This window comes from Arthrobacter cupressi (assembly GCF_900099975.1).
In the GTDB taxonomy this organism is placed as follows: domain Bacteria; phylum Actinomycetota; class Actinomycetes; order Actinomycetales; family Micrococcaceae; genus Arthrobacter; species Arthrobacter cupressi.
Window position 1 is genome coordinate 114,437 of the sequence record NZ_FNEI01000009.1, and the last position, 57,275, is coordinate 171,711.

The window sequence follows — 57,275 nt, forward strand, 5'->3', positions numbered from 1 at the left end:
AAGCCCGGACTTCTGAATCGGCTGGGCTTACGTCGGCTGCGTTGATTTTTGTGGTCAAGGCACTGCTGGACGAACGGATGCGTGCTGCCCAGCCCGAACGGAAGTTCCCTGGATTCACCCACGTCGATGTGCTCGGCGACGCTGTCCTGGAAATGTTCTCCATCGACGCCGATGAACTGAACGGCAAGCGTATCCGGTTGGGCAGTTCCACGGCCCACCGGGCAGTGGACGCCGTGGCCGGGGCTCTTCGATGACCGGACCGAAAGCCTCGTCCCTGAGTGGCCGCCTGCATAACCCGGCAGTGAGGGGATTCGCCTCCGATAACTACGCCGGCGTGCACCCGGAAATCCTGGAGGCGATCCGGGCTGCCAATGAGGGACACGTTGTGGCCTATGGGGAGGACGAATACACCGCACGGCTTCAGGAGGTGGTCCGTGATCATTTCGGTCCCTCAGCTGCAGCGTTCCCGGTGTTCAACGGAACCGGCGCCAATGTCTTGTCGCTGCAGACTCTTCTTCCCCGTTGGGGAGCGGCGATCTGTGCCGATACAGCGCACATCAACACCGACGAAAACGGCGCCCCGGAACGGGTGGCAGGGATCAAGCTGCTTCCCGTCGCGACTCCGGACGGGAAGCTGACCCCGGAGTTGATCGACCAGGAGGCGTGGGGTTGGGATGATGAGCACAGGGCGCAGCCCTTGGCCGTCTCCATCACCCAGACCACGGAGGTGGGAACCTGTTACACCCCCGGGGAGGTCCGGCGGATCGCCGAGCATGTCCACTCATTGGGCATGAAGTTGCACATGGACGGTGCAAGGTTGGCCAATGCCGCGGCCCACCTGGACGTCCCGTTCAGTGCCTTCACCACCGAAGCCGGAGTGGATGTGCTCTCCTTCGGCGGGACGAAGAACGGCCTTCTCTACGGAGAGGCGGTCATCGTGCTCGAATACGATGCCGGGCAAAGCATCAAGCATCTGCGCAAGATGGATATGCAGCTGGCATCGAAAATGCGGTTCGTTTCGGCGCAATTGATCGCCCTCCTGGAGACGGATCTGTGGCACCGCTCTGCTGCTCATGCCAATGAGATGGCAGCTCGTCTGCGGCAGGGCGTTGAGGCGATTGCAGGCGTCACGGTCACGCGGGAGACAGAGTCCAACGGAGTCTTCGCTTCCCTGCCGACGGAAGTTGCGGATCTTGTGCGCCGTGACTTCCGTTTCTATGACTGGGATAGGGCATCAGGTGAAGTGCGGTGGATGTGTTCCTTTGACACCACCGATGCGGACGTCAACGCTCTCGTCTCGGCGGTCCGGGACGCCATGTCCAAGGTCGGATCTCCTTTGCCTGCGGGGGCCGCGGTAAACCTGTGACCCAAGGTCTGTAGGTTAAACCCGGCCACAACGGGGAAGGAACCGGTTCCGGGAAGGACCGTCATTCCGAAGGTACAGGGAAGCCGGTCACCGTCATCCAGATGACGGTGACCGGCTTCAGTTTTGGGCATCGCGGCCTCGGCCCGGCCGCAGGGGCGCTGTGGCCGGAGCGGAGGGAGGCGATCCCCCGCCTTATCAGGTGCAGAGCAGGCTGAGTCGAGCCTTACCGCGGGGCGTGAGTGGCACTACTACTCCGCGAGGATGGATGCCACCGGCTGATCCAGGTGGACTTCGAAGGCATCGGTTGTCCAGTCGATGAAGTCCTCTGCGGCTTCGCGCAGCGCCGATATGGTCACCCCCAGCAGCGGGTTCATGTCGGAGGCCCGGTAGGCAACGTGGATTTTCCGGCGCGGCGGGTCGGTGAGGCGGTGGAAGGCAATGCCGCGGTCGATGCCCAAGGCCAACGCGGGCACCAGGGCAATGCCAATGGTCTCTTTGACCAACCCCCGGATAACGTCAAAGTCGTTGCTGTGGAAACCGATGTTCGGCTCAAACCCGGCCTGCTGGCATGATTCGAGGAAGTTTTCGGCTCCTGCCGAGCCGGCTTCGTTCGTGATCCAGTTCTCCCGCGCGAAGTCCTCCAGCGGGACCTTGTCACCGGTCTTACCGGCTGAATGGGCGGCACTGATGACCACGAGTTCCTCATCAAGCAGAGGTTGCAGCACCAGTCCTTCCGGACGCGGGATGGGTACCCGACTGTACTCGTAGATGATTCCCAGGTCCGTGAGTCCTTCCAGCACGGAATTGGCCAGCCCTTTTTGGAGGCTGATGTCCTCAACGGAAATGTCGGCCGTGGCGTAACGCATCGCAAGGCGCGACAACGCCCGCGGCACTAGTTGCGCGGCTGCCGTCCCCGAGGCGCCGATACGGAGGCTGCCTTGGGACCCTGAGGCGTAAGCGTGCATTTCGTCTTCCGCACGGGCCACCTGTCTGAGAATGACATCGGCGTGGGAACTCATCGCCAGTCCGGCTGGCGTCGGCCAGAGGCTGCGTGGACCTCTTTCAAAGAGGTCCACGCCCAGTGCCTTTTCCAGGGCCGCTATCTGCTGGGAGACCGCTGAGGTGGTGTAGCCGAGCTTCTTTGCAGCTGCCGTGTGGGACCCGGTGTTGATTACCATCTGCAGGGTGCGCAGGTTGATGATATTCAGGTTTCCCTTGACCAAGCGCATGCCTTATCTCCTCGCATCAACCCCGCACGGCCACAAGGGGGCGTGCTTATTGTAAACAGGCACGGCCCAGTTACGTCAGCCAGTCCAACAGCGCACCAAGGCACTTGCGGACATCGGATGCGAGGACGTGTTCATCGTCCGTGTGGGCAAGCAGGGCATCTCCCGGGCCGAAGTTCACGGCCGGGATACCCATCTGAACGAACCTGGCAACGTCGGTCCAACCGTACTTCGGCTGCGGTGCACCGCCTACAGCGGCGACCAGGCTTTGGATGGCGTGGTTGCGGAGCCCTGGCTTGGCCCCGGGGGCGGCGTCAGTGCGTACCAGATCATAGCCGGGCAAGAGCCGGCGGACATGCTCTTCAGCTTCCTCGATGGTCTTATCGGGGGCGAATCTGTAGTTGATCTCAACAGATGCGGCGTCCGGAATGACGTTTCCTGCGATGCCGCCCCCGACACCGACTGCGTTCAACCCTTCCCGGTACGCGAGGCCGTCAACGTCCACGGTTTGGGCTTCATAGTCCCGGAGGGTGCCCAGGACCCCGGCGAGTTTGTGAATCGCGTTCTCGCCCATCCATGAGCGAGCGGAGTGGGCGGCAGTACCAGTGACGTCAGCTCTAAGCCGCAGGGTTCCGTTGCATCCTGCCTCGATAAGGCCGTTTGTGGGTTCGAGGAGAACGGCCAGGTCAGCAGGTAGCAGTTCCTTGGTGGCTACGCGCAGGAGGCCGCTCTTGGCCGCCTCAACTTCCTCGTGGTCGTAGAAGACAAACGTCAGGTCCTTGGAGGGAAGCGTGAGTGAGTGTGCCAGGGACAGTTGGACGGCAACCCCGCCCTTCATGTCTGTGGCACCCCGGCCGTAGAGGGTCCCGCCCCTCCACCGGCTGGGAACGGTTCCGCGCGCGTCGGCCGTGGTAGGCAAAGGGACGGTGTCAAGGTGCCCGGCAAGGAGGATTCTTTCCGGGCGACCCAGCTCGGTCCGGGCAATGACCGTGTCACCGAAGCGGGTGACCTTCAGATGGGGTTCTCGCTTCAGTGACTCCTCAATGGCGTCTGCCAGGTGCTTCTCATGGCCGGAGACGCTGGGGATGTCGATGATGTCTGCAGTCAGCTCTGCGACGTCTTTGCCCAGATCCAGGAACGTGCTCATTGTTGCTTGTCCCTTACGCGTCGAGGGAGGACATGACGTGCTTGATGCGCGTGTAGTCCTCGACGCCGTACATGGAGAGGTCCTTGCCGTAGCCGGACTGCTTGAAGCCGCCGTGCGGCATTTCAGCGGTCAGCAGGATGTGGGTGTTGATCCACACCGCGCCGAAGTCCAGGTCGCGGCTGACGCGCATGGCGGTGCCGTGGTCCGTGGTCCAGACGCTGGAAGCCAGTGCGTATTCGACGTCGTTGGCGAGCTCGACGGCCTCGGCCTCGGTGGTGAACTTCTGGACCGTGATGACCGGGCCGAAGGTTTCCTTCTGGACGATGTCGTCGTCCTGGTGGGCACCGGTGATGATGGTGGGCTCGAAGAAGAAGCCCTTCTCGCCCGCGCGGTGGCCGCCGGTTTCGATGCGGCAGTGTGCCGGGATGTGCTCCACGACGGAGCTGACGGCGTTGAAGTGGTTCACGTTGTTCAGCGGGCCGAAGTAGTTGTCTTCGTCGTTCTGCGAGCCGGTCTGCAGGGTCTTGGTGTGTTCGACCATGGCCGAGACCACCTCGTCGTGCACCGAGTCCTCGATCAGCACGCGGGTGATGGCAGTGCAGTCCTGGCCGGCGTTGAAGAAGGCGAACTCGGCAATCGCCGCGGCGCTCTTCTTGATGTCGGCGTCCTTGAAGACGATGGCTGGGGCCTTGCCGCCGAGCTCCAGGTGGGCACGCTTGAGGCCCTTCGCCGCGCTCGAGGCAACGGCGATGCCGGCACGCACGGAACCGGTGATGGACACCAGGCCGGGGACCTTGTGCTCGGTCATCAGGCTGCCGGTGGCGGCGTTGCCCAGGACCACGTTGACCACGCCGGCCGGGAAGATCTCCCCGATCAGGCGGGCCAGGACCAGGGTGGATTCGGGGGTGGTGTCCGAGGGCTTGAGGACCACGGTGTTGCCCGCGGCCAGGGCCGGGCCGAGCTTCCAGATGGCCATCAGGAAGGGGTAGTTCCACGGGGCCACCTGGGCCACGACGCCGATCGGTTCGCGGCGGACGTAGGAGGTGTGGCCCTCGAAGTACTCGCCGGCGGACTTGCCTTCCAGGAGGCGCGCGGCGCCGGCGAAGAAGCGGAGCTGGTCCGCGCCCGCGGCGACTTCCTCGGAGGCGATCAGGGAGCGGACCTGGCCGGTGTTGCGGTGCTGGGCTTCAACGAGCTCGTCGCTGTTGGCCTCGACGGCGTCGGCGAGCTTGAGGAGCAGCAGCTGGCGCTGGCCCGGGGTCACGTGCTTCCACGTGGTGAATGCTTCCTTGGCCGCGTTCATGGCGGCATCGATGTCGGCGGACACCGAAATGGGCGACTTTGCGACCACTTCGCCGTTCGTCGGGTTCACGACGTCCAGCAGCTCGGTGCCTGCAGGCGTGACGAACTCCCCGTTGATGAAGTTCTGCAAGGTTTGGTGCATGGTTTTGACGCTGTCCGTTCCGGGCGCCGATCGTCGACGCAAAAGGTTGTGGCTGAAAGCTTCTAGTAAGGAATGGGAGCGGGGCCCAGGCCTTGGCGGCGTGGGCCCCTGTCTCATGCCGGTGCGTGGAGCTGGGGCGTGGCGGCCGGTTGGGTGTCGGGTGCCCCGGCGGGTGCCGGGGCCGTGAACCTGCCGATGGTCAGTCCTTCCAGGAAGTGGTGGGTCGGTCCGGATCCCTTGATCAGGTCGGCAACGAGTTGACCTGTCAGCGGTGCCAGTGCCAGCCCGTCTCCTTCGTGGCCTGCCGCAACGATGTACCCATCGGTGCCTTGTGCCCAGTCGATGATGGGAAGCCCGTCTCCGGTGTATGGCCTGAAGCCGGTCATGATGCGGATGATGCGGGTGTTGGCCAGCTCCGGGGCGATCCTGGCAGCGTGTTGGGCGATGGTTGCCACGACGTCCGGGTTTGACCGTTTATCGAACCCTGCGAATTCACGGCTGCCGCCGATAAGGAGGTTCCCGGAAACAGTCTGTCCGAGCGAGAAGCCAACACCGTAGGGTGGTGCGTCGTCGTTGTCGGAGCGAAGGTGTTTCGAGGCGATGTACTGGGCGTCGAGCACACACCCGGTGACCTTCTTCGGAATGGATTCGGAGATCAGAATCGTTCCGCGGCGCGGCTGCACCGGAATGTCGATGTTCGACAGGGCACCAACTCTTTTTGCGAAAGGACCGGCGGCGTTGATGACAAGTTCGGTCGCAATGCTTCCCCTGGTGGTCTCTACCGAGGTCACTTTTCCCCGTTTGGTGTGCACACCGATGACCTCGCTGTGTGTCTGCAACACGGCTCCGTGCCTTCTGGCCGCACGGAAGAAGGCTGCGTTCAGCGCGAGGGGATTCACGTCGGCGTCGTCCGGACTGAACGAGGCGCCCAAGATGTGAGGGGCAAGGAACGGCTGGGCGGCGCGGGCGGCGTCTCCGTCGATCAGGGATACGGAGATGCCGGCGTTGCGCTGCTTCTGGATGAAGTCCTTCATGAACTCCATGTGACGGGGAGTTTCGATGACGACCATCCCGCCGTCGGATTCGAACTCAACGCTGTGTTCGAGCTCCGCTTCAAGGGTGTCGTACATTCGACGGCTGGCCATGGCCAGCTCCATGTGCAGCCCGGGCCGTTTGGATTGCATGAAGATTGCCTTGTCGCACGCTCCCGAAGCTCCGGCTCCGGGGCCGTTCTTGTCGACAAGAACAACCTTGAGGCCGAGTTGGGCCAGGCGGAAGGCGATGGAACTGCCGGACACTCCTGCGCCGATAACGACGGCATCTGCCGATTTCATGCGAAACTCTCATCCTTTTGGGCCACGGTCTTCCCCTGTTCGAGTTGCGTCCACAGATCGTCCGCGATCTGTCGGCCCTGCTCAATGTCGGGCATGAAGGTGATGGCACTCGATTTACGTGCTGCGCGGACGGCCGCTGATGCCGTGTCCACGGCCTCCGGGTTATGGATCAAGCCGAGGCGGCTGCCGATGACGGTGCCGGCAAGCGTACCTTGAGCCATCGAGATCTTCGCCCCCTCGATGCCGGTGACGTTCCCGGCCACGAAAAGGTTCTCCTGGCTGGTTTCCATTTCGGGGCTGTAGAGGGGAACGGTCCCTCCCAGTTCGTCGATCTTCGCCATTTCGGAGCCTTTGGTCAGTTCCTGGACGGGGTAGAGGCCTCCGGAGATACAGACGCAGTCAACATCGACGATTCGTGTCTTTCCGGGGTTGCCGTCCTTGTCGACCGTGGCAATTTCGACGTGCTGGACACGGTCGTTGCCGCCGATGGCGACAATGCTCTTGCGAAGGTTCAGGCGCGTTCCCATGAGGGGAAGGCCGAACTTCGGGTAGAACGTCAGTGCCAGGTTCCTGAAGGCACGGTTGGCGGCCAAACGGCCTCCCCAGCGGAGGAACGCGTTCGGGGCCAGCTCGGACATTCCTGCCAGGTACTGCAGGTTCCGGTCGGGGTCGGAGAGGGTTCCGGAGAATACGTTCCTGGGTGCCAGGTAGATTCCGACGACGTCGGCACCGGCCATGCTCAGTTCGTGGGCCACGGTAAGGGACAGCGGGTCGACTCCAACGACCGCGATCCGGTCCCCCGGCCGCACACGGTAGTAGTTGGTCAGGGTTTGGGCTGCGCCGATGGCCATGACACCTGGCAGGGACCAGCCCGGGAGCGGGATCGGGCGTTCAGCTGCGCCGGTGGCGACTACCGCATACCGCGCACATACCGTTTCGCCGTTGTCCAAAAACACTTCCCAGCCCGGGGTGATGTTCCATACCTGCCGGTTGGTCAGGATCTGCACCCCGGCATCGGTGGCGCGCTTGGCCAGTGCCTTGGAAACGTCGGCTCCGATCCACCACCCCGTTCCGGGTTCCTCGTGCAGCTGGCCCAGGAGTTTCCCTCCGGGGCGGGGATTCTCGTCGATGACGACGACCTTGGCTCCGGCTTCCGCAGCAGCAACTGCTGCACTGAGTCCGGCCGGGCCCGCCCCGATGACGACAACATCAGAAATCATCGTGGTTTTCCCTTCGGTCTTCACCCTGCGATTCGAGGACATCACCGTCGCACGCCTGGGTGATGCACGCCCTGACGCTCGGGACGCCGTTGACGGTCATCCTGCATTCGAAGCAGTGCCCGATCCCGCAATAGAGACCACGGGGTTCCCCGTCCCGGTTGGAGTACCGAAGGGTCCGAACTCCATTTGCCAGCAGGGCCGAGGCAATGGAGTCGCCCTTGATGCCCAGGTAGGACTTGCCATCAAATTCGAACTCGATTTCCTCCGACGCCAACGGCCCGAGGACGGGGTGTTCACTTATTCTCTTCAACGCAACCATTCCTCGATTCGTCGCCGGCGCGGGAGGCTGCCAGATCTTTCAGCGTCATGGGACGGGCAGGCGGGTTGCTCGCCGGTCCAAGCTCTGCATCGGTGAGCAAAGCAGAGTGTTCGCGAAGCAGTGAGTGGATAAGGGGGCCGCAGGTCCGCCCCTGGCAAATGCCCATTCCGGCTCTGGTCTGCAGCTTCAGCTCGTGCGCCGAGATGGGTGCGTCCGCGTCAGCGAGGGAAGTTTCGACATCGTCGAGGTACACGTCCTCGCATCGACAAACAATTACTCTTTCCATCTTTCCTTCGCCCATTGTTGGTTGACTCCGGTGCCGTGATCTGAGACACCTTTGACTCAAACAATCAACAGCACTGCGGTCGGAGGTACAACCCTCGCAGGATCAGAAGGTGAGTAGTCCGGTTCAACAAATTCTTTACCTCGATGTGAGACCGCTCATGTGTTCCCGCCTTAAAGTCGATCCCATGACACAGACCCTCCCTCAAGAGACCCCGGCAGCAGCTGGGCATGGAAAGGCCCATGCCTGGGGATTGGCAACCGTAACTTCCGGCGGCACCGTCCTGGACGTCTGGTACCCGGCTCCAAAGCTTGGGGAACCAGAGGTATCAGCTGCGCCGCCGGCGGAACTTCCCCGGCTGGCAGCCGATGGAGCCGACGCCGACCGACGAGTGCATCTCAAGGTCGTCTTTACCGAGATCGGGCTTGCTGACGCTCCCCGGGACACCGCAGACGCGTACCTGCGGCTCCATTTGCTCTCCCACCGGCTTGTTCAGCCCAACGGGCTGAACGTGGAAGGCATCTTTGATGCGCTGCCGAACGTGGTGTGGACCAACTTCGGCCCGTGTGAAGCCGCCGGTTTCGAAGAGACACGCGCCCGGCTGCGGGCACGCGGAAACGTGACCATCTATGGGGTGGACAAATTCCCGCGCATGGTGGACTACGTTGTTCCCACAGGCGTTCGAATCGCCGACGCCGACCGGATCCGTCTTGGGGCCCACCTGGCCGAAGGCACCACCGTCATGCACGAAGGCTTCGTGAACTTCAACGCCGGAACCCTGGGAGTCTCCATGGTCGAAGGCCGTATTTCGGCCGGCGTGGTTGTCGGGGACGGCTCCGATGTCGGGGGCGGAGCATCCATCATGGGCACCCTCTCCGGGGGCGGCCGGGAACGGGTAGCCCTGGGCGAGCGGGTCCTCCTGGGCGCAAATTCCGGGGTCGGGATTTCCATCGGAGACGACAGCATCGTCGAAGCGGGACTCTATGTCACTGCCGGGACCAGGGTCCGTGTCCTGAACGCAGCAGGCGGCGACGCCGCCGGGGAGGACCGTGTGGTCAAGGCCGCAGAGCTTTCAGGCGTGCCAAACCTGCTCTTCCGCAGGAATTCTTCTACCGGGCAGGTCGAAGCCCTTCCCCGTGGTGGCCGTAGCGTCCAGCTCAATGATGCCCTCCACGCCAACTAGTATCTCAACGATGTGAAGGCGGGTTGGAGTCCTGCATAGGACTCCAACCCGCCTTCACTATTACTACTCGCGAATGCATCATCCCGCCCCCATCCGGCTTCGGAGGGGGCGCGGAGAAACTTTTCTTCTAGGGGCTCTGGCTGGCAACCAATGGCAGGCGTAGCGTCCATTAGAACGGTGAACAAGGCGGGCGCCGCGCGCATGATGTGATGCATTGACGCACCACCCCGTCCGTGTAGAGGAGCCGGAAATGGCGGGATGGAACAACGATACGGCTGCCGGGCCGTTGGGCGCCGGGACTGTGACCTTGGTTGAGGGATCGTCTTTTAGCATTTCCCAGGCCAACGGAGACATTCTTCCCGAGTTGCCTCACGGCGTCTTCCATCAGGACACACGGATCGTTTCCCGCTGGACTTTGACCATCAACAATCAAGCGATTGAGCCATTGGTTGCAGAGACCACCGAGCCCTATAGAGCAGTTTTTTCGGGCAGGGTGCCGCGCCCGGACGGTTACGCCGACAGCCCGCTGCTGGTGGAACGGCAACGCGAGGTGGGGGCCGGGATCCTGGAGCAGGTCACCATACACAACTACTCACTCGAACCGGTCACCTGCGTCATCCGCCTTGAGGTCGGGGCGGACTTCGCGGACCTCTTCGAAGTGAAGGAAGCCCGCATCCAGAGACAATGGGACGAAACACGGCAGCCTCATGGTGACTCGCTGACCATCAAATCCGTCTGGCAGGACCTCAGCAAAACTGTCATCATCACCGCTCAAGGTGCACATGCCGGCCCTGACGCTTTGACCTATGACGTCCTCATCCCGGCAAAGGAGCAATGGAGCCGTCGTTTCCATGCCGTTCCCGTCGCTGACGGTGAAAGCCCTGCAGCGCCGTTCGCCCACCAGGGGGAAGCATCACCGCACGATGTGCGGCAACGGGAGTGGGTGGAAAAAATTCCGGTCGTGCAGATGGGAAGCCGCTCGATCGAACGGACCCTGCGGCGCAGCTACGAAGACCTGGGTGCGCTGCGGATTGAAGATCCGGAACATCCGGAAAGGGTGGTCGTGGCCGCAGGTGCACCCTGGTTCATGACTTTGTTCGGCCGCGATTCGCTGTGGGCCTCGGAGATGGCATTGCCGGTGGACCCATCCCTGGCGCTGGGCACCCTCCAGACGCTGGCGGAACGTCAGGGAACAGTGGTGGATCCGATAAGCGAGGAGGAACCGGGCAAGATCCTGCATGAGGTCCGGCTTGGGGTCTCCAGTGGGCTTTCATTGGGCGGCAAGAGTGCCTACTACGGCAGCGTCGACGCAACTCCCCTGTTTGTGAACGTTCTGGGTGCCGTCAGCAGATGGGGATTCGCCAAGGAAACCATCGCCGCACTGCTGCCGCACGCGGACCGTGCGCTGGAATGGATACGGGACTATGGCGACAAGGACGGAGACGGCTTCGTCGAATATGCCCGGCTCAACGACCAAGGCCTCCTCAACCAAGGCTGGAAGGACTCCTGGGACGGGGTCACCTTTGCTGATGGGCGGATACCGGAGGCGCCGATCGCTCTGTGTGAAGTCCAGGCATACGTCTACAGTGCCTATATGTCCCGGGCCTGGATGGCCTACGACGCCGGTGACCGGGGCCTGGCCACCGACCTTGAAGAGCGCGCTGCCCGGTTGAAACAGCGATTCAACGAACAATTCTGGCTTCCGGACAAGGGCTACTTCGCTCTCGCTCTCGACCGGGACAAACACGCGGTCGACGCATGCACCTCCAACATGGGCCAATGTCTCTGGTACGGCATCGTGGATGACGACAAGGTTCCCACGGTCGTCGAGCGCCTGATGTCGCCGGAAATGTTCAGCGGCTGGGGCGTGCGGACCCTGGCCTCGGACATGGGCGCCTACAACCCGGCCAGCTACCACAACGGCTCGGTGTGGCCGCACGACAATGCGGTCATCGTCGCAGGCCTGATGCGCTACGGTTTCGTCCACGAAGCGCAGCGCATCGCTACTGCATTGCTGGAGGCTGCGGACTACTCGGACGGACGCCTGCCCGAACTGTTCTGCGGCTTTGACCGTCGCAAATACCTGCAGCCCGTTCCCTATCCGACAGCCTGCTCCCCGCAGGCATGGGCATCGACGACACCGATCTTCCTGATGACGAGCCTCCTGCGATACGACGTCTACGTGTCACTGGGCGGGCTGTGGCTTGATCCGGTCCTCCCGGACTCGTTCGGTGAACTGCACATTAGTAACGCACCCACGGGCGCAGGACCGGTCACCATAGATGCCGTGGTCACAAACGCCTCCGTCAGGGGTCTTCCGGAGGGCCTTGTTTTCCACCGCGGCTCCCGGCCTTGGATGACCGAACTCATGGAACAGTCACACCTTGATCAGGAGAAATAGCTTGTGGGCGAAAGGGGGGTGGACGTTTGCAAGCGTCCACCCCCCTTTCGAAGTGGGTAAACGGCCGGTTCCGGATCAGGTCCCGGCTGTCATATTGGCTGCCTCAAGCCGCTGAGCTGCGGCGGCCACCCGTTCGTCGGAGCCGGTGATGGCGAACCTGACGTACCCCTCCCCCGCTTGGCCATAGAAGGCCCCCGGCCCGACAATGATCCCCAGTTCTGCCATCGCCTGAACGGTCTGCCAGGTGTCCTGGCCTGCGGTAGCCCACAGGTACAAGCCGGCTTCCGAGTGCTCAACCTTCAACCCCGCTCGCAGCAGCGCCGGAAGTAGAATCTCCCGCCGCCGGCGATAGGTGTTCTTCTGCTCCCTGACGTGCTCGTCGCTGGTCAGGGCTGCCTCCATGGCCGCCATGATCGGTGACGGGACGATCATTCCTGCGTGCTTGCGCGTATTGACCAGGTTGGCGATGATCTTTTCGTCTCCTGCTACGAAGGCAGCGCGGTATCCGGCAAGGTTTGACTGTTTACTCAATGAGTACAGGGAGAGCAGCCCTTGGTGGGATCCGCCGGCGACTTCGGGGTCAAGGACACAAGGCACCGGCGATCCGCCCTCTTCGGGGTCCCACGCTCCCCAACCCAGCTCGGCGTAGCATTCATCGGAGGCGACAACGGCTCCGAGTTCCCGTGCCTGGCCGACCATCGACTTCATGGATGCAAGGTCCCGAACCTGGCCGGTGGGATTGCCGGGGGAATTGATCCAGACCAGGCGCACCCTTCGGAGCACGGCCGGGTCCAGTTCCTCGAGGGAGTCGCTGGCAACGACTGTTGCCCCGCACAATTTGGCCCCGATGTCGTAGGTCGGGTATGCGATTTTCGGGCGAACGACCACATCCAGGGGGCCAAGTCCCAGCATGAAGGGCAGCCAAGCAATGATTTCCTTCGATCCGACCGTAGGCATGATGGCTTCCGGGCTGAGATGGGCCACGTTCCTGCGGCGTGCGAACCAGAACGCAATGGTTTCCCGAAGGGACGCGGTGCCATGCGCGCCAGGGTACCCGGGAGCATTGGCCGAGCGGACCAGTGCTTCGCGGATGATCAGCGGCGTCGGGTCAACGGGTGTGCCGAGGGAGAGGTCCACCGGCCCGTCCGGATGATTGGCTGCAATGGTCTTGTACGGTGCCATGGTGTCCCATGGGTAATCCGGGAGACCGAGGCCAAGAGGCCTTGTTGGCGTAAGCGGTTTTGGTTGGACAGTCATCGGGCCACCTCAAGAAGGTCCTGTGCGGTCGGGGACGCATCGTCGACGTCCCACATTTCAGGGTCAATGGTGCCGTTGGCGACCATCCTGGCTGGTCCGCGCAGGAACACGTGCTCGCGGACCGCTCCTCCCATCCCCCGTTCCCTCTGGAAACGGACAAGTACGGGGCCGCCGGGCATTTGCACCGTCCACTGGTCGTCCTGAAATCCGGAGAGAATACGGACGGCGGCCGCGGTGGCGCACGCCCCGGTCCCGCAGGCCTGGGTTTCGCCAACTGAGCGCTCGTAGACGCGCATCGTGATGACTCGGGGCGTATCGGGGTCGGACTCATCCGTCAGGGAAGCGAATTCAACGTTGGTGCCACGTCGGGGCTGTGGACTGACGACAGGTTCGCGGGCCAGATCCAGCGGCGCAAGGGAGCTGTTCGCCGGCAGGATAACAACGGTGTGAGGGTTGCCCATATCGATGGACAGCCCGCGGCGAGGTTCCGACCCGGCAACGCTCACGTGCGCATCCGTGCCGTCTTCGGAGGCACGTTCCGGGAACGCCTTCCGCCACGGACCCATGTCGATCTCATAGTCGCGGCCGATCCGTGTGACCTTTTTGGCCCCGGCGCGGGTTCCCACCGTTAGCGTGGATCCCTCCGGCAGCTCCGCCAGGCCGATGCTGAGGAGAAAATGGACAAACACGCGAACACCGTTGCCGCACATTTCGGCCACGCTTCCGTCCGCGTTGCGGTAGTCCATGAACCATTCGGCCTCCGGTGCGAACGACAGCAGCTCACGGCCTTCCGGAAGCCTCTCCGAGCGGACGGCCCGGATCAGGCCGTCAGCGCCGATTCCGCGGTGCCTGTTGCAGATCCAGGCTGTCATCGCGGGACTGATCTCCCGTGTGCCGTCCGGGTCGGCGAACAAGACGAAGTCGTTTCCTGTACCGTGTCCTTTCCAGAAGGGGAAGCCCCGGCCGGCGGCGGGAGATGAGCTGTCTGTCATGTCAGTGGGAACCTTTCGGGGCTGCAAACGGGATGGCGTAATCACGAGGCCACTTCGCGACGGAAAAGGTCTTCCTCTGTTTCGCCACGGAGGATTAGCCGCGCCTGGCCCTGCGATACGGCAACTACCGGGGGGCGTGGTGTGTAGTTGTAATTGCTGCCAAGCACCCAGCAGTAGGCTCCCGTTCCGGGCACCGCGAGCAGATCACCGGCTACAAGATCTGCTGGCAAGTAGGCGTCCTTGACGACGATGTCACCGCTTTCGCAGTGTTTTCCGACCACCCTCGACAACACGCTCGGTGCCTCTGAACGGCGGGACGCCAGCGCAGCGGTGTACGTTGCGCCATACAGCACCGGGCGGGGATTATCACTCATGCCTCCGTCAACGGAGACGTACCGGCGCTCGGAGATGTCTTCACCGTGTTGAACATTGATGGTCTTCAAAGTGCCCACCGTGTACAAGGTGAACGTCGAACTTCCCACGATCGCCCGTCCCGGCTCGATGGAAATCCGGGGGACATCGATTCCCAGGCGGGCACAGGTGGCACCCACGACGTCAGCCATGGCCGCCGCGAGCTCCGCAGGTTCCTTGGGTTGGTCCAAGTCGGTGTAGGCGATGCCATATCCGCCGCCTAGGTCCAGCTCCTTCAGCGACACGCCGTGAAGATCGCGGATCGAGGCGATAAAGGTCAGCAGTTTCTCGGCAGCAAGCGCGAAACCTTCGGCGGAGAATATTTGGGAGCCAATGTGGCAATGAACGCCGAGGAGCTCCAGGCTGGGGTGCCCCAGAGCCGCGCCGACGGCCCGTTCTGCTGTGGAGCGCTCGCCGTGCACCGCGGTCATGGACAGGCCAAACTTCTGGTCTTCATGGGCGGTGGCAATGAATTCATGGGTTTCGGCGTGAATGCCAGGCGTGAGTCGGAGAAGGACCGGGGCGCGGAGCTGTCGCATCCCTGCGATAGCCGCGACGCGTTCAAGCTCCTGGAGGCTGTCGACGACAATGCGCCCAACACTCATGTCGAGGGCCCGGTTTATCTCCGCATCCGATTTGTTGTTGCCATGAAGACCCAGTTTGGGTCCTTCGATTCCCGCCCGGGCAGCCAAGGCCAGCTCACCGCCGGAACAGGTGTCAAGGCGCAGGCCTTCTTCCTGAACCCATTTGGCTACTTCCACGCACAAGAATGACTTACCGGCATAGTAGACATCGACGCCGCCGCAAAGCGGCGCGAATGCTGCGTTGAATGCATCCCGGAATGCCCGGGCACGGTTCCGGAAGTGATCCTCTGAGAGGATATATGCGGGTGTTCCGAATCGATGAGCAAGGTCCGAAACTTTCACGCCGTCGATGGCAAGTTCGCCCTCCTCCGTCCGGGAAGCTCCTTGAGGCCAGACCGACGGATTCAGATGATTCGGGTCATCCGGGACGGCAAGCCACGCTGGGGCAATCGGAGACTCCAGCTGTGCGGTGTTTTCATGCGTCGACATAACTTGTTCAGGGCCTCGCTCTGGGGATTTTTTCGCTGGTTGGCGTGCAAGCGACCAGGGAACATTCGGCAATCAGGTGAGAGCCAGTACAGCAAGCACCGACGCCCTGATCAATGTGCTTAGGTCAACGGGATGATGCACAAGATATAGAAAAGCTAAAGCTGCGACGGCACCCGGCCCGGGCACCGCAGGGGGCGCCGGCCGCACCGCCATGCGCCAGCCCGCGTGATTCCCGTCGTTTCGAGCCGGAACGACCCAAGCCCGTTAACGCCACCGGTCCGAAATCGTTTCGCAGTTCGGCCACCGGTACCCGCAGGGCTGTCCGTGCCACGGCTTGCGTGCCTTTTGTTTCTCATTTACGGTGTGAACCGAATCACCACAATTTCACCAGCCTTTAGAGCCGTGGCGGGAGAGTCCTCCCTTACCAATCACAGGGCAGGCGCCGTAGGAGCAAATCCTCCCCAGGAATCTCTCAGGCAAATGCACCGCTGCTGCAAGGCAACCTCTGGAAAGCAGCCCAGGCTCCTGGGCTCACCGACGGTGCAAGCGGATCACCTAGGCCGCGGAAACTCTCAGGTCCATGACAGAGCGGGGAGGAACCCAACCGGGCCATGCGTACAGCAGGCTACTCACCTTGGAGTTCCTCTTGTTTGACCAACTCACACCTCCGTCCAAAGCCCCCTGGTCGCCCGGAGATCCAAGGCCGGCGACCTGCCGAAGAATACAGGCGATAAGCGCGGTCACCTTCAGCTGTACCCGTTTTCTGACTGCGGTTGGCACTGCCGCCAGATAGCGGGGCGGAGGTTCACCAGAGCCTCCATTGAGGCCGGTGCCTGTAGCGGATGCAGACACCGGCCTCGCCCTTCCCGAACCTGCAAACATTCGAAACCACTGGTAAGGACGCCGGCCAAACACCTCAAGACGTCCGCCGAAAGGATCCTCCGTTGGAGAACCTGCGTTTTAAGATTGCGCCGTCGCTGGATGCCGAAGACTTTGTCAAGCGCTGGCTGCCGTCAGGCGCCGAACTAACTGTCTCCTGCCTTCCCGGACTCGGCGTGGGCCGCACCCTGGCCACAGCAGCGTCGTTGTCCCAGCAAGGACATCACGTCATCCCGCACCTTCCCGCCCGCATGATCCCAAGCACAGCCTTCCTGCGTAAGGCGCTGAAATGGCTCGCACGGGCTGACATTGGAAGAGTCTTGGTCATGGCAGGAGACGGCCCGCAGGATGGACCCTACGGTGAATCCCTGCCCTTGATGGAAGACATAGCACAGTTCACCAGCGGAGAATTCAGGCTTGGTGTTCTGGGCCATCCCGAACCGCACCCTTACGCCCGGGAGCAGGTTCTCTACCACGCTCTTATCGCGAAGCAACACCTGGCCTCGGAGCTGACAACCCAGCTCTGCTTCGATCCGAACATAGTCAACCGCTACCTGCGGCGCCTGCGCAGCGACGGTGTCGAGCTCCCGGTATGGATAAGCGCGCCGACTGGCCTGCCACAAGCCGACATAGGAATCGCTACCGCAACGCTGGGACTAGGGCCCTCCGTCAGAAGAATCACCCGTCCAGGCCCTCTGGGGAGGCAGTTCTTCAAGACGGGCAACTTTGATCTGGACATTTTCGAAAAACAACTCACAACAGACGTTGCAGGCTTCCACATCAATACGTTCAACAGACCTCCCGGCACCAATCCAACGCCGGAACCCCAGCGACTAGGAGCAACACCATGAAGCAAAGCCCAAACGATCCGACCACGGGCAGCAGCCGCGTTAAGCGAGGCATGGCTGAGATGCTCAAGGGCGGCGTCATCATGGACGTTGTCAACGTCGAGCAGGCCCGCATCGCCGAAGATGCCGGTGCCGTGGCCGTCATGGCCCTCGAGCGTGTTCCCGCTGACATCCGCGCCCAGGGCGGCGTGTCCCGCATGTCCGATCCGGACATGATCGATCAGATCATCGAAGCCGTGTCCATCCCGGTGATGGCCAAGGCCCGCATCGGCCACTTCGTCGAAGCCCAGGTGCTGCAGTCCCTGGGGGTCGACTACATCGACGAGTCCGAGGTCCTCACCCCGGCCGACTACATCAACCACATCGACAAGTGGAACTTCACCGTTCCCTTCGTCTGCGGTGCCACCAACCTCGGAGAGGCCCTGCGCCGCATCAACGAGGGCGCGGCCATGATCCGCTCCAAGGGCGAAGCCGGCACCGGCGACGTCTCCAACGCCACGGGCCACATGCGCCAGATCCGCGCCGAGATCGCCAAGCTCTCGGCCCTGCCCGAGGACGAACTGTACGTTGCCGCCAAGGAACTGCAGGCACCGTACGAACTGGTCAAGGAAGTCGCCGCCACCGGCAAGCTCCCGGTGGTGCTCTTCACCGCCGGCGGCATCGCCACCCCGGCCGACGCCGCGATGATGATGCAGCTGGGCGCGGACGGCGTGTTCGTCGGCTCGGGCATCTTCAAGTCCGGCAACCCGGCCCAGCGCGCGGCCGCCGTCGTGAAGGCCGCCACCTTCTACGACGACCCGGACGTCATCGCCAAGGTCTCCCGCGGCCTGGGCGAAGCCATGGTGGGCATCAACGTCGACGAGATCCCGCAGCCGCACCGCCTCGCAGAACGCGGCTGGTAATGGCGACGAGGACATTGGAAAAACCTGAGGCCCTCGGAGCAGCGGGGACCGCAGGTCCCGCGCTTCCAAGCGACCGATGGAAGCGGCAACTGGACGTAGGCCAATCCATTATAGTTCAGCGCTGCGGCGAAACGAAACAGGCCGGGAAGATCGACCTGCTCAACTACCACGCCACAGTTTTCTGGGTAGTGCTGGACGGAGGCCTCGGCCGCATAGCAGTTTACGACGATGGATGCACCAGAGTCTGGCTACCCGGGGTTCAGCAACCGTGAACTATCACGTGCAGGCACACCCCTGGTACCGAACATGGCCTGTTGGGCGCAGCGGCATCGGACCCCTCCACCACTAAGGCCGCAGCCTCCCGAGACGTTTCGGTTGTCATCACCCGCGCCCGAGCGAAGCCACCGTCGGCACCAGCTCGACGCGATCCCCCAGCCTCGCACCGCAGGCCGCCGCGGAAAACATCCACACCCACCAATACGAGAAAAGGACCACCATGCAGAGACTCGCGAACCGGCTCGAACGCCTGGGCACCGAAACCGCCTTCAGCGTCGCCCAAGCCGCCGCCGCCTGGAAGGCCAAGGGGAACCTCGTGTACCCCTTCCACCTGGGCGATATCAACATCCCCACCGCCGCGAACATCGTGGAAGCGATGAACAAGGCGATCGCCGACGGCTACACGGGCTACTGCCCGGGCCCGGGCATCCCGCAGCTGCGCGAAGCCCTTGCCGAGGACATCGGTTCCCGCCGTGGCATCGAGTTCTCCCCCGAGAACGTGGTGGTGATGACCGGCGGCAAGCCCGTCATCACGAAGTTCCTGCAGGCGGTCATGAACCCGGGCCAGGAAGTGCTCTACCCCAACCCGGGCTTCCCGATCTACGAATCGCAGATCGAGTACCTGGGCGGCACGGCCGTGCCGTACCGCTACGTGCCCACGAGCACTGGGTTCGCGATCGACCTGGACCAGGTCCGCGCCTCGATCACCCCGAATACCACTGCGATTATCTACAACGACCTGCAGAACCCGATTTCGGCCGAGTCCACCGCGGCCGAGCGTGAGGCCATCGCCCAGCTCGCGATCGAACACGACCTCTGGGTACTTTCGGACGAGGCGTACTTTGAGACCCGTTACGAAGGCGTTTCGAGCTCGATCGTGTCGCTGCCGGGCATGGCGGAACGTACCGTCATCCTTTACACCTTCAGCAAGAAGTTCGCCATGACCGGCTCGCGCCTGGGCTGCGCCGTCGCCCCGTTGGAGATCGCCCAGGTGCTGAGCAAGCTCAACACCAACGATGAGTCCTGCACGACGCATTACGTGCAGTGGGCCGGCATCGAAGCCCTCCGCGGCCCCCAGGATTCCGTGCAGCAGATGCTGGACGTCCTGCAGAAGCGCCGCGACACCGCCTGCGAACTCGTCAACGCCATCCCCGGCGTGCACGTGGCCGTACCGCAGTCCACGTTCTACCTCTTCCCCGACGTCACCGAGGCCATGGAGCGCATGGGCTACACGGCAGTGGGCGACTTCGCCACCGCGGCCCTGCACAACACCGGCGTCTCCTTCTGCACCCGCGAGCACTTCGGCCGGCGCCTGCCCGGCGAGGAACGGCAGTACATCCGGCTCGCCTACTCGGGCATCGAAGCGGCTGACATCCGCGACGGCCTCGGCCGCCTGCGCGAATGGATCGAAGCATGAGCCGCGTCGTCGTCACGGGGCGGGTTCCCGAGGCCGCACTCGAAAAACTCCGCGCCGAACACGAGGTCGACGCCTGGACCGGCACCGAATCGATCGGCCGCGAGGAACTCCTGGCCCGCGTGGCCGGAGCCGACGCGATCGTCAGCCTGCTCACGGAACGCATCGATGACGAACTGCTCGACGCAGCCGGACCGCAGCTCAAGGTCGTCTCCAACGTCGCCGTCGGCTATGACAACATCGACGTGCCGGCCTGCACCGGGCGCGGGATCACCGCCACGAACACCCCGGGCGTGCTGACCGAAGCCACCGCCGACATCGCGTTCGGGCTCATCCTCATGGCCACCCGCCGCCTCGGCGAGGGCGAACGGCTCATCCGCGCCGGCCAGTCCTGGAAGTGGGGCATGTTCTTCCTGCTCGGCTCCAGCCTGCAGGGCAAGACCCTCGGCGTCGTGGGCATGGGCGGCATCGGCCAGGCCACCGCCCGCCGGGCCAAGGCCTTCGGCATGGAGATCGTGTACCAGTCGCGCAGCGAAATCGACCCCGCGATCGCCGCGGAACTCGGCGCCCGCCGGGTCGAACTGGACGAACTGCTGGCTGTGTCCGATGTCGTGTCCCTGCACTGCCCCTACGGGCCGAACACCCACCACCTGATCGGTCCCGAAGAACTCGCAGCGATGAAGGACACCGCGTACCTGGTGAACACCGCCCGCGGACCCATCGTCGATGAAGCCGCCCTCGCCACGGCACTGCGCACCGGCGTCATTGCCGGCGCCGGCCTGGACGTCTTCGAGAAGGAACCGCAGGTCTACCCGGAACTGCTCGAGCTCGAGAACGTCGTCCTCGTGCCGCACCTGGGCTCGGCCACCGTCGAAACCCGCACCGCCATGGCCGTGCTTGCCGCCGACAACACCCTCGCCGTCCTCCGCGGCGAACAGCCGCCGAGGCCGATCGGTCAATGAGCAGTGGCGGGTGGACTTTTCCACCCGCCACCCTCCACTAGCTGTTTCCGCCCCCGGTTGCTCCGACCTCCGGGCCGGGGTGGCTTTCCGATTGGCTTCGAGTGCCGGGTCAATCACATCACCGACGAGATAGAAGTTCTGGCTCTCCGCAGCAGGCCAATACTTAGGCCAGCTCCAGGTCAGGGCCTGATAGATGGTCGGGAACTCGCCGTAGGTTCCGAATCCGCAAGGCAGCAGAAGCTCACCGGGCCGTCCGCCCAAGCGTCCCTGGCTTCCTTCAAGCGGCCTTGACGATGGGCAGCTCGGCCCATTCGGTGGTGTAGCGAGGGCTGAGCATTTCGCGTTTCATGGACCAGTCCGGGCCGCCTTTGAGGCCGGCGACACCCAGGCCTATAGATTCGCGTCCGTACTTCTTCGCGACTTCCTCGATCAGAGGGCCAATGTGCCGCTCCTCGTGAGCGTTCTCGAACAACTGCAGAGGCGGCTGGTTGCCGGAGGGGCGCAGGTCCGTCACCATGATCCCGGCGCGGACGTATTTCAGGCCCTCGTATATCCGGGGCACCAGGGCATGCGCGGCCCTGCTCAGGATCACCGGGTCGGCGGTGGGCATCGGCAACGGCACCACCACGGACGGGTAAGACGTGTCCGCGGGGTTGGAGTACGAGGTGGCTGCAAAGGCAGTCAGGACCTTGGCCTGGAGCCGGTGCTTAGCAAGGCGGGCGCTTGCCTGCTGGGCGTACACGCTCATGACCTGCCGCATAGCCCCGGCGGTGCGGATCGGAGTGGAGAAGGAGCGGGAAAAAATCAGCTGGTCCCGGCCGACGCGTTCTTCCTCCATAGGGATGCACGGGGTGCCCTGCAGTTCCAGGACGGTGCGCATCATGACCACGGAGAACTTGTCCCGCATCCTGATCGGGTCGGCCCGGGCGAGGTCCATGATCGAGTAGATGCCAATAGCGGCCAGCCTCTTGCTCAGCCGGGTAGCGACACCCCAGATTTCGTTCACGGGAAGGCGTGCCATCAATGCCTCGCGCTCGGCGACCGGAACGGATTCCCAGCGGCACACTCCCCCGAAGGCCTTGTTTTTCTTCGCCCATTTGTTGGCCAGTTTCGCCAGGGTTTTGGTGGGGGCGATCCCGACACAGACGGGCACGCCGACATGGCTGCGGCAGGCTTCCCTCATGGCCCGGCCCAGAGCTAAAAGGTCCCCGCCGTCGCCTTTGACACCGAGGAAACATTCGTCGATCGAGTAGACCTCCTGCCAGGCCGAGTAACGGGCCAGCAGTTCCATGACCCGGGCGCTGATCGACCCGTAGAGCTCGTAGTTGCTGGACCTGGCTTGCAGGCCCCATTCCCTCACCCGGGGCGCGAGCTTGAACCATGGCTCCCCCAGAACGATCCCCAGAGCTTTGGCCTCGTCGCTGCGGGTCACGGCGCAGCCGTCATTGTTGCTCAGCACGACCACGGGCCGGCCCTCCAGCGACGGGTCGAAGATCCGCTCCGCCGACGCATAAAAGCAGTTGACGTCCACGTGGGCGATCTCCTGCGTGCGGGGCATCGTGGCCGGTTTAGACATAGTGAAGACACCGGGTGACGACACCCCAGATCCGCAGCTCCGACAGCTCGGGGACCCGGATCGGAGGATACTTGGGGTTGTCGGCCTGCAGGATCACGCCGGTGCGGGTGATCCGCAGGCGTTTTATCGTCAGCTCGCCGTCCAGGATGGCCACCACCACTGACCCATCCTTTGGTTCCAAGGCCTTGTTGACGATCAATTCATCCCCGTCGCTGATCCCGCCCGGCTCCATCGAGTCCCCTGCAACACGAACGATGAACGTGCTGGTCTTGTCTTGGATCAGGTGCTCGTTCAGGTCAATCTCGCCCGAGAAATAGTCCTGGGCAGGGGACGGGTAGCCGCAGGCCACGGCCACTGGAGCCACCGGAATCAACCACGGCACAACCCCGGCCACTATCACGCGGGGGTCCAACGCAAGACTCATGACACGCCTCTAATCGAAAATATGTTCGAATAGATTCTAGCTCCGCCGACAGACAGTTTTCCTCCCGGCGAGCAAGGCTGCCTGGTCCACCCCAGGCAAGGGCGGAGGCTGCCCGGCGATTTGCGACGAGTCGGAAGCCCGTCGGGGCAGCTCGCAGCTTGGGTACCAGATGGCTCGCCAAGGCGGCGTCAGCGGCTTTTGGCTTCGGGTCTTTCCATGGGGCGTCGCCCGCCGCGGTACGGGCTACTTGATGCCGGCGCACTTGCTGCGGTGAAGAGCTCCGTTATCTCGCAGTCGAGTACGGCGGCGATGTCCCACAGGCGCTCGTAGGCCACGCTCTTCCGGCCCCACTCGATCCCGATGATCATGTTGCGGCTCAATCCGGATTCAAGGGCCAGAGATTCCTGGGACAGCCCTTGCATCTGGCGCAGTTCCCTGATTCGTGCCCCAACCATCGCCCTCCGTTCGGCCCACCGCTGAGTCTGCTCCTCGGAGGACTGGTCGGGGCGGATGGGCATTTGTCCATGTCAACTGACAATGTCAGGATTGTCTGCTCTACTGGTGTTACATGCATCGCGGCTAATAGAGAGTTAGGTGCTATGGAAGCCCCACTGCCGGTTGTGGCATGATCCGGTTGTACAAGTTCCGCCTTTACCCGACGTCGAAGCAGCAGCAACTGCTAGTGGCAATGCTGAATGACCATCGGGACATTTACAACGCCGCCCTGCAAGAGCGAAGAGACGCGTGGACGCGTTCTCATGTAGGGATCCGCTTTGTTGATCAAGATGCCCAGCTCACGGAGATCCGCGCATGCGATCCTGACCTCGCCCGCTGGTCTTACTCCTCCCAAGAGCAGACACTCCGACGTTTGGACAACGCTTTCAGATCCTTCTTCCGGCGGGTTAAGTACGGAGGGAATCCGGGTTACCCGAGATTCAAAGGTGCTGGCCAGCTAAACACGGTGGACCACCGCAATGGTGATGGTGCGACCTGGAACTCAATAGTTCACCCGACGCAGACCAAGGTCCGATTCAAAGGTGTCGGTCATGTCAAGGTTAAGCAACACCGCCCGGTCAGGGGCCGGGTTACTAGGGTGACAGTCAAACGCGAGGGCCAGCACTGGTACGTATTGCTGTCAGCCCAGCAGGATCTGCCTACGCCACTGCCTAAGACCGGCAGGATGATTGGCATTGACCTCGCTACAGGATCCAACGGGCTGGCGTACACATCACTCGGAGAACGGATCGAGAACCCTGCCTACGGCAAGGCCGCCCAGGTCCGTCTCGCTGAAGCCAATCAAGCAATAGCTCGCACCCAGCCGGGGTCCAATCGCCGAAAAAAGGCCCGGGGGAGGTTTTCTGCCCTGCACCGCAAGATAAGCAATCAGCGCCTCGACTATCTCCACAAGGCGGCGAATCACCTAGTCGCAGACAATGACGTCATAGTGGCCGAGAACCTCAACATCGCCCGCATGACACGGCGGCCAAAATCCCGGCCCGACGGAGCCGGAGGCTACGAACCCAATGGAAGGAGAGCGAAGACCGGACTCAACCGGTCCATTCTCGATGCAGGATGGGGAATCTTCCTGAGACTAATCCGAGCCAAGGCTGAAAGCGCCGGGCGAGAATTTGTTCAGGTGGACCCGGCCTACACATCACAGACCTGCAGCAGATGCGGGTACCGGGAGAAGGCCAATCGAAACGGTAAAGCATTCCTCTGCCTTTCGTGCGGGCATCGGGACGACGCCGACATCAATGCGGCAGTCAACATACTCAGGGCCGGACTAGTCCTGCGGAACTTGGCGCGAGTCGAGCCACGAGAAGCCTGAAAGATTCTGGCTGGCATCGCACGAAGTCCGGCCAGCGGAGTCATTGGGCCGATTACTCATCCGCCCTTTTCGGGAGAGGTCACCATACCCCCCTCATCAGTTTCCAAATCGGGTCCGACTGAAGAAAACAAGGCAGTACAGTGTCATAAAAGGGTGTCCGTCCATGCACCTGAGAGACTTCCCCCATGGCATCGGAATAGGTGGGAACGGTTGCGACAGGCGTTGTTTGGTCTGGCAGGCATTGCTGCGACTTTGTGGACTCAACGGCAGGGACGCGCCAACACTTTGTCGGTGGCAAGGGAGAGCCGCACGCAGGACCGCAAGCGCCGCATACGAGCGGCTGGTCACGTTGGCCATTCACACAACAGAGTTTGTGGATGGGGCAGATGTTATCTGGGATCGCCAAACGGAACCGCCCGACGTTGATTACAAATCGTTTGACGCCTGGTTGGCCTTGGGTTTATATGCGACTCCTCCCTTCAGGACTGCCTACTCAGCGTGGTCGAGTGCTGTGGAGCAACTTCGCGACCTCCTCGAAGATCTCCCGAACAAGAAAACTTGGTACGAGGCGGGGGACGAAACTGAACGGAAGTTCCTCAAAGGCAAGGAAACCATGAACAAGGAGCTGCAGCGTTTGAAGGATGTCGCCAGAAGCGAGCTGTCCTAAGTTCGTCGTCGGTGCTTTCCACGGTGGCGAAATGCGCGGCCGAGGCTGCGAATCGGCGCGAGACCGGCGGACTCATATATGGACCTCTCCTGATGGACCAGCTTACGCGCGGTCCGGCCAGTACGGCGGAACGACGCCTAAGGTAGTGCTATGGGGCAGAGGAAAAACGAACGATCGGTTTCAGCCCGAAATAGAAACAAGGTCATCAGTTTCCAGACCTTGCCCTGCCTCCGCTGTCAAGCGGTGCGAGTTTTGGGACAGTCGTGCGCCGAGTGTGCCTATAAAGCGCCAGCCGGCGAAGTCAACTCTAAGGTCGTTCAGCGAAAAGCTGCCGTGGAGCGCGTCGAGAATCATCTGCGGTCCTGTCAAGGAGAGAAGCCCCGCCCTGGTCGACTTCCGGACAAATACGAGGTTGCCATGCTCATGCAGGATTTTATCCAGGCACTGGGGGACCTCATGGGCGATCCTTCATCGACCCATGCCGCTTTTCGTATGGCCGAAGCGCAGAGGAACATTATCGCCACAAAACGTGGTTGTGAAACCCACCAGCCCCTCCGACCTGCAGTGACACTCCAGCGCACAATGACACAATCTTTGGGTCTCCTAGCGATGCTTTGGCCAACGTACTCTCAAGCTCTAACGGCACCTAACCTCCACGAGGCCCAAGATTTCGGGAAAATGGGGCAGCAGCTTATCGATGAAGTCGTAGCTGAGCTGAACGCGTACGAGACGCTGATCGAGGCTACAAAGGCCTATGAGGACTTCTCAATTGGCGACATCCTAGAACGGGCTTTGGCCGCTGCTGCCGTGTCTTACCCAGGGCTCTCATTACTTGACCTCGGCAGAGCAGGGCGGGAGGAAGCAACCCAGCTGACCGAACTTGATACCGACGAGGCTCACGGGGCCCAATATTTACTGCTCAGTACTGTGGCTGCCGTTCATCTTGATCCCATTCGTTTCAGTGCCGTGCTTGCTGAGTCGGCAAGATTTTGCTTTGCCGCCCCAAACCTAGGTCGCATTGCTGAAGAAGAAGGTGCTCTGGATGAATTGTCCAAAATCACCAGAGTTCTTCATGAGGCTCTTACTTCGTTCGAGGCAATACTTGAACGTGAGAGTGACATTGACACTCTTCTACGCCGAATTATCAAGTTCTATGGCGAGATCTATGAGGATGTCGGAGGGCGGTTGTTCGCATGGTACAACCTGCTAGCTAATATTAAGCAACAACCGTACCTGAAACTGATCCAACAAAACGATGCTACGAAGCTGGCTCGAAACCTGGTTGACTGTCCGATTACTCGGTCATTCTTGGAGGATGCTGGGTCTCATTTACGAAACGCGGCACAGCACGGCAGTAGTTTCGCGTTGTCCGGAGAGGTCGTTATTTTCCGGCTGCGGAGCCACCAAGAGCAGTGGACTCGGGCGCAGGTAGTGGATGCAGTCTTTTCACTCCTAGAGTCTTTGTCTGCAATGTCGTGGTCCCTTTCGAATGCTCTGGCACAAAGGGGATACTCGATCCCGCTCTCAGCAGAAGATGCAGCCTACCTGCGCATGACGCCCTTCAGGCTGGCTACGTTATGGATGAAGGACCACGGGACCGCTCTACTTAGTGCATGCGAAGCGGAGGATTCCTGGAGATTCATCATCGAGACTGACTCTGACGATGTGCTTGCCCTTGCTCTCACAATTGCTGGCGGTGCCCCCGAGAACATTGCAAAGATTGGGATCCGGTCAGACTCTCTCGACACAGATCTGATAGTTCCCGTCGCTGCCTTTGATCTCTTTTCCCGGTGGCCAAAGGATAGTGCGGCACCGCACGAACACCTCTTAGCTGTTCTCGAACTGCGCAATCACTGTCTGAGAGGCAAAGATGCACTGCTCACTAGGGAGAACATCAGACACGGGGTGGGGTGCTTAGGACTGTTCTTGATAGGTGGTGATCGCACAATGATCCCATTCTTGCGCCGACTCCAACGGATGGCCAAGGAACACGGGTGGACCCATGAAGATGCAGTGGCGGCTGAGTGCATCAGCCTCTGGCGGAACCCAGACGCTCAAAAGCACAGAAGCATGGTTGCAGCCCTTACAACTTGGTTAAACTTGAACTCCCCTCCCAAGATGCCGCAAGCCCATAGCGTCATTGTGTTTAGACGGCCGTGATCTGCCGAAAGCCAACTCCACGCCTCAGGCTGGTGGGGAGTGGCGCCTGCCAACACCGACCGCCTGGCCGCTTGGCGCACCCGGCGATTCGAACGGGCCCCGGCAGCATGGGGCCCCGAGTCGACTCGCTGATAGTGAGAAACTACAACCTGGTCAACAATGATCTCCTTCGGGCCGGAAGTGCAGACCGCGCCCGGACACCCGCACCTCGCTCGCACGGGTGGGAGCATAGTTCATCTGCGTCTCTCCTGCTCGCGGATGAGCGGCCCTTAGAACATCCCGGGTTCCTCTTGCCGCGGAATGCCTGGCAACGTCGGGACGGTCCTGCCTTCGGGGCATCTGCGTGATGTCTGCCGCTTCCAGAGAACGCCTCGACCCGAAGCCACCGGCCAGACCGGCCTGGCCGGAGCACGACGGAAGGAGTCGTATCCCTAAGGGAAAAGTTCCCGGCGTTGCCCTGGGACGAGTGCCGGGCAGCCTTGGGCATGCTGCAACCACCGTTGATCGGGGCGCCAACGCGAGCCAATCGACGAAAGTGCGGCGCGGACGTTTCGCTGGCGTCGAGCCAGCCCTCCCATCAGACCCTTGTGCGATCACCAACCGCTCCCTACCAAGGCACACGAGGTCCGCTGCAACGGCCACTTTCGACCTGGAACCAACGGACAGCAGCACGGACCAGTAGCGGGCACGGCGCACCTCGGGGCAAGTTCCACGGCACTCGTTTATCTACGTAGTCTCCACTGTGCACTCCAAGAGGGCTCAGGAAACTGCAGCCGCCTCCAGCCGGACCCTTGGAGGACACTGGTACCCTCAACGGCGGCACAGTCTCCTGTACCACTGACGCACCAAGCCCGTAGTGGGAAACTATGGGGAAACGCCCGGCATTCCGATGTTCCCGGACTTCCCAATTCCGGGTCAACGTCGGCCATTCCGCCGGCGCCCATCCACGACATCGGGCCGAGGCGAACGAACGGAAGACCCGCCATCTCCGTCAACAAGCCTCACGCGAGCACTCTGGGTTCGCTACCCCTGAATCCTCGTCACTTTCAACCTACGAGGCGTTGACATGCGCATCTGCACGGCGATTGTGGCGCAGAGCAGAGGATCAGAAAGCTTCGTGATTCCCTCGTCACGGGCGCCCCGTTCAAGCGACCGCCCCTCAGTCATTTTCCGACTCCGCCTCGACTATGTGACTGGTGATGGTTTTCGGAATTCTGTCAACTACCAATGCGCGATACATGAAGAACGCCAAGACGACGAGCATGCCCAGCAGGATTAGCATGACCATCAGTATGTCTCCAGCACCACGGGGATGAAGTCCGGCCGCACTGGCCGCAGCAAGGAAACTCTCTTGCCCTTCCAGGGTCTTGAAATCGAATCCTTCAATGCCTATCGGACCAGATGCGTGGTTAGAATACGACGCCCATACCTGAAATATAGTGAGGACTAGCATTACGAAAGGTAGCAGCAAGAGCAATGAAAAGGTGAAACGGTTTTGCCCCTTTTTCTTGGAATAATGGTTAAACCTAGCTACTAGAGATTTTGCAGCTATTGTCCGAATTGCACTTGGAGTTAAGTCGCCCTTACCGCGATCCCGGAACGTAGCCCCACGTATGGTCCCGCCTACTGAGGCTGTGGTATCGCCTTGGTGCAGAACCTCCAGGATCGCGCCATCCTGGGCATCCATAAAGTCGAAGGTCACCTCCACCATGCTGGCTTCTGGTGGCACCAGAGCCAGGTTGAAACCGCACTGAGGCCTACTTACTGCGAGGATCCGAGCTTGAAGGATCGTGTCCCCATCGTTGACGCCGATGCGCAGCTTGTCCGACGCGACAATATCTGAACCAGAAACGGAATCGCCCTTGCGGTTGAAGAGAGCGATGTAGGTGCGGCTGATCCGCTCTATCGCAGTGCCGCCAATCGTCACGCCGAGTTTGCCGCCAGCCAAGCCATCATCTGGCGACATAAGGACATCGAAATCACGCACGTAGCAAAGGTCCGGCTTTTAACGATTACGTCGACCCATGTAATAGGTGGCGGGAAAAGCGACGACCGCCAAGACCGTTCCAACGATCGTCAAGAGCAGCCCAATATCCACTGTGATTTTATCCTTCCAAAAACAATCCTTGAGATACATACCCTACCGTCGCCCTTGGGCAAGGACCGGATTACAGCGGGACATAGAGAGCCAGTCGTGGTGAAGGGCTGGCAGCCGGGGCTTTTCAGCGGTCGAAGGGGGTGGGGGTACACCCCTACGCAGCTCGGTGCCGGCCCGGGGGTCTTAGCGCCTGGTGTCGCGTACGGGTTTATAGTTTCGCATTATGGAAATAATATTCCGCTCAACGGTCGGAGGTTACCCTGGCTTCCTATCGGTCGACCGCCCGTCCGAACTGGGCCGCCCCGTCTGCGCACTGCGGATGGACCCAGCCGACATCTAGCGTTTTGTCGCGGCGTGATGTCGGCGGCTACCAAGGGAATACCAGAGGGCTGATCCTGAAAATGCCCGGATGGGGCCTGATCCAGACTGAAATCAAGGAGCCCGGCAGGCAAGAAAAAACCCCGCCCTTCCCTTGCAAATGCTGGGAACTGCGGGGTTCTCGCTGGTGGCTCCGACCGGCGTCGATCCGGTGACCTTTCGATTTTCAGTCGAACGCTCTACCAACTGAGCTACAGAGCCTTAGGTGTTTTATCACCGTGATAGCCGGAATCTCTTCCGGCCACCAGAGCGACCCTGACGGGACTTGAACCCGCGACCTCCGCCGTGACAGGGCGGCGCGCTAACCAACTGCGCTACAGGGCCTTGCTTGTTTGCGGTATCTCTACCGCGTTTTTCAAGGGTTCCAGCCTAGCAGACTTTTCAGACCGCTTTGACCACTTCCTTGCGTACCCCCAACGGGATTCGAACCCGTGCCGCCGCCGTGAAAGGGCGGTGTCCTAGGCCGCTAGACGATGGGGGCCTGGAACAATCCGGATTTGCGGCAGAGAAGATCCCTAGGAATCTTTCCTGATGTTCGCTCGTCCGAACTGGACTCTAAAACTTTAGAGCATGGAGGCGGATATTCCCAAATCGGGGTCCGCAGGCCGGTCCGCGGCCTGCAATCTTGGCAGTTTCTTGCTGCAGGACGTCCGGAAATCGCGAGCCAAATGTCCGCCCCCGGGGATAGCTTGGCTACATGGCCACAAGCATCCCCACCACCTCGGCGCCCACCGGCAGCCAGGGCATCAGCAAAGCCGGCGTCGCCGCCGTCGTCATCACCGTTATTCTCTGGGCGTCCGCCTTCGTCGGCATCCGCGCCGTGGGCTCCAGCTTCTCCCCCGGTTCCCTCACGCTCGGCCGCCTGGCCGTGGCCGCGGTCGCCCTTGGTGCGGTTGCGCTGCCCACCCTTAAGATCTGGCCGAAAGGCCGCGAATGGTGGCCCATCCTGGCCTACGGGGTGATGTGGTTCGCCGGCTACAACGTGGCACTGAACGCCGCCGAGCACATGCTGGACGCCGGAACCAGCGCCATGCTGATCAACGTTTCGCCGATCCTGATCGCCGTGCTGGCCGGGGTCATCCTGAAGGAAGGCTTCCCGCGCTGGCTGATCATCGGCAGCGCCGTGGCGTTCGGCGGGGTGGCGATGATCGCCTTGGGCTCCGGGCAGCGCTCGACGGCGGATGTCGCCGGGGTGCTGTTGTGCCTGCTCGCGGCGGTGCTCGCCGCGGTCAGCGTGATCGTGCAGAAGCCTGTGCTGCGGAAATTCACCGCAGCACAGGCCACCTGGTTCGGAATCATGGTCGGCGCGCTCTGCTGCCTGCCGTGGGCGGGCCAGCTCGTTGCCGAAGTCCAGGCCGCTCCGCTGCCGGCCACGCTGGGGCTGGTCTACCTGGGAGTCTTTCCCACGGCCATCGCGTTCACCACCTGGGCGTACGCGCTGTCCCTGATCGAGGCGGGAAAACTTGCCGCCACCACCTACCTCGTCCCGGGAACCACCATCCTGATTTCGTGGGCTTTGCTCAATGAGGTCCCGGGGATCTGGGGGCTGGTCGGCGGCGTGGTGTGCCTGGTGGGCGTGGGACTGACCCGGCGCCGCAGCCGCTAAGCGCGGCCGCGAAACCGCAGCCGTAAAAGCTCCGCTAGCGCGCCATTCCGGCGAGCAGTTCGCGGTGCGTGGGCGGGTTGGCGCCGGGCCGGCCCACGGTGATGTGGGCGGCCATCGAGGCCGTCTGGCCGATCCGTTCCAGCACCGTCGGGGCCAGCCCTTCGCTGCCGCGCAGCAGCAGCCCCATGATCAGGGCCGACATGTAGGAATCCCCGGCACCGATGGTGTCGGCCACCACCGCGGGAACGGCCGGCACCGTCAGCTGCGTCCCCTGGGTGGCCATGAGCGAGCCGTTGCCGCCGCGGGTCACCACAGCCAGGTCCGCACCCAGGCCGAGGATGCGCTCGGCGGCTTCCTCCGGGGACTTGCCCGGGTACAGCCAGCCGGCGTCGTCATCGCTGAGCTTCACCACGTCGCACAGCGGAACGAGCTCTTCGAAGATGCCCAGCGCCTCGGCGTGGCTGCCCAGGAGGTCCGTGCGGATGTTGGGGTCGAAGGTGACCATGCAGCCACCCTGTGCCTGCTCGAGCAGGTTCCGCACCACGGCCGCACCGGGTTCCAGGAACGCCGCGATCGAGCCGGTGTGCAGGATCTTCGGGGCGTACGGGAGGGTGGCCGGGGGCAGCGCCCATTCGATGTCGAAGGTGTACTCCGCGGAACCGTCTTCGGCGATCTCGGCGGTCGCCGTCGCCGTCTTCGCCAGCGACTGGGAACCAGGGAGCAGCACCACGCCCGCGCTCCGAAGGTGCGCCGCGATGGCCTCGCCGCGGGCATCGCGCCCGATGGCCGTGAGCAGGCCTGCTTTGACGTCCAGCCGGCCCAGCCCGTAGGCGACGTTCGCCGGGGAACCGCCGGGGTACTCGGTCTGGCCCTTCGGGGAGTTGACGATGTCGATCAGGGCCTCGCCGACTACGACGACGTCGAGCGGCTCGGGCGAAACAGCTTCGGTGGGGTTCATGGTTTCCTTCATTTGTGGGGGTACCGGGCGCGCTGCGGGTTGGGTGGCGCGACCGACTGGCGTTCGATCAGGGGGCATTCGAAGAGTTCGGTGCGGCCGGGACCGGCGGGGCGCGAACCGGCCGGACCGTCACCTGCAAGGACCAGTTCGACGGCGCGGCGGCCCATCTCGGCGAAGGGCAGTTCCAGCGTGGTCAGGCCGGGACGCAGGTTCGGGGCCAGGGTCTCCTGGTTGTCGAAGCCGACCACCGACACGTCCTCCGGAACGCGGAGCCCGAGCGATTCCAGGGCCTGGTACGCGCCCCAGGCAGTGCGGTCGTTGGCGCAGAAGAGGGCGGTGGGAGGATTGTCCGCGGCCATGAGCTCCAGCGTGTTCGCGTACCCGCCGGGGACTTCGCCGTCGCCGTCGAGCAGCAGCTGCGGGTCCGGTGCGATGCCCGCTTCGGCGAGCGCGCGCAGGTAGCCGGCGCGGCGGCCGGCGGCGGCCGGCAGCGCCACGTCGTCGGGAGTTCCAATATTGATCATCCCGATCCGGCGGTGCCCGGCGTCGAGCAGGTGCCTGGTGGCGGTGTAACCGCCCAGCTCCTCATCGGGGGCGATGCTGGGCAGGCGGCCACTGGCGTCGCGCGAATTAAGCACGACGGCGGGCACCTCACCCAGCACCTCCGGCACCTCAAGCACGCGGTGGTACATCCCGGCATAGACGACGCCGGCCACCTTGTAGGACAGCATCGTCTCCAGGGAGGACTCTTCCAGTTCTTTGTCCCCGCCGGTGTTCACGGTCAGCAGCGGCAGCCCGGCTTCCCAGGCGCGGGCCTGGGCACCTTCGATGATCTTGCCCGCGAACGGCGCCGTGGCCACGAAGTCCCCCACGAAGCCGATCATTCCGGCGACGCCGCCGCGCAGCACCCTGGCGTGGGCGTTGGTGCGGTAGCCCAGCCGCCGGGCCGATTCCTGGACGCGGTGCCGGGTTTCTTCGGAGACCCTGGTGCCGGAGGCGTCGTTGAGCACCAGAGAAACGGTTGCCTGGGACACTCCGGCAGCGGCCGCCACGTCATGCATCGTGGGGCCGGTACGGTTGCCGGCGCGGCTCATGGGGGCTGCCTGTCTGCGGAGTCCGCGGGCTCGGAGAGTCGACGTAAACAGGCGCCGGTTATACGCATAACCCGCGCCGGAAAAAACTGTAGCTTCCGTCACTCTGCAGCGTCAATGGCCGCAACGGTTAGAGTCGGAGAATGTCCTCCCAGCTGCCTCCCGGCCTCCCGATCCGCCCCGACGGCATGCCCTTTGACATGTCCGAGGAAGACTTCGAGGCGGCCGTCAGCGACGCCTTGCTGCTGATCCCCCGCAGACTGGCCCAGGCGATGGACAACGTGGCGGTCTTCATCGAAGACGACTACGTCCCCGGGCCGGGCGAAGACCCGGACACTGTGCTGCTGGGCCTCTACGAAGGCGTCCCCCTGACGGAACGGGATTCCTGGTGGGAGGCGGGCTCCCTGCCGGACCGCATCACCATCTTCCGGCAGCCCATCCTGGACCTCTGCTCCTCGCGGGAGGAAGTAATCGACGAAGTGGCGGTGACCGTGGTCCACGAGATCGCCCACCACTTCGGCATCAGCGACGAACGCCTGCACGAACTCGGCTGGGAATGAGCCGTCCGGCAGGCCCGCGCTAGCCTTGTAACCATGGGGCACGACCACAACCACTCGCACGGCATCACGGCAACGGGCAAGCACCGGAAGCGGCTCATCGCCGTCCTGGGCATCACCCTTGCGGTGGTGCTGATCCAGGTGGCGGGCGCCGTCGTCTCCGGCTCGCTGGCGCTGCTCGCCGACGCCGGCCACATGCTCTCGGACGCCGCGGGGGTTTTCATCGCGCTCATGGCGGCGTGGGTCGCCACCCGCCCGCCCAGCGAGCAGCGCACCTACGGCTACCAGCGGGCCGAGGTACTGGCGGCCCTGGCGAACGCGCTGATCCTGATCGTCATCTCCGTGGTGATCCTGATCGAGGCCATCCGTCGCTTCGCCGAATCCCCGGAGATCCACACGGACACCATGCTCTACGCGGCAATCCTGGGCGCGGCGGCGAACCTGGTTTCGCTACTGATCCTGCGGGGCGCACAGAAGGAAAGCCTCAACCTGCGCGGCGCCTACCTGGAAGTGCTCGGCGACCTGCTGGGATCCTTCGCCGTCATCGCCGCGGCCGTGATCATCATGGCCACCGGTTTCCAGGCCGCGGACCCGATCGCGTCGGTGCTGATCTCGCTGATGATCCTGCCCCGGGCCTGGCACCTGCTGCGCGACGTCGTCGACGTGCTCCTCGAAGCCAGCCCCAAGGGCGTGGAGGTCAGCATGATCCGCGAACACATCCTCTCCGTGCACGGTGTGGTGGACGTGCACGACATCCACATCTGGACCATCACCTCCGGGGTCCCGGTCTTCTCGGCCCACGTGGTGGTGGAGGACAGCATCTTCAACGCCACCAGCACGGACCGGCTCCTGGACCAGCTCACCACGTGCCTGGGCTCGCACTTCGACACAGACCACTGCACCTTCCAACTGGAGCCGGCCAGCCATTCGGAACACGAAACCCACCAGCACGCCTGAGGTGCCGGTCCTACTCCCCGCGGTCGATCTGCAGGTAGCTCAGCCCGCTCACATCGAGCCAATACCGGGTGGGGGTCTCCACCAGGCGCAACAGGACGCCTTCGCAGGAACCGCAGCGCACCACGATTCCCGGGCCGTCGGCGTACACCTTTGCCCGGGCGACGACACTGACCGCGCCGCAGTGCTTGCACCGTCCGATCGCCGCAACGATGTCAAAACGGAACAGTTCCCACAGGGCCCCGGCTGCTGCGTTTCCGTCAAGATGGGATATCGGATTACCCGGGATCCCTGCGATGTCCCGGTCCCCGAAGCGCGGGTCTTCTTCGGAGCCCGAAGCCGCACTGCTGTTGCCACTCACCGGGTTCCTCCTGTCCCGCCGAAGCGTTCGGTCTTGATCGTGGCGGCAGGATATCCCGCCTGCACGAGCCATTCTGCGACTGTTTCGACAAACACCGTCTGGCCGCAGACGAAGATGTCCGGGGCGGGGTCCGACGGGAGGATGTTGGCCAGCAGGGTCTCCGCGGTCAGCCGCGCCGGCGGGCTGGGCCAGCCCTCGGGCACTTTGCGTGTGTAGACGTAATCGACGGTGAAATTGGACGAATCCCGGGCCAGCGTCCGTAGCTCGCCTTGGTAGAACCCTGTCTCAGGTGATTTGAGGGAGTACAGCAGCCGGAACTGTGAGGGATTCCCGGAAGCCTCATGCGCGCGCACCATCGCCATCAGCGGCACCACTCCGGATCCTCCGGCGATGAGCTGGACGGGGTTCGGATTCGACGGCCGCCAGACGAACCAGCCGCCCACCGGGCCCCGGACCTCCAATTGGTCGCCCACCGCCAGGTCCCTGACCAAATACGGGGAGACCTCACCGTTGGCCAGTTCGTCGACAGTTATTTCCAGGACTTCGTCCATGGATGCGGACGCCACGGAATAGGACCGCACCGCCGTGTACCCGTCGTCGGCGGTGAGCCGGATGTCGATGTGCTGGCCGGGGAGGTAGCCGTCCAGGCCTGCCACCCGTAACCCGATGGTCCGCGACGTCTCGGTTTCCGGAACGCCGCTGACGACGTCGGCGACGCGCCACAGGGTGCTCACCGGCCCGGCCTCATGAGTAGCGCTCTTCCCGCCATGGGTCACCGTGCAGGTGGTAGCCGTTGGATTCCCAGAAGCCCGGAACATCGTCCTGGGTCAACTCGATGCCGTTGATCCACTTCGCGCTTTTCCAGAAGTAGAGATGCGGCACCAGCAGGCGGGCGGGCCCGCCGTGGGCACGTTCGAGCCGCTCGCCGTCGAACGCCCAGGCCACCCAGGCACGTCCGCCAAGGAGGTCCTCCAGCGGGAGGTTTGTGGTGTACCCGCCGTAGGAGTGGGCCGTCGCGAAGCGGCAGCTTGTCTGCACATCCTCGAACAGGACGTCCAGGGATACTCCCCGCCAGGAAGTGCCAAGCCGCGACCAGCTGGTCACGCAGTGGATGTCCGCGCGGATATCGGCCTGGGGAAGCGCCATGAACGACTCCCAGGACCAGGCGTGGCGCTGCCCCGTCTCTGTGCTGATGAAGAATTCCCACTCGTCAAGGGGGATGTTCGGTGCGGGCCCGGCGGTGAGCACCGGGAAGCCTTCCGTCTCGTGCTGCCCGGGCGGCAGCGCCGGATTTCCCGCCTGCCGCCTGCCACGAAAACCAGACGAAATGATGCCCATCATGTACCTCCGCTACGGAGTTCCGGCCGACTGTGAATCACCATAGGGCAACGGTCCGGCGGGGTCCAGACATTCAGTGCCCCGCCGGGGTCAGCGGATCCCGCTGTCAACTACCAGGGTGAGGTGGACCGGACGGTCCGAGACCACCACTTCCTCGGAGGCCGTGGACGCGTAGCCGCCGGTGTTTGTGGCCCGGATGCGGTACCCGCCGTCGGGCAGGGTGAGGCTGAAGGCACCCACGGTGTCGGTGGTTGTCGAGCCGCGGACGGTGTCCCCGGCCAGGGCGACGACGGCGGCACCCGCCACCGGACGCGGCGCGCACTCCATGCCCGGACGCTCCACGGGACACACGGGCGCCGTCAGGACGTAGCCCGTGACCACGCCCGAGTGGCCGGCCGGCTGCCCGGGGTCACCGGTGCACCCGCCTAGCAGCAGGGCGGCCACCGCCAGCAAGGTCAGCTCGTTCCGCGCCACTTCACTCCGCCGATCCGGACCCCGCCTGTCAGCCCTCGGGTGTCACCGTTCCGGCCGCGCCGTCCACCGTGATCCGCTGCCCGCTGCGGATCCGGTTGGTCGCGTCCGGAACACCGACGACGGCGGGAATCCCGTACTCGCGCGCAACGACAGCCCCGTGCGAATTGGCTCCGCCCATTTCCATGACCAGCCCGCCGGCGGTCAGGAAGAGCGGGGTCCAGCCAGGGTCCGTGGACGGCGCCACGAGGATCTCCCCGGGCTCCAGCCGGGCGCCCACCGGGTACAGGATCACGCGGGCCACGGCGGTGACAGTCCCGGCCGAGGCCGGGCTTCCGGCCAAGGTCCCGCCGGCAGCTGCTCCGTCAACAGATGCATGGCGGGCTGCCACGGCTTCGGGTTCGGTGCCGTCGGACAGCAGCACGCGGGGCACGTGGCGTCGCCTGAGTTCAAGTTCGTAGGCCTCGCGCCGCTCCGCCACGAGCGCGTGCAGCCCGGCGCCGTCGAGGGCCTGGTGCGCCTCCGTGAAATCGAGGAAGAACACGTCCTCTGCCGCAGCGATCCTGCCCTTGGCCGCGAGCTCTTCGCCCACCAGCGCCACCTGGGCGCGGGCGGCAGCGAGCCCCTCCACCAGGCGGTATTTGGGCAGTTCGCGCATGCCCGCGAACGTCCTAGTGCGGGCCAGTGCCGCCTTGACGATCCCGGCGTGGAGCGGGCTCCTTGCCCGTGCCCGCGCCACAAGGGTGGCAATCTGGGCTTCCGCTTCACGGGAGGCCTTGGCGAACTGCCTGTCCGGGGCGAGGTCCGGGTCCTCAAGCCGCAGATAGTTCGCCAGGACCCCGACGATGTGGGTGGGTTCGTCTGCCCAGCGCGGCATGCCCAGGTCGATTTCGGCGACGGCCCGGTGGCCGTACCGGGCCAGGAACGAAGCCAGGCCCGACTGCGCGACGGCGGGCAGTCCGCCGTCGCGGTACCGCGCTGCCAGCTCCTGCGGGCTGGCGGACGCAAATGCCTGCGCGGAGGGGGCGTCGGCCTTGAGGGTTTCCGCCAGGCGCCACAAGGCGAGGTCCATTTCGGTGGTCACGTTGTTGGGCAGGCCGCGGATGACCAGCTGCAGTTCGTCCCAGGGCACGTCCCTGCCGAGGATCCGGCGGACCAGCCCGAGCATGGCAAAGCCGGCGATGGCGGGCGGCAGGGTGTTGGGCAGGATGGCGAAGAGTTCTCGGCCCAGGATGCGTTCGGCGTGTTCTAGCCGTTCCCTGGGCGTGGCGTCCGCCGGGACGGTGAGGCTGGACTGCAGCGTCTGCCCGAAGCGGCGGACCCGCTCCAGCGCGGCGTCCGGCCGGAAAACGGCACGGAGCACCGTCTCCGGAACCCGGTATTTGGCGAGCACGGGACCGACGTGCCGGATCAGCCGGAACGGGGTCCTGCTGGTGACGGCGAAGCGCGGATCCTCGAACAGGCTCCGCATGACCGCCGCCGAGCGGGCCTCCATGACGTCGAAGACCTTGGGCACGATCGCCCGGCCGGTGGCGCTGCGGAGCACGGCGCTCAGGTCGAAGTAGATGCGCTGGCCGGCCTCATAGAAGGGCGAGGGCCCTTTCCGCGGATCCGGCACGTCGAAGCCCGCGGTCCGCGCCACCGACGAGGCGATGAGCCGGATCCCGGCGATGCCCATCGGGGTGAGCGGCCGGGTGAGTCCCTGGGCGAGGCTGAAGCACAGGTAGGCGTGGGGACCGGGCGTCGACGGCGGCCTGGTGACCTGCGGGTACAGCGTGGTGATGGGGCGGGCCTGGGTCAGCCACACCGTGCCGTCAGCGTCGATCGCCCATTCCGTGTCCTGCGGGGCGCCATAGTGTGCCTCCACCCGGCGGCCAAGGGCCGCAAGCGTCCGGACCGCGGCGTCGTCGAGGCAGGCTTTGCCGTCCCCTGCCGCGCTTTCCACCCGTTCCGTTCCGCCGCCCGGCAGGGACCGGATCACGACCCTGCGGTCCCCGATGCGACGCTCGGTGATGCTTCCCGTCACCGAATCCACTACGAAGTGGTCCGGGTTGACGGCACCGGAGACCACGGCTTCGCCCAGTCCCGGGCTGGCGTCGATGACGGCCTCGCGGCGCCGGCCCGTAACGGGGTTGGCGGTAAACAGCACACCCGCTGTCGCGGCTTCCACCATGACCTGGACGACGACGGCGAGGCTCACCGCGGCGTGGTCGATTCCGTTGCTGGCGCGGTAGCTGACCGCCCTGTCGGTCCAGAGCGAGGCCCAGCAGTTCCTGACGGCGTCCAGCACCGCGTCCGCGCCGACAACGTTCAGGTAGGTGTCCTGCTGGCCCGCGAAGCTGGCGAACGGCAGGTCTTCGGCGGTGGCGGAGGACCTGACCGCGACCGCCGTGTCCGGTCCCAGGCTGAGGTAGGCATCCCGCAGGGAGGCTTCGACGGCGTCCGGCATTCCGGCGTCGAGCACTGCGGTGCGGGCGCGCCCGGCGAGGTCCGCCAGCCTTTCGAGGTCGTCCGGCGGCACCGTTTCCAGTTCGGTCAGGACGGCCCCCAGTCCGCTTTCCGGGCCGCCCTGCAGCGCGTGGCGGTACGCCGCTGTGGTAAGGCAGAAACCGGCCGGGACCGGCAGTCCCGCCGCGGCCATCTCTCCGAGGTTGGCCGCCTTGCCGCCCACCTCGTCGAGCATGGTGGCCCGGATGCCGTCCAGGCCGATGATGAACCCCGACGACGCCTTCGCTTCAGCCATGGTGCCCGCCTTGGACTCTTCCGGATGATCCTCTTTGAGCCGGTTACGCGGCGCCGAGCATGGGGCCGAAGTCCGCGCGGTCGGCCAGGCGCGGGTCTTCACGGTCCGGGACCACCATGACGGGTCCCTTGGCGTGGTGCAGCACGCCGTCCGAGGTGGAGCCCAGGAGCATTCCGGTGAAGCCGCCGCGGCCGCGGGTGCCCAGGACCACGAGTTCCACGTTCCTGCTTGCCTCCACCATCACGTCCACGGGGGAACCGTCCAGCAGCTGCGTCTCGATGGTCAGGCGCGGGAAGTGGCTTCGGATCCAGGCCAGGCCGGCGTCCAGTTGCACGCGGATGTCCTTGAAAAGGGCCTCCCGGTCCAGTGGGGCCGGGACCCAGGCGAGGGATCCGCTGTACTCCGGAACGGCGCAGATGACCCGCAGCTTGGCGCCCATCCGCTCGGCGGCTTCGGCGGCGTCGAGAACGGCCACGCGGGCCTGTTCGGAACCGTCAACCCCCACCGCCACGACGTTTTCGATGGCGCGCGGCCCGGACTTGGCCCGCTCGGCCTTGACGTGCTTGTCTTCGGTGGGTTCGCCGAGGCGGTCCCCGCAGTAGAGCGGCACGGTCACGGTGGGGCACTTGGAGTGGGCCGGCAGGGCGCTGCTGACGGAACCGAGGAGGCGGCCGACGAAGCCGCCGCGGCCGCGGGTGCCGAAGACCAGGAGCTCGGCGGACGCGGACAGTTCCAGCAGGACGCCTGAGGCATCGCCGTTCTCTACCGAGCCGTCCACCTCGATCGGATAGGCGGAAACCTTGGACAGGGCCTGGCGCACGATTTCCTCGGCGCCTTCCCGGATCACCGAGTCGTCCACCGTGGCGTAGCCGCCGTCCAGGCCGGACGCCGCGAAGATCGGCACCGAGTAGGCGGTCACAACGTGAAGCGGGAGGTTCCTGCGTTCGGCTTCCCGCGCCGCCCAAACCAAGGCACACTGGCCGTGCTCGCTGCCGTCCACACCCACCACGATGCCGCCCGGGGCAATGGTGGGTTCCTGCTCGCTCTCGCGGTGTTTTCCGTGCTGGTCCATGGGGCCCGCCTCCTCGCACTGCTGGCTTCTTGTTGCCGTAATTCTGCCAGAGGCCGCTCCCCTGGCATGCCTCCCCCGGCAGGCCGCGGGTCGGGGCCTCCAATGCCCACTATTCTCGGTTCCCAGGGACGAATCAAGCACACTGCCGGCGCCCCCTGGACCGGCTACCCACCGGCCGGAAAATTATGTAGTGTTCGATGCACGGCAAACGGAAATGTGTCCTACGGCACACTCCGTTTTCCTTTGTGCGGCCGCTTGGGGAAACCGGACGCCACCCCCTGATCGCCTGCGGGCGGGCACTAGTCGAGGAGGAACCAAGCGTGCAGTTCATGCTTGCCCCGGATGCGGAGCGAACCACCACTGTGGTTATCGGAGCCGGCATGCCCGGCCTCGCCGTCGCGAGTGAGCTCAGCCGCCGCGGAGTGGACGCGATCGTGGTCAGCGGCCTCAACGGGCGGGCCCTCGGACTTCCCGGATCCTCCCCCCGGACCGGCGCGCTGGGCCGCTGCGACCGCCCGGACGCCGCGTCCCTGCAGGAACGCAACGAAATCCTGCGCCACCTGCGCAATTACGCCGCAAGCCACCACCTCGACGTCCGGACCACGACGCCGGCCGTCCGCCTTGACCGCCTGGCCCACAAGCTCCCGGTCGCGGAAATGGTGTGGGCGATCCACACGGAGCACGGCGTGCTGCTCGCGGACAACATCGTGCTGACGCGCTGCGGGCAAAGCCAGCTGCGCCGGATGCTCGGGGAGCTGGGAATCGCGATCGGCCACAATCTCACGGCGGTGCTGCGCGCCATGGGCATGTACCTGGTGGGGGTCGGCGAACTCGTCAGCCCCTCACCGAAGGAAGTGCTGCGCCAGGCCAAGGTGGTGGGGCAGGCCATCTCGGCGAAGGTGCACCCGGACAATGTGCACCAGGCCCTCACCGGCAGCTTCCCCGCGGTGCAGGCGCTGGCTTAGCGCGCACCCAAGCGCTTACTCTCCGCGGATCTCTTCATCGCTGCCGCCGGCCAGCTTGCGGCGGGCGGTGACGCCCAGGAAGACCAACAGCGCGAGGGCGACGGCGGCGAACCCGACAATGCTCCACGGGAACGGCTGCGAGGCGTCCGGCGCCTTCTCGGGCGTGGCGGACGAGCCCGGGGCGGCGGTTCCTGCGGACGGAACCGTCCCTGCCGAAGCAGCCGACGACGGCGAGGCAGACGCAGTGCCGCCGCCCGGCGTCGTGCTTCCTGCCTGAGCCGTAAAGGCGAAATTGCCTTCGATCGGGTGGGAGTCCGAGCTGACCACGCGCCACACCACCGTGTACTTGCCGGCCGGGGCGCCGGGGCGCAGCTTCTGCGAAACCACCGTGTCCACGATCTCCACGGAACCGTCGGCCCAATTCTGCCCGGAGGCATCGTTGACGGCGATGGACGCACCGAGCCCCAGCGGCTGGTTGTTGAAGGTGACCGAGACCTTGTCAGGCACGGCCGCGACCGTGGACCCTCCGGCCGGCGAGCTGGACTCCGCTTCATCGTGGGCGGAGGCCGGAGCGGCTCCGAAGACCACCGTGGCGGCGAAGAAAAGGCCGGCAACGGCGGCGGCAAAGAGCTGGCGGACGGGGCGCATGGACAGATAACTCCCTGGTGTTGGCTTCATTACAGACTAGGCGAATTTCCTGTGGCTCCTCGCCGCCCGGGCTTAGGATTTGAGAGCACACCCCCACCACGTCCCGGAGATCTCCATGCTCAATCAGGGTTCACAGCTCAAACAGGGTTCAGCCATCGACCGCTATTTCAAGATTTCGGAGCGCGGGTCCAACTATTCGCGGGAGATCCGCGGCGGCTTCGCCACCTTCTTCGCCATGAGCTACATCGTGGTCCTGAACCCGCTGATCCTCTCCGGGACGGACTCCAGCGGCAACAGCCTGGGCTTTACCGCCGTCGCCGCCACCACCGCTTTCGTGGCCGGCATCCTGACCATCCTCATGGGCGCCTGGGCCAAGCACCCCTTCGCAGTGGCGACGGGCCTGGGCGTCAACGCGTTCGTGGCCGTCACCGTGGCCTCGCATCCGGGGCTGACGTGGCCGGACATGATGGGCCTGGTGGTGCTCTCCGGCCTCACCATGCTGATCCTGGTCCTCACGGGCTTCCGCACCGCCGTGTTCAAGGCCGTTCCCGAAAGCCTGAAGACGGCGATCGTGGTGGGCATCGGCCTCTTCATCGCCCTGATCGGGCTGGTCAACGCCGGCTTCGTGCGCCGCATCCCGGACGCCGCCGGCACCACGGTTCCGCTGGGCCTGGGCGTGGACGGCAAACTGCTGGGCTGGCCCACCCTGGTGTTCGTCGTCGGCCTCATCCTGACCATCGCCCTGGTGGTCCGCAAGGTCCGGGGCGCCATCCTGATCGGCATCGTCGCCTCCACCGCGCTGGCCGCCATCCTGGAATTCACCCTGCACATCGGCCCGAGCTTCGACGGCAAGAACGTCAACCCGCGCGGCTGGTCCCTGGTGGCACCGAAGTTCTCCGAATGGGGCGCCCCGACCTGTCCCTGATCGGCAAGGCGAACCCGATCGGCGCCTTCGAACACCTCGGCGTCATCGCCGCGGTCCTCCTGGCCTTCGTGATCCTCCTGAGCATCTTCTTCGACGCCATGGGCACCATGGTGGGCCTGGCCAACGAGGCCGGCACCGTGGACAAGAAGGGCAACATCCCCAACGTGGACCGGGTTCTCCAGGTGGACGCCCTCGGCGCGATCGTGGGCGGCGGAACCTCCGTCTCCTCCAACCAGATCTTCGTGGAATCCGGCGCGGGCATCGGCGAAGGCGCCCGCACCGGGCTGGCCTCGATCGTCACCGGCCTGCTCTTCCTGGTGGCCATGTTCTTCACCCGGCTCATCAACCTTGTGCCGTTCGAGGCGGTGGCCCCGGCCCTGGTGGTGGTGGGCTTCATGATGGTGTCCCAGGTGGGCAAGATCCACTGGCAGGACTGGGGTGTGGGTATCCCTGCCTTCCTCACCATCGCCCTGATGCCGTTCACCTACTCGATCGCCAACGGCCTGGGCGCCGGCTTCATCTCCTACGTGCTGATCCGCACCTTCCAGGGCCGCGCCCGCGAAGTGCACCCGCTGATGTGGGCCGTGGCCGCGGCGTTCCTGCTGTTCTTCGGCATCGGCCAGGTGGAGGAAATCCTGGGCATCAAGTAGCCCTCCACACGCGACGTTCCGGGATTCCGGACACCGCACCGCAGGCCGCGCTGTTTTTCGGGCATGGCCTGCGGTGTGCTTTAACCATGGAAACGAGCACCCTCCCCGTCGACGTCCGCCCCGTGCCGTGGACGGGACGATTCGACGGCGACGGCGCGGAGCACCGCCGCTGGTGGCAGGCCGTCTCCCCCTACGCACCCCACCTCACGGCACCCGCAGCCGACGGCGAGCCGTCCTCCCGCACCCGCCCCGCCGTCGTCGTGGGCTTCTGCAGCGACGAAGGCGTGCGCCGGAACAAGGGGCGCCCGGGTGCCGTCGCCGCTCCCGCCGCAATCCGCGGCGCGCTCGGACCGCTCGCCTACCACCTGGACCGGAGCGTCTTCGACGCCGGCGACGTGGTGGTGGAGGGTTCGGCCCTGGAGGACGGCCAGCAGCGCGCCGGTACGGCGGTGTCCGAACTGCTCGACGCCGGCAACCTCACCGTGGTGCTCGGCGGCGGTCACGAGACCGCGTTCGCCAGCTACCTGGGCGTGGCCGGCTCCTCCGCGGTCGCATCGGGCAAGCGCCTGGGCGTACTGAACCTGGACGCCCATTTCGACCTGCGCGACGCCGCGGTGCCGAGCTCCGGCACGCCGTTCCTGCAGATGGCCCGCGCCGAGGCCGCCGCCGGCCGCGAACTGCACTACGCCGTCGTCGGGATTTCCGAGGCGAACAACACCCGCACGCTCTTCGACACGGCGCACCGCCTGGGCGTGAAATACCTGCTGGACGAGGATTGCTCCGCCGAGGCCGTTGAGCGGTTCGTGGCGTCCTTCCTGGCGGACATCGACGTGCTGTACCTGACGATCGACCTGGATGTGCTGCCTGCCGCGACGGCACCGGGCGTCAGCGCGCCGGCCGCCTACGGCGTCAGCCTTCCGGTGATCAACGCCATCTGCCGCCAGGTGGCGGCCAGCGGGAAGCTGCTGCACCTGGATGTCGCCGAACTGAATCCGGAGTTCGACGTCGACTCCCGCACCGCGAAGGTGGCCGCCCGGCTGGTGAACACGCTGCTCGGCTAGGACGCTTTTAGAGCGTCTCGCGGCGCAAGCCGCGGCAACACCGGGACACCCGAAGTAACCCAGCGTCGCCCGGCGAAAGCCTGCGCAAAGAAGCTTGGCCCGGCGCTCCCTGCCTGCCTAACCTCGTTGCACGTGGTGTACCCAAGAGGCCAGGGAGCTGCCTGCAAAGCAGCGCACGCGGGTTCGAATCCCGCCACCACGTCTTTGCCGGATCTTTACCGCCGGCCCCGCGCCAGCGATCATGAGATGAGGCGCAGGGACTTCGCCGACCGCCCCAGCACGGCCGCTCCCTTGCGCGGCGGAGGCGTAGCGACATGTCACCCAGGATCGAGCCCGCGGACGGCTTCCTGACCGACTACTACGAACACGTGGCCGACGACGATGTGCGCAGCTACACCCCCGAAACCCTGCTGGAACGGGCCCGCTACCACCGTTCCCTGGCCGAACGGCGCGAGCCCGGACAGACCCTCATCGGCGTCCTGAGTGAGACCGACGCCAGCCTGGTAGCCATCGTCACCGAAGACCTGCCCTACCTCCTCCCCTCCGCCACCGCCGAGATCGCGCGCGACACCGCCGCCATCCGGTTGCTGGTCCACCCCACCTTCACCGTCGAACGCGACCCCGCCTCCCACCGCCTGACCGGCATCCACCGGGGGCCGCACCGCCTGGGGCTGCCGGCCGCCGTCGACCCTTCCGCTGGAACGGCGCCGGTTGGTCCGGTCACCACCCAGGACGTGGACGACGGCGGCGCGGACGACGGCGGTTCCCTCACCGAAGCGTGGCTGGCCATCGAAATCCCCCGGCTCGCGGACCAGGAGAGCGCCGACCGGCTCACGGAGCGGCTGCACGCCGTCATCCACGATGTCCGCGCCGCCGCGGAAGACACGGCGGCCATCCACGAGGAACTGGCGGCGGAAATCCGCCGGCTGGATGGTGTGCCCGGAGGCGAGGAAGCCCGGAAGCTGCTGCTCTGGCTGAACGACGGGAACTTCATCTTCCTGGGCTACCGCGGGCGGCGCGGGCTGGGACTGCTGCGGGACACGGCTCCCGCCGTCGTGACAAGTGCTCCCGCCGCACAGACAAGGATCGACACCGCCGGTCCCGCCCCGGTCCTCACCCTCACGAAGTCCACGCTCCGCTCCACCGTCCTGCGCCGTGCCTACCTTGACGAAATCAGCCTGGCCGGCGGCACGGATCCCGGGGGCGCGGGCTCCGGCGAGCGCACCTTCGTGGGACTCTTCGCGCCGAGTTCGACGGCGCGTTCCGCCCTGGAGATCCCCGTCATCAAGGACACGGTGGAGGAGGTGCTGCGCGGCTTCGGCTTCCCGGCAGCCTCGCATTCGGCCAAGGAATTGCTGTCCGTCATCGAGGCCTATCCGCGGGACGAACTCTTCCATATCGACGCCGCGCAGCTGGCGGCGCACGCCCGCGACATCCTGCGCCTGCAGGAACGGCACAGCACCCGGCTGTTCCTCCGGCCTGACTCGTACGGCCGTTTCATGACCGCCCTGGTCTTCCTCCCGCGCCGCCGCTACAGCACCGCAGTCCGGCTGAACATCGAGCGGGAACTGCGTGAGGCGTTCGGGTCCGACGCGATCGAATTCGAACTCCGGCTGGGCGAATCCGCCATGGCGCGGGTCTTCTTCCGGATCCTGCTGCCGCACGCCGAGGCCCTGGCCGGCGCCGGAACGCCCACCGAAACCTCCGATCCCGCCCAGCCCGCCGTCATCGATTCCGCGGCACTGGAGCAGCGCATCATCGCCGCCACGCGATCCTGGGCACAGGGCCTGGACGAGGCCCTGCAGGCGCGGCTCCCCGCGGACGAAGCCACGCGGCTCTCGCGGCTCTGGGCCGCGGCCTTCCCGGCCAGCTACAAGGCCGACTATGAGGTTGAGGACGCGGTGGAGGACATCGCGAAGTTCGAAAGCTTCGCCCCGGGGGACGACGACACAGCGGACCCGCTGCTGACCGTATACCGGCGCCCGGGGACGGCGGTGCTGTCCGAGGATGCCCGTATCCGGCTCTACATGACCCGGCCGCAAAGCCTCACCCAGATCCTGCCGTTCTTCCACAACCTCGGCCTGAAAGTGCTGGACCAACGGCCCTTCACCGTGCTGCGCGCCGACGGCCGGCAGTTCTTCCTGTACGACCTCGGCCTCAAGTACCCCCGCGGGGTGGACCCGCTGGCCACCGGCGAACTGCTGGCGGGTTCCTTCTCCGCCGCGATGCGCGGCGACGCGGAGTCCGACGCCTTCGACCAACTGGTCCTGCGTGAAGGGCTCGGTTGGCGGCGGACCGCCATCCTGCGCGCCTATGCCAAGTACCTCCGGCAACTCGGCAGCACCAACTCCTACGGCTTCATCGCGGACACGCTCCGGGAAAACACCAAGGCGACCCACGCCTTGCTTGACCTGTTCGAGGCGAAGTTCGATCCGGACCGCTTTGCACCTGACCTCTTTGAGCCGGAGGTCCTCGATCCGGGCCCGGCCGATGGGGAGGGCCTGGACGGGGACGTGTTCGAAGGGGTCCGCAGCGAATACAGCCACCGCACCCAGGCCGTCCACGCCGCCCGCAGGAAACTGAACAAGGCAATCGACGCCGTCCCGGGCCTGGACGCCGACCGCCTGCTGCGCTCCCTGGCGAGCCTCGTGGAAGCCACCCTGCGCACCAACTTCTACCTCGGCAAGCCGTACATGAGCTTCAAGCTCAATCCCTCCGGCATCCCCGCTGCGCCGCCGCCCCGGCCGAAGTTCGAAATCTGGGTGTACTCCCCGCGGGTCGAAGGCGTCCACCTGCGCTTCGGCCCGATCGCCCGTGGCGGCCTGCGCTGGTCGGACCGGCGCGAGGACTTCCGCACCGAGATCCTGGGCCTGGTGAAGGCCCAGACCGTCAAGAATGCCGTGATCGTCCCCACCGGCGCCAAAGGCGGCTTCTTCCCCAAGGGCCTGCCCGATCCCACCGAGGACCGTGCGGCCTGGCTGGCGGAAGGCCAGGAAAGCTACAGGACGTTTGTCCGCGGCCTGCTGGACATCACGGACAACCTGGTGCCGGATCCCGACGGCGGCGGTGAGGGCCGTGTGGTGCCGCCGCCCCGCGTGGTGCGGCACGACGGCGACGACTACTACCTGGTGGTGGCCGCGGACAAGGGGACGGCCGCGTTCTCGGACCTCGCCAACGCCCTGGCCGCCGAGTACGGCTTCTGGCTCGGCGACGCCTTCGCGTCGGGCGGCTCGGTGGGCTATGACCACAAGCTGATGGGCATCACCGCCCGCGGCGCCTGGGAGTCGGTGCGGCACCATTTCAAGGAACTGATGATCGATTCCGAAACCGAGGACTTCACGGTGGTGGGCATCGGCGACATGAGCGGCGACGTCTTCGGCAACGGCATGCTCCTGTCCAAACACATCAAACTCGTGGCGGCCTTCGACCACCGGCACATCTTCCTTGACCCAACGCCCGACCCGGCGGTTTCCTATGCCGAACGCGAGCGGCTCTTCAAGCTCCCCCGCTCCTCCTGGGCCGACTACAAGCCCGGAAAGATCAGCGCCGGCGGAGGCGTGTACTCACGCGCCGAGAAATCGATCCCGCTCAGCGAGGAGGCCCGGCTCGCCCTGGGACTGGAAGAAGGCACGACGGCGATGAGCCCGCCGGATCTTCTGCGTGCGGTCCTAATGGCCCCCGTGGACCTGCTCTACAACGGCGGAATCGGCACGTACGTCAAGGCGTCCACGGAGGCCCATTCCGACGTCGGGGATAAATCCAATGACGCCATCCGGATCAACGCCGCCCAACTGCGTTGCCACATCATCGCCGAAGGCGGGAACCTCGGAATCACTCAGCGGGGCCGGGTGGAGGCTGCGCTGGCCGGCATCCTGGTGAACTCGGATGCGATCGACAACTCGGCCGGTGTGGACTGCTCGGACCATGAGGTCAACATCAAGATCTTCCTGGACCGGATGATCGCCGCCGGCAGGATGTCCGTGGAGGAAAGGACGGGGTTCCTGCATTCGCTGCAGGACGAGGTGGGGCGCCTGGTCCTGAAGACCAACAACGACCAGAACACGCTGCTGCTCAATGACAAGCAGCTGGCCGTGGAATGGAGCCCGAGCTTCGAGCGGACCATGGACTGGCTGGAAGCGGTCACGGACCTGGACCGGGACCTTGAATGCCTCCCCCGCAACGAGGACCTCCGGGCCCGAGTGCAGACGGGCAAGGGACTGACGACGCCGGAGCTCGCAGTGCTGGCGGCCTACGCCAAGATCGAGCTCGCCCGCGAACTGACCGAAGGCGGCCTGTCCGATGATCCGTGGTTCTCGCAGACCCTGCAGGACTATTTCCCGCGCCAAATCACCGAACGGTTCGGTGAACACCTTTCGACGCACCCGCTGCGCCGCCAGATCGTGGCCACCGTCGTGGCGAACGACATGATCAACATGGGCGGCATCGCCTTCGCTTTCCGGGCCATGGAAGAGACCACGGTGTCGGCCACTGCCGTTGCCCGCGGTTTCGTGGTCATGCGGCAGATCTGGAACTTCGATGCGATCACGGAGGACATCGCCCGGCTGTCCGCCAGCATTGCCGGCCAGCACCGTGCCGCGATCTCCCTGGACATGCGGCGCCTGCTCGACCGCTCCGTCCGCTGGTACGTCACCCACGACTTCCGCGACAAGCCAGTGGCCGACGCGCTGGCCCGGTTGGAAGGGCCGATGTCCTCGATGCAGGCCAACTTCACGGGCCTGCTGCACGGCAACAACCTGGCCCATTCCCTGAAACGGCTTGCCCACACAGACTCCGTCGGTGTGCCGCACAAGCTGGGGATCCGGGCCTCGGAGCTGTTGGTCAACTACGGCCTGCTGGACATCACCGCTATCGCAGAGGAGTTGCAGGAACCGGCGGAGGCGGTGGCCGAAGTCTACTTCGCCGTATTCGAACGCATCTCCGCGATCCCGCTGCTGGAGCACATCACCATGCTTCCGCGAGTCACGCACTGGGAAACGCTGGCCCGGGCCGCGCTGCGGGATGACATGTATCTCGTCCTGGCGGATATGACCAAGGAGGTTGTCCGGCATACTTCGCGTTCGGCAGGTGCGTCGGCCGATCCGGTGGAGCGGATCGTCGACTGGGAACGCGGAAACATCGAGCAGCTTGCCCGGATCCAGGAAACCATCCAGGAAGCCATCAAGCCCGGTCCCGTGGACATTGCCGCCCTCTCGGTGGCCGTGAAACTGCTCCGGGCGATGGTGCGGCGCTGAGCCCCCGGGATATCCGCGCTGACAGTCATCTTACAAATTTTCGCGGTCGGCCATTATGATTGATCAGTCGCCTTCGCAAGCGGCAAGTAACAGGAGGACCCCCAATATGACCGCTGTAATGACTGAAGACCGCGAAATTCGCTTGTCTTTTGAACGCGCCGACGAGATCCATGACGGACTCGACCGCGCCGTGGATGCCCTGATCGAAAGCGCAGCTGCTGACGTAAACTGCGGCATCCTGGTGACCCGGAACGAACCGGGAAGCTACACGGTTGCCTTCGACGAGTCCGTGCCCTTCGGCCAGACCCGCGAAGCGATCGCAGCCTGACACCCGTCAGGCACAGTCAACACAGGAAACGGCCCTCCGAGCTTCCGTTCAAGCTCAGGGGGCCGTTTCTTGTATAACGGGAGCCTCCTCCTCCACGTGCCCGGCGTCTACGGCGCGCATCCGCAGCTTTCCCGGAGCAGCACCTGGACAGGAAGGACCCTGTGCTCGCACGCCGACGGGACCTCGGCCATCCGTTTGCTCAGGAGCTCGACGGCCACCCGGCCCAGCAGGTCCATGGGTTGGCGCACAGTGGTGAGACCCGGCTGCATAAACCGACCTGCATCGATCCCGTCGAACCCGGTGACTGCAACTTCTTCCGGAACCCTGACCCCGGCCCCGGTGAGGCCCTCGAGGACGCCCAAGGCAGTCTGATCGTTCGCACACACAATCGCCTCGGGCAGGCGCGGCCGGCCGGCCTTGTCGGCGAGCAGCGCTGCGACGGCTTCGCGTGCGTCTGACCTGCCGGTCGTGCCATCCAGAACAATGCCGTCCGGGGCGGCGAGACCGGCTGCCTCAAGAGCGTGAAGGAACCCTGTGTGGCGCGCGTAGCGGTCGTAGTCATCGACGGGCCCTGCGAACCAGAAACTCCTGTACCCGTGGTCCTCGATCAAGTGCTCGACGAGCCTGCGCATCCCGGCATTGTTGTTGACCGTCACGGAAGACATCACCATGGGGTCTTCCGGGAACTGGGCCACTAGGACGATCGGCTTGGTCCGGGCCAGGTGGACGAGCGCTGACTCGGACATCACGTGGGGGAGCACCACAAGGCCATCCACCCGGCGGGCGATCTCGTCCAGGGCCACGCCGCCGGAGTCCAGCTTCTGCCAGCCCACGGCGAGCGGGAGGCCGCGCACGGTGCATTCGAGTTCCACGCCCCGGAGCACCTCGTCGGCGAAGAGCGGGTAGAGCCTTGGACTGGTCGAGGATTCGCGGACTAGAGGGACCTCGTTCTCGTCAAGCCTCTCCGGCATGGCCAGTTCGTCAGGCTCATGGCCGCTGAACGAGTACATGCCGACGACGCCGCTGTGGCGCTCGGCCAGCCCTCGCGCAAGACCGCTCGGGATGTAGCCGAGCGTCTCCACTGCCTTGCGGATCGCCTCCTGCGTGGCAGGCCGGACCTTGTCCGGGGAGCGGAAGAACCTGGACACGGAGGCCGTGGAAACTCCCGCGGCCTCCGCGACGTCATAAACCGTTGGCGTGGTGCTGGCAGACACAGAATCCCCTTCCCCGAGGGCGTTCGACCACGAGATCCGTTGCTCGGCCAATCGCCGAGGCTAACACACACTGTACGCGCATACATCGTTGAAATAAAAGGGGACGTGACCCTTGCCACAGCAAAATGTATGCGCGTACACTCGGTGGCACGGGCCGATCGTCGACGTCGAACAGCAGTCCCTATGCTCTCCCCTCCCCCTCCCCCTTCCTTTGAGAGGAACAATGATGTTTAAGAAACGAGCTGCCCTGTCGGCGCCAAGAATGCTCCATCCCAGCGCCACAAAAGCAGCCGCCATCGGCCTTTCCGCAGCGCTGCTCCTGACTGCCTGCGGACGCGACAACGGATCCGGTTCCGGATCCACCGAATCAGCTTCCCCAATTGCCTCGGGCCCGGCGACCGGAACAGTCACGGTGTGGGCGCAGGGTGCCGAGGGCACCGCGCTGCCCGCCTTGGCAAAGGAATTCGAGGCCGCCAATCCCGGCGTGAAGGTCAACGTCACGGCCATTCCCTGGGATGCGGCCCACAATAAATACCAGACCGCCATTGCAGGGGGGACCACCCCCGATATCGCCCAGATGGGCACCACCTGGATGAGTGACTTCAGCGATGCCTTTGAAGCCACGCCCAGCGCAGTCGATACGGACGACATCTTCCCCGGTTCGGTGAAGTCGACCGACGTGGGCGGGACCAAGTACGGCGTCCCATGGTACGTGGACGCAAACGTGGTCTTTTACCGCAGCGATCTTGCGGCACGGGCCGGCCATGAGACCTTCCCCACGGACTGGGATGGCTTCAAATCCCTGGCCAAGGACCTCCAGAGCAAGGCCGGCGCCAAGTATGGAGTCGCGCTCCCCGCGGGCGGAGCAGACTCCTTCCAGCGCATTCTGCCGTTTGTCTGGTCGGGCGGGGCTCAATTGGTAAACAAGGACAGCACCAAATGGACGCTGGACACGCCGGAACTCGCTGAAGCCCTGAACTACTACAACAGTTTCTTCACCGAAGGCATTGCCGACAAGAACCCTGCCACCGGTGCAGGTGCTGCCGAGTCCGCCTTCGTGAATGGATCCGTTCCCATGTGGATCGGCGGTCCGTCGGGGATCGGTGAGCTCGAAAAGGCCGGCGGCGCGGGATTCGCCGACAAGTACAAGGTGGCCTTGGTCCCGAAGCAGAAGTCGGCAACGTCCTTTGCCGGCGGCTCCAACCTGGTCGTGTTCAAGAAATCCCAGAACCGGGACGCGGCCTGGAAGTTCATCCAATGGCTTACCCAGCCGGAAATCCAGGTCAAGTGGTACAAGGCGACCGGGGACCTGCCCGCTTCCCAGTCGGCTTGGAAAGACCCGTCGCTCTCCGGCGACTCCAAGCTTGCCGTCTTCGGCGACCAGCTCAAGGACGTCAACTCCCCGCCGTCCTTGACGACATGGACGCAGGTGTCTGCCGCCGCCGACACCCAACTGGAGCAAATCGTGAAGGCCGGAAAAGACCCGGCTTCGGCCCTAAAGGAACTGCAGTCCACGGCCGACACAATCGGGACGGGCCGCTGAACATGAGCACGACGTCCAGCCGCACCCCGTTGCCGCCCGCATCCCGGTCGCCCCGGGGTGCGGCCGGACCCTCCTTGCGCCGCCGCAAGCAGGCACTCGTCGCGTGGATGTTCGCGGTCCCTTTCGTGGCGATCTTCGCCGTCTTCATGCTGGTTCCGCTGGTTTCGTCCTTCGCGATGTCCTTCACTGACTTCACCAGCCGTGACGTCCAGAACCCGGCCGCGGTCAGTTTCGTCGGCATCGAGCAGTACGCGACATTGCTCGCCAACGCGCAGTTCGTCCATTCGATGCTCAACACCGCCTACTTCGTCGCCGTTGGCATACCACTGACCATGGCCGTGGCGCTGGCCCTCGCTGTGGCGCTGAATAGTGGAATCAAACGCTTCCGGACTGCTTTCCGCGTTGGGTTCTACACCCCAGTGGTCACCAGCATTGTTGCCGTGGCTGTCGTGTGGCGGTTCATCCTGCAGCCGGACGGCCTGCTGAACACCATCCTGGGCGCTGTGGGAATCCACGGCCCTGACTGGCTCAACAGCACCACGTGGGCCATGCCGTCCATGATCCTGATGGCCGTGTGGCGGAACATGGGCACGCTGATGATCATTTTCCTAGCCGGGCTGCAAAACGTGTCGACGGAAATGCTCGAAGCCGCCGAAGTGGACGGTGCCAATGCCTGGCAGCGGTTCACCAGGATTACGCTACCCACCCTGCGCCCCACCCTGCTGCTGGGCGCCGTGCTACTCTCCGTCGGCTACCTGCAGTTCTTCGAAGAGCCGTTCGTGATGACCAAGGGCGGGCCGCTCGATTCGACCCTATCCATCAGCTACTTCACCTACAACCAGTTCGGGTTCGGCAAGTACGGCCTGGCATCTGCCGCCAGCTATGTGCTCTTCGTCGCCATCGCGCTGCTGAGCCTCGTCCAGTTCCGTGCCCTCCGGTCGAAGGACTAGCACTGCCATGACAATTCCAACAGAAACCCTCACGCCCGGACCCTTGCGGAGCGAATCCGATCGGCCTGCACGCCGACCCCGCCCACGCGGCCAAGGCGCCCGCGCCCTCGTGTATGTCTTGCTGCTGCTCGCCGTGGCCGCCACCCTACTGCCATTCGCCTGGATGCTGCTGGGATCCTTCAAAACCCAGGGTGAGCTCCTCCGCCGGCCGGTCACGTGGTGGCCACAGGAGGGCACTCTTGCCAACTACATTTCCTGGTTCACTGAGCTGCACATCGACAAGTTCTTCGCCAACAGCCTCATCGTTGCCGTCGTCACGGTCCTGGGCAACCTGCTCTTCTGCTCGATGATCGGCTACGCACTGGCGAAGATGAGCTTTCCGGGGAAGCGGTTCCTTTTCTTGCTGGTGATGGTGACCCTGATGGTGCCCGGGGTAGTCACGTTCGTTCCCCTCTTTGTCATGGTCAGCAAACTGGGGCTGGTCAGCACCTACCCGGCGCTGTTCCTTCCGTTCCTGGCCTCGCCCGTGGGCGTCTTCCTGATGCGCCAGTTCATGCTGGGCATCCCGGATTCGATCATTGAGGCGGCACGGATCGACGGAGCCGGTGAGTTCCGGATTTTCACCCGTGTGGTGATGCCCCTTTGCGGCCCGCCGTTGGCCACGCTGGGGATCCTGACTTTCCTGGGCTCGTGGAACAACTTCCTCTGGCCGCTGGTGGCGGCCCAGAGCGAGGATATGTACACCCTGCCGGTGGCGTTGTCTCTCTTCTCTACCGGGCAGAATGCCACCAACTACGGCCTGCTGCTGGCCGGATCGGTCTTGGTCATCACACCGATCGTTGCCCTTTTCGTAGCACTGCAGCGTTTCTTCATCCAAAGCGTCGCCGCCACCGGCATCAAGTAACGCTTTCCCCCGAACACCTGAGAGGTACCACGTGAACCACCTGCAGACTTCCGTCGCGCCCAACGGCACCCATTACCGGGATTTGAACCGCAACGGGGTGATGGATCCCTTTGAGGATCCATCACTCAGCCCGGCGGAACGGACGGCTGACCTCCTCCCCCGGCTCAGCCTCGAAGAGAAGGTGGGTTTGCTGTTTCACACAGTCATTGAGACTGGACCGGACGGGACCTTATTGGAGCGCCCCGGAAATATCAGCAAGTCCGGAACGTCTGCTGTCGTCGCGCACAAGTTCATGAATCACTTCAACGTGCATGCCCTTGGGACCCCACGGCAGGCGGCCCGCTGGAACAACGCGATCCAGAAACTCGCCGAGTCGAACCCGCACGGCATACCGGTCACCATCTCCACGGACCCGAGGCACGCCTTCATTGAAAACACCGGCGTCTCCTTCAATGCGGGCCATTTCTCCCAGTGGCCCGAACCCATCGGTCTCGCCGCCATCGGCAGTGCAGAGCTGATCCGGCGTTTCGCCGACATCGCACGGCAGGAATACACCGCCGTCGGCATCCGTGCCGCGCTGCACCCGACGGTGGACCTTGCCACCGAACCGCGCTGGGGCCGCCAAGCCGGCACCTTCGGCCAGGATAAAGCGCAAACCTCGCGGTTCGCCGTCGAATACCTCAAGGGATTCCAAGGCGATTCCCTTGGCCCGGGCTCCGTTGCCTGCACCACCAAGCACTTTCCCGGGGGCGGCCCGCAGCGCGACGGCGAAGACCCGCACTTCCCCTACGGCCGTGAGCAGGTCTATCCCGGGGGGCGCTTCGAGGAGCACCTTGAACCCTTCCGGACCGCCATCGCCAACCACACCAGCGCGATCATGCCCTACTACGGAATGCCTGTCGGCCTCGAACTCGACGGTGAAGCTGTCGAAGAGGTCGGCTTCGGCTACAACCGGCAAATCATTACCGGGCTCCTGCGGGAAAAGCTCGGCTACGGCGGCGTGGTCCTCAGCGACTGGGAACTTGTCAATGACAACGTCGTGGGAGACAAAGTGCTACCCGCCCGTGCTTGGGGGGTCGAGAACCTGACTGCTGCGGAACGCATGCAGAAAATCCTGAACGCCGGAGTGGACCAGTTCGGCGGGGAAGAGTGCACCGACTTGCTCCTTGGCCTGGTCCGTGACGGCATCGTCAGCGAAGCCCGCATCGACGAATCCGCACGCAGGCTGCTGCTGGTGAAGTTCCAGTTGGGCCTCTTCGACAACCCCTACGTATCGGAGGACGAGGCAGCCGTCCTCGTTGGCAACGATCACTTCCGGGCTGAAGGGCACCGCGCCCAAGCGCGTTCGGTTACGGTGCTGACTGACGGCAAGGCGGACGGAAGCCGCCTGCTGCCGCTCTCCGACAAGCCGCGTATCTACGTCGAAGGCCTGGACCCGGCAGCCTTGGGAAGCACTGGACTCCCTGTGGACGCGCCCGAGGACGCCGATGTCGCCATCATCCGCCTCCACGCGCCGTGGGAGCATCGGCAGGATCTATTCCTGGAAGAGGGCTTCCATGCCGGCTCCCTGGACTTCCCGCCCGGGCTCATTTCGCGGCTGGCTGCCCTATCCAAGA

46 protein-coding genes, 4 tRNA genes, 1 pseudogene and 2 riboswitches (2 of these 53 running past the window's edge) are annotated in these 57,275 nt (G+C 64.4%); of the genes and pseudogenes, 24 read left to right on the forward strand and 27 right to left on the reverse strand.

The features are described from left to right. Together BLP88_RS11915 and BLP88_RS11920 are read left to right on the forward strand one after the other, a co-directional pair. On the forward strand, nt 1-254 hold the 3' portion of the coding sequence (locus tag BLP88_RS11915) for an SDR family NAD(P)-dependent oxidoreductase (RefSeq protein WP_074589461.1). The gene continues 517 nt to the left of window position 1, outside the view; the window shows 254 of its 771 coding nt (coding positions 518-771); the start codon falls outside the window, past its left edge; its stop codon occupies nt 252-254. Further along, the gene (locus BLP88_RS11920) at nt 251-1,366 is read left to right on the forward strand and encodes a threonine aldolase family protein (RefSeq protein WP_074589463.1); all 1,116 of its coding nucleotides are present in this window, start codon (nt 251-253) and stop codon (nt 1,364-1,366) included. The genes BLP88_RS11915 and BLP88_RS11920 overlap by 4 nt, the downstream gene beginning before the upstream one ends. A gap of 248 nt (nt 1,367-1,614) precedes the next feature. Here the strand turns inward: BLP88_RS11920 and BLP88_RS11925 are convergent, their stop codons facing one another. The 7 genes from BLP88_RS11925 to BLP88_RS19305 all read right to left on the reverse strand — a co-directional run bounded on the left by BLP88_RS11925 (nt 1,615) and on the right by BLP88_RS19305 (nt 8,357). Further along, complete coding sequence (locus tag BLP88_RS11925; RefSeq protein ID WP_074589464.1) at nt 1,615-2,595, reverse strand: LysR family transcriptional regulator; 981 nt, start codon at nt 2,593-2,595, stop codon at nt 1,615-1,617. A gap of 70 nt (nt 2,596-2,665) precedes the next feature. Beyond that, nucleotides 2,666-3,739 carry a succinyl-diaminopimelate desuccinylase gene (gene dapE, locus BLP88_RS11930; protein ID WP_074589465.1) on the reverse strand — a complete coding sequence of 358 codons (1,074 nt, stop codon included), beginning with the start codon at nt 3,737-3,739 and terminating at the stop codon, nt 2,666-2,668. Between the two features lie 13 nt (nt 3,740-3,752). Beyond that, nucleotides 3,753-5,183: a gamma-aminobutyraldehyde dehydrogenase gene (locus BLP88_RS11935; RefSeq protein WP_074589466.1), complete on the reverse strand. Its 1,431-nt coding sequence runs from the start codon at nt 5,181-5,183 to the stop codon at nt 3,753-3,755. 113 nt (nt 5,184-5,296) lie between these two features. Further along, nucleotides 5,297-6,517 (reverse strand): NAD(P)/FAD-dependent oxidoreductase, encoded by a 1,221-nt coding sequence (locus tag BLP88_RS11940; protein WP_074589468.1) that lies wholly within the window; start codon nt 6,515-6,517, stop codon nt 5,297-5,299. After that, entirely contained in the window at nt 6,514-7,737 is a 1,224-nt protein-coding gene (locus tag BLP88_RS11945) for an NAD(P)/FAD-dependent oxidoreductase (protein WP_074589469.1), read from the reverse strand. The genes BLP88_RS11940 and BLP88_RS11945 overlap by 4 nt, the downstream gene beginning before the upstream one ends. Continuing rightward, nucleotides 7,727-8,056: a (2Fe-2S)-binding protein gene (locus BLP88_RS11950; protein WP_074589470.1), complete on the reverse strand. Its 330-nt coding sequence runs from the start codon at nt 8,054-8,056 to the stop codon at nt 7,727-7,729. Before BLP88_RS11950 ends, BLP88_RS11945 begins: the two co-directional genes overlap by 11 nt. Continuing rightward, a complete protein-coding gene (locus tag BLP88_RS19305) occupies nt 8,031-8,357 on the reverse strand; it encodes a (2Fe-2S)-binding protein (protein ID WP_084111134.1) in 327 nt (108 codons plus the stop codon). The genes BLP88_RS11950 and BLP88_RS19305 overlap by 26 nt, the downstream gene beginning before the upstream one ends. A gap of 169 nt (nt 8,358-8,526) precedes the next feature. On the opposite strand from BLP88_RS19305, the gene dapD reads away from it, so the two are divergent. Then, nucleotides 8,527-9,522: a 2,3,4,5-tetrahydropyridine-2,6-dicarboxylate N-succinyltransferase gene (gene dapD / locus BLP88_RS11960; RefSeq protein WP_074589473.1), complete on the forward strand. Its 996-nt coding sequence runs from the start codon at nt 8,527-8,529 to the stop codon at nt 9,520-9,522. A gap of 250 nt (nt 9,523-9,772) precedes the next feature. Further along, a complete protein-coding gene (locus BLP88_RS11965; RefSeq protein WP_074589474.1) occupies nt 9,773-11,923 on the forward strand; it encodes an amylo-alpha-1,6-glucosidase in 2,151 nt (716 codons plus the stop codon). Nucleotides 11,924-11,998: 75 nt separating this feature from the next. Here the strand turns inward: BLP88_RS11965 and dapC are convergent, their stop codons facing one another. From dapC to lysA, 3 genes are read right to left on the reverse strand one after another with little or no spacing between them, the layout of a single operon-like run. Continuing rightward, nucleotides 11,999-13,180, reverse strand: a complete 1,182-nt coding sequence (gene dapC / locus BLP88_RS11970) for a succinyldiaminopimelate transaminase (RefSeq protein WP_074589475.1) — start codon at nt 13,178-13,180, stop codon at nt 11,999-12,001. Further along, nucleotides 13,177-14,172 carry a diaminopimelate epimerase gene (dapF, locus tag BLP88_RS11975; protein WP_074589476.1) on the reverse strand — a complete coding sequence of 332 codons (996 nt, stop codon included), beginning with the start codon at nt 14,170-14,172 and terminating at the stop codon, nt 13,177-13,179. Before dapF ends, dapC begins: the two co-directional genes overlap by 4 nt. Before the next feature lie 41 nt (nt 14,173-14,213). Next, nucleotides 14,214-15,656 carry a diaminopimelate decarboxylase gene (gene lysA, locus BLP88_RS11980; protein ID WP_074589478.1) on the reverse strand — a complete coding sequence of 481 codons (1,443 nt, stop codon included), beginning with the start codon at nt 15,654-15,656 and terminating at the stop codon, nt 14,214-14,216. Between the two features lie 396 nt (nt 15,657-16,052). Continuing rightward, nucleotides 16,053-16,154, forward strand: a riboswitch (glycine riboswitch). Between the two features lies 1 nt (nt 16,155). Beyond that, nucleotides 16,156-16,253: riboswitch (glycine riboswitch) on the forward strand. Nucleotides 16,254-16,600: 347 nt separating this feature from the next. Here lysA and BLP88_RS11985 point away from each other — a divergent pair. The 4 genes from BLP88_RS11985 (at nt 16,601) to BLP88_RS12000 (ending at nt 20,937) form a co-directional block, all read left to right on the forward strand. After that, nucleotides 16,601-17,386 (forward strand): methylenetetrahydrofolate reductase, encoded by a 786-nt coding sequence (locus BLP88_RS11985; RefSeq protein ID WP_074589479.1) that lies wholly within the window; start codon nt 16,601-16,603, stop codon nt 17,384-17,386. Beyond that, nucleotides 17,383-18,285 carry a pyridoxal 5'-phosphate synthase lyase subunit PdxS gene (gene pdxS, locus BLP88_RS11990; protein WP_074589480.1) on the forward strand — a complete coding sequence of 301 codons (903 nt, stop codon included), beginning with the start codon at nt 17,383-17,385 and terminating at the stop codon, nt 18,283-18,285. Before BLP88_RS11985 ends, pdxS begins: the two co-directional genes overlap by 4 nt. Nucleotides 18,286-18,781: 496 nt before the next feature. Continuing rightward, on the forward strand, nt 18,782-19,978 hold the full coding sequence (locus BLP88_RS11995; protein ID WP_074589482.1) for a pyridoxal phosphate-dependent aminotransferase: 1,197 nt from the start codon (nt 18,782-18,784) through the stop codon (nt 19,976-19,978). Then, nucleotides 19,975-20,937, forward strand: coding sequence for a 2-hydroxyacid dehydrogenase (locus tag BLP88_RS12000; protein ID WP_074589483.1), 963 nt, complete (start codon nt 19,975-19,977; stop codon nt 20,935-20,937). The genes BLP88_RS11995 and BLP88_RS12000 overlap by 4 nt, the downstream gene beginning before the upstream one ends. A gap of 277 nt (nt 20,938-21,214) precedes the next feature. Here BLP88_RS12000 and BLP88_RS12005 read toward each other — a convergent pair whose 3' ends face one another. The 3 genes from BLP88_RS12005 to BLP88_RS12015 form a co-directional block, all read right to left on the reverse strand. Further along, on the reverse strand, nt 21,215-22,513 hold the full coding sequence (locus BLP88_RS12005; RefSeq protein WP_373366893.1) for a Y-family DNA polymerase: 1,299 nt from the start codon (nt 22,511-22,513) through the stop codon (nt 21,215-21,217). After that, the gene (locus BLP88_RS12010; RefSeq protein ID WP_074589486.1) at nt 22,506-22,937 is read right to left on the reverse strand and encodes a LexA family protein; all 432 of its coding nucleotides are present in this window, start codon (nt 22,935-22,937) and stop codon (nt 22,506-22,508) included. The genes BLP88_RS12005 and BLP88_RS12010 overlap by 8 nt, the downstream gene beginning before the upstream one ends. Before the next feature lie 188 nt (nt 22,938-23,125). After that, a complete protein-coding gene (locus BLP88_RS12015; RefSeq protein ID WP_217635149.1) occupies nt 23,126-23,392 on the reverse strand; it encodes a helix-turn-helix domain-containing protein in 267 nt (88 codons plus the stop codon). 170 nt (nt 23,393-23,562) lie between these two features. On the opposite strand from BLP88_RS12015, the gene BLP88_RS12020 reads away from it, so the two are divergent. From BLP88_RS12020 to BLP88_RS12025, 3 genes are all read left to right on the forward strand, one after another. Next, the gene (locus BLP88_RS12020; protein WP_074589488.1) at nt 23,563-24,765 is read left to right on the forward strand and encodes an RNA-guided endonuclease InsQ/TnpB family protein; all 1,203 of its coding nucleotides are present in this window, start codon (nt 23,563-23,565) and stop codon (nt 24,763-24,765) included. Nucleotides 24,766-25,114: 349 nt separating this feature from the next. Further along, nucleotides 25,115-25,432, forward strand: coding sequence for a hypothetical protein (locus BLP88_RS18760; protein ID WP_139163378.1), 318 nt, complete (start codon nt 25,115-25,117; stop codon nt 25,430-25,432). 678 nt (nt 25,433-26,110) lie between these two features. Beyond that, the gene (locus BLP88_RS12025; RefSeq protein ID WP_074589489.1) at nt 26,111-27,592 is read left to right on the forward strand and encodes a hypothetical protein; all 1,482 of its coding nucleotides are present in this window, start codon (nt 26,111-26,113) and stop codon (nt 27,590-27,592) included. A gap of 1,159 nt (nt 27,593-28,751) precedes the next feature. Here the strand turns inward: BLP88_RS12025 and BLP88_RS12030 are convergent. The 4 genes from BLP88_RS12030 to BLP88_RS12045 all read right to left on the reverse strand — a co-directional run bounded on the left by BLP88_RS12030 (nt 28,752) and on the right by BLP88_RS12045 (nt 30,549). Further along, the gene (locus BLP88_RS12030; protein ID WP_074589491.1) at nt 28,752-29,579 is read right to left on the reverse strand and encodes a hypothetical protein; all 828 of its coding nucleotides are present in this window, start codon (nt 29,577-29,579) and stop codon (nt 28,752-28,754) included. Between the two features lie 614 nt (nt 29,580-30,193). Further along, nucleotides 30,194-30,269: transfer RNA gene (locus BLP88_RS12035), tRNA-Phe, on the reverse strand. A gap of 49 nt (nt 30,270-30,318) precedes the next feature. Beyond that, nucleotides 30,319-30,392: transfer RNA gene (locus BLP88_RS12040), tRNA-Asp, on the reverse strand. Nucleotides 30,393-30,476: 84 nt separating this feature from the next. Further along, nucleotides 30,477-30,549 (reverse strand) — tRNA-Glu (locus BLP88_RS12045). 216 nt (nt 30,550-30,765) lie between these two features. Between BLP88_RS12045 and BLP88_RS12050 the strand changes: the two genes are divergently transcribed. Then, entirely contained in the window at nt 30,766-31,674 is a 909-nt protein-coding gene (locus BLP88_RS12050; protein ID WP_074589492.1) for a DMT family transporter, read from the forward strand. A 34-nt stretch (nt 31,675-31,708) separates the two neighbouring features. On the opposite strand, the gene BLP88_RS12055 is transcribed toward BLP88_RS12050, so the two are convergent. Next, nucleotides 31,709-32,632, reverse strand: a complete 924-nt coding sequence (locus BLP88_RS12055; protein WP_074589493.1) for a carbohydrate kinase family protein — start codon at nt 32,630-32,632, stop codon at nt 31,709-31,711. Nucleotides 32,633-32,640: 8 nt separating this feature from the next. Continuing rightward, nucleotides 32,641-33,726: a LacI family DNA-binding transcriptional regulator gene (locus BLP88_RS12060; RefSeq protein WP_245679850.1), complete on the reverse strand. Its 1,086-nt coding sequence runs from the start codon at nt 33,724-33,726 to the stop codon at nt 32,641-32,643. Nucleotides 33,727-33,866: 140 nt separating this feature from the next. On the opposite strand from BLP88_RS12060, the gene BLP88_RS12065 reads away from it, so the two are divergent. Beyond that, nucleotides 33,867-34,283: a metallopeptidase family protein gene (locus BLP88_RS12065; protein WP_074589495.1), complete on the forward strand. Its 417-nt coding sequence runs from the start codon at nt 33,867-33,869 to the stop codon at nt 34,281-34,283. Nucleotides 34,284-34,316: 33 nt separating this feature from the next. Continuing rightward, nucleotides 34,317-35,237 (forward strand): cation diffusion facilitator family transporter, encoded by a 921-nt coding sequence (locus tag BLP88_RS12070; RefSeq protein ID WP_074589496.1) that lies wholly within the window; start codon nt 34,317-34,319, stop codon nt 35,235-35,237. Nucleotides 35,238-35,247: 10 nt separating this feature from the next. Here the strand turns inward: BLP88_RS12070 and BLP88_RS12075 are convergent, their stop codons facing one another. From BLP88_RS12075 to BLP88_RS12100, 6 genes are all read right to left on the reverse strand, one after another. Beyond that, entirely contained in the window at nt 35,248-35,595 is a 348-nt protein-coding gene (locus BLP88_RS12075; protein WP_245679851.1) for a DUF6510 family protein, read from the reverse strand. After that, the gene (locus tag BLP88_RS12080) at nt 35,592-36,329 is read right to left on the reverse strand and encodes a ferredoxin reductase (protein WP_074589497.1); all 738 of its coding nucleotides are present in this window, start codon (nt 36,327-36,329) and stop codon (nt 35,592-35,594) included. Before BLP88_RS12080 ends, BLP88_RS12075 begins: the two co-directional genes overlap by 4 nt. A gap of 10 nt (nt 36,330-36,339) precedes the next feature. Beyond that, the gene (locus BLP88_RS12085) at nt 36,340-36,933 is read right to left on the reverse strand and encodes a sulfite oxidase-like oxidoreductase (protein ID WP_074589541.1); all 594 of its coding nucleotides are present in this window, start codon (nt 36,931-36,933) and stop codon (nt 36,340-36,342) included. Nucleotides 36,934-37,023: 90 nt separating this feature from the next. Then, a complete protein-coding gene (locus BLP88_RS12090; protein ID WP_074589499.1) occupies nt 37,024-37,407 on the reverse strand; it encodes a carboxypeptidase regulatory-like domain-containing protein in 384 nt (127 codons plus the stop codon). 28 nt (nt 37,408-37,435) lie between these two features. After that, a complete protein-coding gene (locus BLP88_RS12095; protein ID WP_074589500.1) occupies nt 37,436-40,147 on the reverse strand; it encodes a PEP/pyruvate-binding domain-containing protein in 2,712 nt (903 codons plus the stop codon). Nucleotides 40,148-40,190: 43 nt separating this feature from the next. Further along, complete coding sequence (locus tag BLP88_RS12100) at nt 40,191-41,219, reverse strand: universal stress protein (protein WP_074589502.1); 1,029 nt, start codon at nt 41,217-41,219, stop codon at nt 40,191-40,193. A 329-nt stretch (nt 41,220-41,548) separates the two neighbouring features. On the opposite strand from BLP88_RS12100, the gene BLP88_RS12105 reads away from it, so the two are divergent. Further along, a complete protein-coding gene (locus BLP88_RS12105; protein ID WP_074589543.1) occupies nt 41,549-42,184 on the forward strand; it encodes an NAD(P)/FAD-dependent oxidoreductase in 636 nt (211 codons plus the stop codon). A 15-nt stretch (nt 42,185-42,199) separates the two neighbouring features. Here the strand turns inward: BLP88_RS12105 and BLP88_RS12110 are convergent, their stop codons facing one another. Further along, nucleotides 42,200-42,832, reverse strand: coding sequence for a copper resistance CopC family protein (locus BLP88_RS12110; RefSeq protein ID WP_074589503.1), 633 nt, complete (start codon nt 42,830-42,832; stop codon nt 42,200-42,202). A gap of 115 nt (nt 42,833-42,947) precedes the next feature. On the opposite strand from BLP88_RS12110, the pseudogene BLP88_RS12115 reads away from it, so the two are divergent. The 5 genes and pseudogenes from BLP88_RS12115 (at nt 42,948) to BLP88_RS12135 (ending at nt 51,048) form a co-directional block, all read left to right on the forward strand. After that, nucleotides 42,948-44,407, forward strand: a pseudogene (locus BLP88_RS12115) (NCS2 family permease). An 86-nt stretch (nt 44,408-44,493) separates the two neighbouring features. Next, the gene (gene hutG, locus BLP88_RS12120; protein ID WP_074589505.1) at nt 44,494-45,468 is read left to right on the forward strand and encodes a formimidoylglutamase; all 975 of its coding nucleotides are present in this window, start codon (nt 44,494-44,496) and stop codon (nt 45,466-45,468) included. A gap of 131 nt (nt 45,469-45,599) precedes the next feature. Continuing rightward, nucleotides 45,600-45,670: transfer RNA gene (locus BLP88_RS12125), tRNA-Cys, on the forward strand. Between the two features lie 112 nt (nt 45,671-45,782). After that, nucleotides 45,783-50,720: an NAD-glutamate dehydrogenase gene (locus BLP88_RS12130; protein ID WP_074589507.1), complete on the forward strand. Its 4,938-nt coding sequence runs from the start codon at nt 45,783-45,785 to the stop codon at nt 50,718-50,720. 118 nt (nt 50,721-50,838) lie between these two features. Then, on the forward strand, nt 50,839-51,048 hold the full coding sequence (locus tag BLP88_RS12135; protein WP_175453544.1) for a hypothetical protein: 210 nt from the start codon (nt 50,839-50,841) through the stop codon (nt 51,046-51,048). Nucleotides 51,049-51,155: 107 nt separating this feature from the next. Here BLP88_RS12135 and BLP88_RS12140 read toward each other — a convergent pair whose 3' ends face one another. Next, complete coding sequence (locus tag BLP88_RS12140; protein ID WP_074589510.1) at nt 51,156-52,262, reverse strand: LacI family DNA-binding transcriptional regulator; 1,107 nt, start codon at nt 52,260-52,262, stop codon at nt 51,156-51,158. Between the two features lie 262 nt (nt 52,263-52,524). Here BLP88_RS12140 and BLP88_RS12145 point away from each other — a divergent pair, with 262 nt between their 5' ends. The 4 genes from BLP88_RS12145 to BLP88_RS12160 all read left to right on the forward strand — a co-directional run. Beyond that, nucleotides 52,525-53,805 carry a sugar ABC transporter substrate-binding protein gene (locus tag BLP88_RS12145; RefSeq protein WP_074589512.1) on the forward strand — a complete coding sequence of 427 codons (1,281 nt, stop codon included), beginning with the start codon at nt 52,525-52,527 and terminating at the stop codon, nt 53,803-53,805. Nucleotides 53,806-53,807: 2 nt separating this feature from the next. Next, entirely contained in the window at nt 53,808-54,755 is a 948-nt protein-coding gene (locus tag BLP88_RS12150; RefSeq protein WP_074589514.1) for a carbohydrate ABC transporter permease, read from the forward strand. 7 nt (nt 54,756-54,762) lie between these two features. Continuing rightward, nucleotides 54,763-55,659, forward strand: coding sequence for a carbohydrate ABC transporter permease (locus BLP88_RS12155; RefSeq protein ID WP_074589516.1), 897 nt, complete (start codon nt 54,763-54,765; stop codon nt 55,657-55,659). A 100-nt stretch (nt 55,660-55,759) separates the two neighbouring features. Further along, nucleotides 55,760-57,275, forward strand: partial view of a glycoside hydrolase family 3 protein gene (locus BLP88_RS12160; protein ID WP_084111146.1) — the 5' portion only. It continues 281 nt past the right edge of the window; the window shows 1,516 of its 1,797 coding nt (coding positions 1-1,516); its start codon is at nt 55,760-55,762; its stop codon lies beyond the right edge, outside the window.

What these genes read in the sequence shown, in the direction of transcription:
- BLP88_RS11920 (WP_074589463.1), top strand. Translation starts at nt 251, where the DNA reads ATGACCGGACCGAAAGCCTCGTCCCTGAGTGGCCGCCTGCATAACCCG.
- BLP88_RS11925 (WP_074589464.1), bottom strand. Translation starts at nt 2,595, where the DNA reads ATGCGCTTGGTCAAGGGAAACCTGAATATCATCAACCTGCGCACCCTG.
- dapE (WP_074589465.1), bottom strand. Translation starts at nt 3,739, where the DNA reads ATGAGCACGTTCCTGGATCTGGGCAAAGACGTCGCAGAGCTGACTGCA.
- BLP88_RS11935 (WP_074589466.1), bottom strand. Translation starts at nt 5,183, where the DNA reads ATGCACCAAACCTTGCAGAACTTCATCAACGGGGAGTTCGTCACGCCT.
- BLP88_RS11940 (WP_074589468.1), bottom strand. Translation starts at nt 6,517, where the DNA reads ATGAAATCGGCAGATGCCGTCGTTATCGGCGCAGGAGTGTCCGGCAGT.
- BLP88_RS11945 (WP_074589469.1), bottom strand. Translation starts at nt 7,737, where the DNA reads ATGATTTCTGATGTTGTCGTCATCGGGGCGGGCCCGGCCGGACTCAGT.
- BLP88_RS11950 (WP_074589470.1), bottom strand. Translation starts at nt 8,056, where the DNA reads ATGGTTGCGTTGAAGAGAATAAGTGAACACCCCGTCCTCGGGCCGTTG.
- BLP88_RS19305 (WP_084111134.1), bottom strand. Translation starts at nt 8,357, where the DNA reads ATGGGCGAAGGAAAGATGGAAAGAGTAATTGTTTGTCGATGCGAGGAC.
- dapD (WP_074589473.1), top strand. Translation starts at nt 8,527, where the DNA reads ATGACACAGACCCTCCCTCAAGAGACCCCGGCAGCAGCTGGGCATGGA.
- BLP88_RS11965 (WP_074589474.1), top strand. Translation starts at nt 9,773, where the DNA reads ATGGCGGGATGGAACAACGATACGGCTGCCGGGCCGTTGGGCGCCGGG.
- dapC (WP_074589475.1), bottom strand. Translation starts at nt 13,180, where the DNA reads ATGACTGTCCAACCAAAACCGCTTACGCCAACAAGGCCTCTTGGCCTC.
- dapF (WP_074589476.1), bottom strand. Translation starts at nt 14,172, where the DNA reads ATGACAGACAGCTCATCTCCCGCCGCCGGCCGGGGCTTCCCCTTCTGG.
- lysA (WP_074589478.1), bottom strand. Translation starts at nt 15,656, where the DNA reads ATGTCGACGCATGAAAACACCGCACAGCTGGAGTCTCCGATTGCCCCA.
- pdxS (WP_074589480.1), top strand. Translation starts at nt 17,383, where the DNA reads ATGAAGCAAAGCCCAAACGATCCGACCACGGGCAGCAGCCGCGTTAAG.
- BLP88_RS11995 (WP_074589482.1), top strand. Translation starts at nt 18,782, where the DNA reads ATGCAGAGACTCGCGAACCGGCTCGAACGCCTGGGCACCGAAACCGCC.
- BLP88_RS12000 (WP_074589483.1), top strand. Translation starts at nt 19,975, where the DNA reads ATGAGCCGCGTCGTCGTCACGGGGCGGGTTCCCGAGGCCGCACTCGAA.
- BLP88_RS12005 (WP_373366893.1), bottom strand. Translation starts at nt 22,513, where the DNA reads ATGTCTAAACCGGCCACGATGCCCCGCACGCAGGAGATCGCCCACGTG.
- BLP88_RS12010 (WP_074589486.1), bottom strand. Translation starts at nt 22,937, where the DNA reads ATGAGTCTTGCGTTGGACCCCCGCGTGATAGTGGCCGGGGTTGTGCCG.
- BLP88_RS12015 (WP_217635149.1), bottom strand. Translation starts at nt 23,392, where the DNA reads ATGGTTGGGGCACGAATCAGGGAACTGCGCCAGATGCAAGGGCTGTCC.
- BLP88_RS12020 (WP_074589488.1), top strand. Translation starts at nt 23,563, where the DNA reads ATGATCCGGTTGTACAAGTTCCGCCTTTACCCGACGTCGAAGCAGCAG.
- BLP88_RS12025 (WP_074589489.1), top strand. Translation starts at nt 26,111, where the DNA reads ATGGGGCAGCAGCTTATCGATGAAGTCGTAGCTGAGCTGAACGCGTAC.
- BLP88_RS12050 (WP_074589492.1), top strand. Translation starts at nt 30,766, where the DNA reads ATGGCCACAAGCATCCCCACCACCTCGGCGCCCACCGGCAGCCAGGGC.
- BLP88_RS12055 (WP_074589493.1), bottom strand. Translation starts at nt 32,632, where the DNA reads ATGAACCCCACCGAAGCTGTTTCGCCCGAGCCGCTCGACGTCGTCGTA.
- BLP88_RS12060 (WP_245679850.1), bottom strand. Translation starts at nt 33,726, where the DNA reads ATGAGCCGCGCCGGCAACCGTACCGGCCCCACGATGCATGACGTGGCG.
- BLP88_RS12065 (WP_074589495.1), top strand. Translation starts at nt 33,867, where the DNA reads ATGTCCTCCCAGCTGCCTCCCGGCCTCCCGATCCGCCCCGACGGCATG.
- BLP88_RS12070 (WP_074589496.1), top strand. Translation starts at nt 34,317, where the DNA reads ATGGGGCACGACCACAACCACTCGCACGGCATCACGGCAACGGGCAAG.
- BLP88_RS12085 (WP_074589541.1), bottom strand. Translation starts at nt 36,933, where the DNA reads ATGGGCATCATTTCGTCTGGTTTTCGTGGCAGGCGGCAGGCGGGAAAT.
- BLP88_RS12095 (WP_074589500.1), bottom strand. Translation starts at nt 40,147, where the DNA reads ATGGCTGAAGCGAAGGCGTCGTCGGGGTTCATCATCGGCCTGGACGGC.
- BLP88_RS12100 (WP_074589502.1), bottom strand. Translation starts at nt 41,219, where the DNA reads ATGGACCAGCACGGAAAACACCGCGAGAGCGAGCAGGAACCCACCATT.
- BLP88_RS12105 (WP_074589543.1), top strand. Translation starts at nt 41,549, where the DNA reads ATGCTTGCCCCGGATGCGGAGCGAACCACCACTGTGGTTATCGGAGCC.
- BLP88_RS12110 (WP_074589503.1), bottom strand. Translation starts at nt 42,832, where the DNA reads ATGCGCCCCGTCCGCCAGCTCTTTGCCGCCGCCGTTGCCGGCCTTTTC.
- hutG (WP_074589505.1), top strand. Translation starts at nt 44,494, where the DNA reads ATGGAAACGAGCACCCTCCCCGTCGACGTCCGCCCCGTGCCGTGGACG.
- BLP88_RS12130 (WP_074589507.1), top strand. Translation starts at nt 45,783, where the DNA reads ATGTCACCCAGGATCGAGCCCGCGGACGGCTTCCTGACCGACTACTAC.
- BLP88_RS12135 (WP_175453544.1), top strand. Translation starts at nt 50,839, where the DNA reads ATGACTGAAGACCGCGAAATTCGCTTGTCTTTTGAACGCGCCGACGAG.
- BLP88_RS12145 (WP_074589512.1), top strand. Translation starts at nt 52,525, where the DNA reads ATGCTCCATCCCAGCGCCACAAAAGCAGCCGCCATCGGCCTTTCCGCA.
- BLP88_RS12150 (WP_074589514.1), top strand. Translation starts at nt 53,808, where the DNA reads ATGAGCACGACGTCCAGCCGCACCCCGTTGCCGCCCGCATCCCGGTCG.
- BLP88_RS12155 (WP_074589516.1), top strand. Translation starts at nt 54,763, where the DNA reads ATGACAATTCCAACAGAAACCCTCACGCCCGGACCCTTGCGGAGCGAA.